We start from the raw sequence: 53,903 nt of genomic DNA, 5'->3' as shown, positions 1-53,903 counted from the left end.
GAAATGCCCCTCGGCCTGCAGGCCAAGCTGCTGCGCGTATTGCAGGAGCGCGAGGTGGAGCGGGTCGGTGCGCGCAAGCCGATCAACCTGGATATCCGCGTGCTTGCCACGACCAACCGCGATCTCGCGGCGGAAGTCGCGGCGGGGCGTTTCCGCGAGGACCTCTACTATCGCCTGTCGGTCTTCCCGCTGGCCTGGCGGCCGCTGCGCGAACGCCCTGCGGACATCCTGCCGCTGGCCGAGCGTCTGCTGCGCAAGCACAGCCGCAAGATGAACCTCGGCGCGGTGGCGCTCGGCCCCGAGGCCGCCCAGTGCCTGGTCCGGCATGCCTGGCCGGGCAACGTACGGGAACTCGACAACGCCATCCAGCGTGCGTTGATCCTGCAACAGGGCGGCCTGATCCAGCCCGCCGACCTGTGCCTCACCGCGCCGATCGGCATGCCGCTCGAGGCCCCGGTGCCCATGCCGGCAATGCCACCGGCCACCCCGCCGAGCGTCGAGATTCCGTCGCCGGCCGCAGGCCAGGACGCTAGCGGCGCGCTGGGCGACGACCTGCGCCGCCGCGAATTCCAGGTGATCATCGATACCCTGCGCACCGAGCGCGGCCGCCGCAAGGAGGCTGCCGAGCGCCTTGGCATCAGCCCACGGACCCTGCGCTACAAGCTCGCCCAGATGCGCGACGCGGGGATGGACGTGGAGGCCTATCTCTACGCCATCTGAGGGCTCGCCATGTTCCCCAGGCCCGCCTCGTGCGGGCCTTATGCGTCCGCCGCCGGTCGTCGCCCAGGGCTGTTCGAGCGTGCGCGCCTGCCGATAACCGGAGCAGGGACGGACCCTGCAGCGGTCGCGGGCATTGGCGGCGAACGCCGATGCCGGGCCTTGGGGTCGACTTGGCACCCTTGTTGCTAACTCCTCTGCAAAGTGCCGGGCGGCGTCAAAAAAGCCGCGGCTGTTGGAGGAAGAGTCATGAGTCAGGGTGTCGAGTTCAATCGTCTGATGCTGGAAATGCGTTCCATGCAAATGGAAGCCATGGCCAAGGCCAAACCGGTTCAGGCGCCGGCCGAAGTGGGGGCGCCGAGCTTTTCGGAAATGCTCTCCCAGGCCGTGGACAAGGTGAACGAGACCCAGCAGGCCTCCACCGCGATGGCCAACGCCTTCGAGGTCGGCCAGAGCGGCGTCGACCTGACCGACGTGATGATCGCCAGCCAGAAGGCCAGCGTGTCGTTCCAGGCCATGACCCAGGTGCGCAACAAACTGGTCCAGGCCTACCAAGACATCATGCAGATGCCGGTCTGAGCGGCGCGAGGATAACTAGTTCATGGCCGATGCACTGATCGACAGCCAGGTTCCCGCCAAGAGCGGCGGTGCCGGGATGCTGAAGAAATCCTTCCCGGGACTGTCGTTCCTCGACAACCTTTCCGAGATGACCATGCTGCGCCAGATCGGCCTGCTGGTCGGTCTCGCCGCCAGCGTGGCGATCGGCTTCGCCGTCGTGCTCTGGTCCCAGCAGCCGGACTACAAGCCGCTCTATGGCAGCCTCAACGGGGTCGACGCGAACCGTGTGGTGGAAGCGCTGACCGCGGCGGACATTCCCTACAAGGTCGAACCCAACTCCGGCGCGCTGCTGGTCAAGGCCGACGACCTCGGCCGGGCACGCATGAAGGTGGCCTCCGCCGGCGTGGCGCCGACCGACAACAACGTCGGTTTCGAGATCCTCGACAAGGAACAGGCGCTGGGCACCAGCCAGTTCATGGAAGCCACCAACTACCGCCGCGGCCTGGAAGGCGAGCTGGCGCGCACCGTGTCGAGCCTGAACAACGTCAAGGCCGCCCGCGTGCACCTGGCGATCCCGAAGAGTTCGGTGTTCGTCCGCGACGACCGCAAGCCCAGCGCCTCGGTGCTGGTCGAGTTGTATCCGGGTCGCAGCCTGGAGCCGAGCCAGGTGATGGCGATCGTCAACCTGGTCGCCACCAGTGTGCCGGAGCTGGACAAGTCGCAGGTCACCGTGGTCGACCAGAAGGGCAACCTGCTCTCCGACCAGCAGGAACTCTCCGAGCTGACCATGGCCGGCAAGCAGTTCGACTTCACCCGGCGCATGGAAGGCCTGCTCACCCAGCGCGTGCACAATATCCTGCAACCGGTGCTGGGCAACGGTCGCTACAAGGCCGAGGTGTCCGCCGACGTCGACTTCAGCGCGGTCGAGTCGACCTCGGAGATGTACAACCCGGACCAGCCGGCCCTGCGCAGCGAGCAACGCAACAACGAGGAACGGCAGAATTCGTCCGGCCCGCAGGGCGTGCCGGGGGCGCTGTCGAACCAGCCGCCGGGCCCGGCCAGCGCGCCGCAGCAGGCCACCGCCAGCGCGCCGGCCGACTACGTCGCGCCGGGCCAGCCGCTGAAGGACGCCAACGGCCAGACCATCATCGATCCGAAGACCGGCAAGCCGGAGCTGGCGCCGTACCCGACCGACAAGCGCGACCAGACCACCCGCAACTATGAACTGGACCGCTCGATCAGCTACACCAAGCAGCAGCAGGGGCGCTTGCGCCGACTGTCGGTGGCGGTGGTGCTGGACGACCAGATGAAGGTCGACGCGAAGACCGGCGAGGTCAGCCACCAGCCCTGGAGCGCCGACGAACTGGCGCGCTTCACCCGCCTGGTACAGGATTCGGTGGGCTACGACGCCAGCCGCGGCGACAGCGTCAGCGTGATCAACGCGCCGTTCGCCCCGGCCCAGGCCGAAGAGATCGACAGCATTCCGTTCTACTCGCAGCCGTGGTTCTGGGACATCGTCAAGCAGGTGCTCGGCGTGCTGTTCATCCTGGTCCTGGTGTTCGGCGTGCTGCGTCCGGTGCTGAGCAACATCACCGGCGGCGGCAAGGGCAAGTCGCTGGCCGGCGGCGGCGGTCGCGACGGCGACCTGGCGCTGGGCGAGAGTGGCCTGGAAGGCTCGCTGGCCGACGACCGGGTGAGCATCGGCGGGCCGTCGAGCATCCTCCTGCCGAGCCCCACGGAGGGGTATGATGCGCAATTGAACGCGATCAAGAACCTGGTCGCACAGGACCCGGGCCGCGTCGCCCAGGTCGTGAAAGAGTGGATCAACGCCGATGAGTAAGCGCCATGAGTGAGAATCGTCTCGCCGCCAAACTGACCAAGGTCGACAAGGCCGCCATCCTGCTCCTGTCGCTCGGCGAGACCGACGCGGCGCAGGTGCTGCGGCACATGGGGCCGAAAGAGGTGCAGCGGGTCGGCGTGGCCATGGCGTCGATGCGCAACGTGCACCGCGAACAGGTCGAGCAGGTGATGGGCGAGTTCGTCGAAGTGGTCGGCGACCAGACCAGCCTCGGCGTCGGTGCCGACGGCTACATCCGCAAGATGCTCACCCAGGCCCTCGGCGAGGACAAGGCCAACAACCTGATCGACCGCATCCTCCTCGGCGGCAGCACCAGCGGCCTGGACAGCCTGAAGTGGATGGAGCCGCGTGCCGTGGCCGACGTGATCCGTTACGAACACCCGCAGATCCAGGCCATCGTGGTCGCCTACCTCGATCCCGACCAGGCCGCCGAGGTGCTCAGCCATTTCGACCACAAGGTGCGCCTGGATATCGTCCTGCGCGTCTCCTCGCTGAACACCGTGCAGCCCTCGGCGCTGAAGGAACTCAACCTGATCCTGGAGAAGCAGTTCGCCGGCAATTCCAACGCCACCCGCACTACCATGGGCGGGGTCAAGCGCGCGGCGGACATCATGAACTACCTCGACAGCTCCATCGAAGGCCAACTGATGGATTCGATCCGCGAGGTCGACGAAGACCTGTCCGGACAGATCGAGGACCTGATGTTCGTCTTCGACAACCTCGCCGACGTCGACGACCGCGGCATCCAGGCGCTGCTCCGGGAAGTCTCCTCGGACGTACTGGTGCTGGCGCTCAAAGGCTCCGACGAGGCGATCCGCGAGAAGGTCTTCAAGAACATGTCCAAGCGTGCCGCCGAGCTGCTGCGCGACGACCTGGAGGCCAAGGGGCCGGTACGGGTCAGCGAAGTGGAAGGTGCGCAGAAGGAAATCCTCACCATTGCCCGGCGCATGGCCGAGTCCGGCGATATCGTGCTGGGCGGCAAGGGTGGCGAGGAGATGATCTGAGGTGGTCCCCCACGACAAGGACAAAGACAATCCCAGCGAACTGATCCGCGGCAAGGACGTGGCGGCCTTCGGCCTCTGGTCGTTGCCGAGCTTCGACGAGCCGCGCGACGAGCCGGCCGTTGCCGCGCCGCAGGTGCCCGCGGTCGCCGAACCCGCGCCGGCGCCGCCGGCGGTGGAAGAGGTCGAGCTGGAGACCGTCAAGCCGCCGACGCTGGAGGAAATCGAGGCGATCCGCCAGGACGCCTACAACGAAGGCTTCGCCACCGGCGAGCGCGACGGTTTCCACGCCGGCCAGTTGAAGGCGCGGCAGGAAGCCGAGGAGGCGCTGAAGGAGCGCCTGCAAAGTCTCGAGCGCCTGATGACGCAGCTCCTGGAACCCATCGCCGAGCAGGACGCCCTGATCGAGCAGGGCATGGTCAACCTGGTCAACCACGTTGCCCGCCAGGTGATCCAGCGCGAACTGCACATGGACTCCAGCCATGTCCGCCAGGTCCTGCGCGAGGCTCTGAAGCTGCTGCCGATGGGCGCGGCGAACATCCGTATCCATGTCAACCCGCAGGACTTCGAGCGGGTCAAGGCGCTGCGCGAGCGCCACGAAGAGAGCTGGCGGATTCTCGAGGACGATTCGTTGCTGCCCGGCGGCTGCCGCATCGAGACCGAGCACAGTCGCATCGACGCGACCATCGAGACGCGCCTGGCGCAGGCAGTGAAGCAACTGTTCGAGCAACAGCGCGAACAGGCGACCCATCCGCTGGCCAGCGACATCCGGATCGACCTCGACGCCCCCGGAGACGTCGATGCGCCTTGAGCGAACCAGTTTCGCCAGGCGCCTGGAGGGCTACACCGAGGCTGTCTCGCTGCCGGCGCAGCCGGTGGTCGAGGGCCGCCTGCTGCGCATGGTCGGCCTGACCCTCGAAGCCGAAGGCCTGCAGGCCGCGGTCGGCAGCCGCTGCAACGTGATCAACGAAAGCGGCTACCACCCGGTGCAGGTGGAGGCCGAAGTGATGGGCTTTTCCGGTAGCAAGGTGTACCTGATGCCGGTCGGCAGCCTCGCCGGCATCGCGCCTGGCGCGCGGGTCGTGCCGCTGCCGGACACCGGGCGCCTGCCGATGGGCATGTCGATGCTCGGCCGGGTGCTCGACGGCGCCGGCCGCGCCCTCGACGGCAAGGGCGGGATGCGCGCCGAAGACTGGGTGCCGATGGACGGCCCGACGATCAACCCGCTCAAGCGCCACCCGATCAGCGAACCTCTCGACGTCGGCATCCGCTCGATCAATGGCCTGCTCACGGTCGGCCGCGGCCAGCGCCTCGGCCTGTTCGCCGGTACCGGGGTGGGCAAGTCGGTGCTGCTGGGGATGATGACCCGTTTCACCAGGGCCGACATCATCGTCGTCGGTCTGATCGGCGAGCGGGGTCGCGAGGTGAAGGAGTTCATCGACGAGATCCTCGGCGAGGAAGGCCTCAAGCGCTCCGTGGTGGTCGCCTCGCCGGCCGACGACGCGCCGCTGATGCGCCTGCGCGCCGCGCAATACTGCACGCGGATCGCCGAGTACTTCCGCGACAAGGGCAAGAACGTATTGCTGCTGATGGACTCGCTGACCCGCTACGCCCAGGCCCAGCGCGAGATCGCCCTGGCCATCGGCGAGCCGCCGGCGACCAAAGGGTATCCGCCATCGGTGTTCGCCAAGCTGCCGAAGCTGGTGGAACGCGCCGGCAATGCCGAAGCCGGTGGCGGCTCAATCACCGCGTTCTACACCGTGCTCTCCGAGGGCGACGACCAGCAGGACCCGATCGCCGACGCCGCTCGCGGCGTGCTCGACGGGCACTTCGTATTGTCCCGGCGGCTGGCCGAGGAAGGCCACTATCCGGCCATCGATATCGAAGCTTCGATCAGCCGGGTGATGCCGCAGGTGGTCGAGGCCGAGCACCTGCGCGACGCCCAGCGCTTCAAGCAGCTCTGGTCGCGCTACCAGCAGAGTCGCGACCTGATCAGCGTCGGTGCCTACGTGGCCGGCGGCGATCCCGAGACCGACCTGGCCATCGCACGCTTCCCGGTCATGCGCCAGTTCCTGCGCCAGGGCCTCGACGAAAGCGAAAGCCTGGCGGAAAGCCGTGCGCGGCTGGCGAGCCTGCTCGCCGGCGGGCAGGCCTGAGGCGCCCTGAGGCATGGAGAAGCGCGCGGCGCGGCTGGCGCCGGTGGTGGACATGGCCAGCAAGGCCGAGCGGGATGCCGCGACCCAGCTGGGCAGGTGCCAGCAGCAATTGCTCGCGGCACAGCAGAAGCTGGCGGAGCTGGAACGCTACCGCAACGACTACCAGCAGCAATGGATCAGCCAGGGCCAGAAGGGCGTCAGCGGCCAGTGGCTGATGAACTACCAGCGCTTCCTCTCGCAACTGGAGACCGCCGTCGCCCAGCAGGCCAACAGCGTGACCTGGCACCGCGAGGCGGTGGACAAGGCGCGGCTCAACTGGCAGGAGAGATACGCCCGCCTGGAAGGGCTGCGCAAGCTGGTCGAGCGCTACCTGGAAGAGGCGCGCCAGGCCGAGGACAAGCGCGAGCAGAAACAGCTCGACGAACTCGCCCAGCGTACCCGCCGCCAGGACGACTGACGACTCAGAAGAACGGACGCGACGCCTTCAGCATGAACGTGGTGTCGCAGTAGCTGTTGTGTCCCGAGTAGGCGCTGCAATCGCTGCCGGTCAGGCTGGTGCCGCTGTAGGACAGGTTCAGGTCGATGCCCAGCCAGGGCCGCGAGAGGTTCACCGACCAGTCGTTGAAGACGCTCACGTAGCCCCCGCCGCTGAGGCTCGCCGGGTTGTCCAGGCGATGGTTGCCGTACTTCAGGGTGACGTCGAAACCGAACGGCGGGTTGACCCCGAGGTCGGCGAACAGGGTGGTGTCGTTGCGCCCCGGGTCGCTGCTCAGGGCCGCGCCGAGCCGGCTGCCGAAGATCGACAGGCCGCCGTAGAGTTCGGCTGCGTCGTTGGCCGGCTGCTCCGGGCGGCTGTAGCGGATCAGGCCCATTTCGTAGCCCAGGCGGTTGTTCAGCGGGCGCTTGAAGCCGGCGTAGGAGTCGATCTCGGTGGGCTTGCCGGGGTCGAGGTTGGAGGTCCAGTTGCCGATGTACCAGCCACTTTCGTGGCTTAGGTCGAGGCCGCCGTGGAAACTGCCGGAGCTGCCCGGGGTGACCAGGCCCTGGGCCATGCTGCGGGTCGGACTGGTGGCCAGCTTGAGTTCGAAATCGCCCAGGTCGCGGGCCATCACCTGGGCCAGGGCCGAGGAACTGGCGAGCAGGGCGCAGGTGAGCACGAGCAGGTGCTTGAGCATGGTTCTCCCCTGGTAATGCGGACAACGGCGCTGCGCCGGTCTTCCCGCACGACGCCAACGGCAAGGCCGCGGCATGGGGCCGGGCGAGGTCGGGCAGGTCGGAAGGGCAGGAAGAGCGGCGAGCTAGAGCGCCACGGACCATCTTAACCAAGGTTCGGGCGGCTGACCGACCGCTCGTCAGGGCCGGCCGATCAATTGTTACCGCAGGCTTTCCGCGAGGCTGGCCAGGCGAATCACTTCCACCCGGTTGCGACCGCTGCTCTTGGCCCGGTAGAGAGCCTGGTCGGCGGCGCTGTAGAGCTGCTCGTAGCTGGCCTGGCCGCCTCCGTCGAGGCTGGCCACGCCGAAGCTGGCGGTCAGGCAGAGCACGCCGTCCTGCGTCGCCAGCGGGGTACCTTCGAGGCGTTCGCGGAGTTTTTCCGCAAGGCTGCGAGCCTGCTGCTCGGCGGTGTCGGGCAGGAGCAGGAGGAATTCTTCCCCGCCCAGGCGCGCCACGCTGTCGCTGCTACGGGTATTGCCGCGCAGCAGGTTGGCGGCATGGCGGATGACCTCGTCGCCGAAGGGGTGCCCATAGCGGTCGTTGATGTACTTGAAGTGATCCAGGTCGACCATCAGCAGGCTCAGCGGCTGCGGTTGGCGAGCGATGCGTGCGAGTTCCATGAGCACCAGCTGGTCGAATTCGCGACGATTGAACAGGCCGGTCAGCGGGTCGTGACCGGCCAGGTACTCCAACTGGCGATTCTTCTCCTCCAGCTCCTGCCGCTGCAACTCCAGCTTGCGTTGCTGGCGCAGGTTGCGCACGTGCCCGTGCCAGAGGATCAGCGACAGCAGCAGGCCGAGGCCGAACGCGGTGAGGCCGTTGGCCTGGTTCGACAGGCGCAGTTGCGGGTCGGCCTGGGCGTAGCCCATCGCCAGTTGGAAGACCAGCATGGCCAGGCCGTAGAAAGGCACGGCGTAGGCCGGGCGGATCAGGATGAACATGGCGCAGGCGAAACAGGCCAGCAGCAGCGGCGTGATGTTGCTGGTGATGCGCTGGTCGATGCAGGCGATGGCGACGCCGAAGCCTATGATCCCTGCGCCGCCCAGCAGGATCAGCAGGCGCATGCGCCACAGCTTGGGTGGCTGGCGGCGCAGCCATAGCGCGAGCAGGCCGATGCCGCCGAAGAGCAGGGCCATGGCGCCATGGGCGTACATGATTTCCTGGCGCCAGAGCTGATGGCCGAGGTCCGGGCGGAAGTCCTTCAGGGAAAACACCAGGATGTGGATCAGGTTGAAGGGGACGGTCAGCAGCGCGAGGTGGGTCAGACGCGAGAGATTCTCCAGGGCGATGGGAAGGGCCAGGGACGAATTCACCTCGATGGCGTGCTGGATCGATTCGAGCGTCGTTCTGGCCACGTTCTGCGGGTCCGCGTGGGCGCTGTGCCATCACAGCATAGCAGCGTCGCGACGGCCGCCCTATCCGGCTTTCCGGGCCGGTCGTCCGGTTTGCACGGGCGTACCTGGCGCCGCTTTCATTCCGGCAGCCGCCTGGCCAGCAGCAGTGCGACCAGGCCCAGCAGGCTCCAGTACGCCGCCAGCGGCCAGGGACGGTCGAACGGTAGCAGGGTGGACGCGCCCAGTCCGAGGCCGATCAGCAGGTAGTAGGCGAGCCCGAACAGGGCTCCGGCGCGTCCCCGGCAATCGTCGTAGGCGTGCAGCGCCGGACCCAGCAGGTTGGGAATCGCCACGCCGAAGCCGATGAAGATCGGCAGGGCTGGCAGGGCCCAGTACAGGCCTTCGGCGTATCCGCCGGCGGCCAACAGCGTCTGCGCTGTCGCGCCGGCGGCCGCCAGCGCCAGGCCCAAGCGTACCCGGCGAGCGCTGTTCCAGGTGCGCGGCAGGCGTCGGTTGAGCAAGGCGCCGAGGCTCCCGGCAATGGCGATGGCCAGGCCGATCCAGCCGAAGCCCAGGCCGGGCAGGTCGCCGACCATGAACGGCCCGGCGGCGTAGAAGGAGAACACCAGCACATTGAGCACCGCCACCAGCAGTGCGCGCGTCTGTAGCGGGCGGTCGGCCAGGACCCGTCGGAAGATCGCCAGGGTCGCGGGCTCGGGCGTGCCCGCCAGCAGCGGACGGGTTTCCGGCCAGGCCGGGACGACCAGCGCCGCCAGCGAGGCGAGCAGCACCGCCAGGGTGGCGAACACCGCCGGATGCCCGCCGAGGTCGGCCAGCCACTGGCCGCCGAGGGGACCGACTGCCGGCGACCAGGCCAGCACCGCGCCGAGCGTGACGAAATAGCTCATCAACGCCGTGCCTTGCAGTACATCGCGCAGGCTGGCCTGCACCGTCACCGAGCAGGTCGCCAGGCCGAGGCCCTGGACCAGGCGACAGGCAAGCAGGTAGGAATAGTCGGTACTGGCCCAGGCACCGAAGGTCGCCAGGGCCGCCAGGCCGAGCCCGCCGAGCAGAGCCGGGCGTCGGCCGAGGCGGTCGGCCAGCCAGCCCCAGAGCCAGATGCCGGGGGCGAAACCGACGAAGAACAGCGCCATGGTCCACTGGCTGGTAGCGTCGTCCAGTCGCCAGTGGCTGGCCAGGGCCGGCAGCGCGGGGGAAAGGATGGTTTCGGCGACTTGCGGCAGGGCTAGCAGGGCGAGCACCAGCAGCAGGGGAGGGCGAGGACGGTCAGGCATGATGGCTCCGGAAAAAAGAGCCAAGCCTAGGTCGCCTGCGCCTGGCAGAATGCTGCGGTCAGGACGGAAAACATCGCGAAGAGGACAAGGTGCCGCGCTATCCCTACGAACGGGTCGAGGATCCCGATCTCGCCCGCTGCCCGGTGGTCGGCCTCGAGGTCGACAGCACCGGCCACCGCAGCGACTGGCATTGCCACCGGCGCGCGCAGTTGCTGTACATGGCGGCCGGTAGCGTCACGCTGTATTTCGCCGAGCGCATTTGCCAATTGACGCCGCTCCAGGCCGCCTGGCTGCCGGCCGGCGTGCCGCATCGCACGGTCCTTCACGGGCGCTTCGCCTACCGTAGCCTGTACTTCGAACCCTCGGCGTTCGCCGAGCTGCCGGACAGCGTCCAGGTCCTCGAGGTCGGGCCGCTACTGCGCGAACTGATCCTGCGCATGACCGGCTGGGCAGCCGACTTGCAATTGGAAGGGCGGCACCTGACGCTGTTGCGCGCACTGTTCGATGAACTGGCGACCGCCCCGGCACACGCCGCGAGCCTGCCGATGCCGCGCGATGCGCGGGCGCTGAAGGTGGCCGAGGCGCTGCTGGCGCAACCCGCGCTGGGCTGGAGCATCGAGGCATGGGGACGCGAGGTCGGCGCCAGCGGGCGGACCCTGGCGCGTCTGTTCACCGAGCAGACCGGCCTGGGTTTCTCTCGCTGGCGAACCCAGGCTCGCTTGTTCGAAGCGCGGAGACGCCTGGCCGAAGGCCGCTCGGTGACCGAGGTCGCCCACGCCCTGGGCTACGCCAGCGACAGTGCGTTCATCGCCATGTACCGGCGGGTCTGCGGGCAGTCGCCGGGGCGCGCCCTGCGTGGCCGCGAATGAGCGCTCAGAAGCGTTCGTGGAGGCCGAGGTAGCGCCATTCGCCGAGCGGTAGCCTGGCCAGCGACAGCGCGCCGATGCGCAGGCGGCGGATGCTCCGCACTTCCAGCCCCTCGCTTTCGCACATGAAGCGCAACTGGCCGGGCAGCACGTCTTTGAGGGCGAAGCGCAGGTGGCTTTCGTTCTGCCAGCTGACCTTGCACGGCGATAGCCTGCGATCCTGGTAGGCGAGGCCGTGGCGCAGGCGCTCGAGGCCGCCGGCGGCCAGGTCGCCGGCGACCTCGACCAGGTATTCCTGCTCCAGCCGTGCACCGTCGTCCACCAGCTTGCGCAGTACGCCGTGCTGCTGGCTGAACACCACCAGCCCGGAAGCCTCGCTGTCCAGCGCGAGGGTGGGACGCTGGCGGGCGAAGTGTTTCTTCAGCGCTCGCAAGGGACTGGGGTCATCGCTCCAGCGCCGCCCCGCGGCGAGCAGACCTTCGAAATCGTCGTGGCGCCAGCCGGCCGGCTTGTGCAACAGCAGGGTGGCCGGTTCGATCGTTTCCGCGCGGGCGCCCGGCAGCAGCTCCACGCGCTGGTCGAGCACCTTGAACTGTGGCTCCTCGATCACTTCGCCGTCGACGCTGACCCAGCCGCCCTCGATGTACAGCTCGGCTTCGCGGCGCGAGCAGGCGGTGAGTTCGGCGAGGCGTTTGGACAGGCGGATCGGGTCGGTCATGGCGAGGCTACTGGAATGAAAGACCGCCAGTTTACTCGTTGTGGCGATGGGCGCCGAGGAATGATTCGGCGCCCGCTCGGTCCCAACTTAAGGAACCGGAGAGGAGACCCTCATGCAGTCACGCCTGATCGATGGCCTGGAATGGGACCTGGACGAGGATGGCAGCGGCGGCCTGTGCAACGCCAATGGCGACAAGGTCCATCTGCGCCAGGGCGACATGGACGGCGCCTGCGGGCCCTACTGCCTGGTCATGGCGATGCTGGTCCGCGGTCAACTGCGCCGGCGCCAGGCCAAGGGCCTGGAGCGGGTCGACAGTCGCAGTCGCTACGGGCGCCTGATGAAGGCGCTGGACCAGCACGGCCCGCTGCTGCGCGTCGGCACCACCGGCGTCGACCTGCTGGAGCTGCTGGCCGAGATCAACGATACCGAGCATTTCGCCCTCAAGGGCGAGGGGCGCAGGTTGGTCCGGCACACCCGCGAATACCTGGAGGCCGGCTTTCCGGTAGTGCTCGGTTTCCACGGCCGCAAGGGCAGCGATATCCGCCACTGGGGCCTGGCCATCGGCATGAGCGAGCGTGCCTTCCTGCTCCTCGACCCGGCCCACGACCTGCCGCGCGGGCAGGCCTGGAACGCGGTGATCACCAGCGAGGCGCACGGTTCCCGGTTCGGCTATCGCTATATCAATGCCAAGGGCACCTGGGCGGTGACCCTCAAGGAAATGGTCGCCTTGCTTTGAGGGGCGGGTTTGTTACAGCCCGTGTGCGGACCGCCAGGCGCGGCGGATCTGCGACTAGAGTGGTGTTTTTGCTTGGGGAAGGAGAGAACGCATGCCGGGCCTGTCTTTGAATGCCATCCTGCTGAGCGCTGTCGCACTGCTCGCCCCGTCGGCCGAGGCGGTGGACGCCGGTCGCCACGACAGCGAGCTGGGCGCCGTCGAGGTCACCCCGGTGGTTGGCGGTCTGGCCTATCCCTGGGCCGTCGCCTTCCTGCCGGACAACCAGGGCATGTTGGTCACCGAGCGGCCCGGCAGCTTGCGTTTCGTCAGTCCCGAGGGCCAGTTGTCGGCGCCGCTGGAAGGCGTACCCAGGGTCTTCGCCAGCGGCCAGGGGGGCCTGCTCGACGTCGCCTTGTCGCCGGGGTTCGCCGAGGACCGGCTGGTCTACCTGACCTATGCCGAGGCCGGCGAGGACGGCCGCGCCGGAACGGCGGCGGGACGCGGCCGGTTATCGGCGGACAAGCGACGGCTGGAGGGTTTCCACGTGATCTTCCGGCAGTTGCCGAAGCTTTCCAGCGGCCATCACTTCGGCTCGCGCCTGGTCTTCGACGGCAAGGGCCACCTGTTCATCGCCCTCGGCGAGAACAACCAGCGCAGCACCTCGCAGGACCTGGACAAGTTGCAGGGCAAGATCGTCCGCCTGTATCCGGACGGCGGCGTTCCCAAGGACAATCCCTTCGTCGGCCGTACAGACGCGCGGCCGGAGCTCTGGAGCTATGGCCACCGCAACCAGCAGGGCGCCGCGTTGAATCCCTGGACCGGCCGGCTCTGGACCCACGAGCACGGCCCGCGCGGCGGCGACGAGATCAACATACCCCAGGCCGGCGGGAACTACGGCTGGCCGCTGGCGACCCATGGAATCAACTACACCCTGCTGCCGATCCCCGAAGCCAGGGGCAAGGCCGTCGACGGTACCGAGGCGCCGCACCATGTCTGGGAGAAGTCGCCGGCGATCAGCGGCATGGCGTTCTACGATGCGCAGCGCTTCCCGGCCTGGCAGCACAACCTGTTCATCGGCGCGCTGGCGACGCAGGAACTGATCCGCCTGCAACTGGATGGCGACCGGGTCGTCCACGAAGAGCGCCTGCTGGGCGATCTCGGGGTGCGCATCCGCGACGTGCGGCAGGGCCCGGACGGCTATCTCTACCTGCTCACCGACCAGAAGGACGGGCAATTGCTGCGCCTGGGGTTGGCGCGCTAGCCTTCAGCCTTGGTTGCGCTTGAGCTGGACGTAGAGCGCCTCGACCTTTTCCCGGGCCCAGGGCGTCTTGCGCAGGAAGGCGAGGCTGGACTTGATGCTCGGGTCGTTCCTGAAACAACGAATGTCGACCCGTTTGCCAAGCTCCGCCCAGCCGTGGTGGGCGACCAGTTCGGTGAGCAGTTTTTCCAGGGTGACGCCGTGCAGTGGATCGGGATGGCCAGGCATGAAGGGCTCGGGATTCAGGCAATGAAAAAGGGGATGGAGCGTGGCACATCTGCGTGCCGGCCTGCCATCCCCTTCGTAGTCCCCGGCGAGGGGCGGGCGATCAGCGCTTCTTGCTGATGGTGATCTGCCGCGACGGGCCGTAGACCTGGCCGCTGACGCCCTTGGCGATCTTCTGGATCTCGCCGCCGGCCTGGAGGAAGGCGGCGACCTGCGCTTCGATGGATTCGCGGGTTTCGACCGCGGGAGCCGGCTTGGCGGCTTTCGGCGCGACGGTTTTCTTCATGATGGCCATATCCGGGGACCTGTCTCTGCATTAAATATGGCCGTTCATTATAACCGAAGCGGCGTTTTATTTCATCTTGAATATTGTCGATCAGATTTCGGACGTAACCTGCTGTTTTCTATAAAGTCCGTTAGGCAATACCCGAGCGAGGCGCTGCGGCATTGGCGAGCCGGCGGCGAACTGCTCGAGGTCTCCGCGGCTGGATGTCCCGCCGACCCCGGGCGACGCAGGATACCGCCAGGTGGATAACTCCTTCGCGCATCCCGGCATGAATTCCAATGTTTGCACTAATTGAGCGAGAAAGTTCTCCGGGGCTCTAACTCGCCTATATCGAGAATAATGAAAAGTTCACGATTAGTTATCGGCTAAGTTGCCCGGATATATACGTCGATATCATCGCGCTGCCGGCCGGGGCATGCATCGCCTCGCTGCGTTCCCGGTGCTAACCTGCGGAACCCCAGCCGCCGAGCGAGCGCCGCATGCCAGCCATTCTCTCCTCCCGCCAACGTATCGCCCTGCGCCTGGCCTGGCGCTTCATGGCGCCTTACCGCTGGCGCATGCTCGGGGCCCTGGTGGCGTTGCTGTTCACCGCGGCGATCACCCTGTCCCTGGGCCAGGGCATCCGCCTGCTGGTGGACCAGGGGTTCCTCACCGCCTCGCCCGAATTGCTCAATCGCTACATCCTGCTGTTCTTCGTGCTGGTGCTCGGCCTGGCCGTGGGCACCTTCGTGCGCTTCTACCTGGTGTCCTGGATCGGCGAGCGCTTCGTCGCCGATATCCGCAAGCGCGTGTTCGACCACCTGATCGAGTTGCATCCCGGTTTCTACGAAACCAACCGTAGCTCCGAGATCCAGTCGCGCCTGACCGCCGACACTACGCTGCTGCAGACGGTGATCGGTTCCTCGCTGTCGATGGCCCTGCGCAATGCCCTGATGCTGGTCGGCGGGGTGCTGCTGATGTTCGTCACCAACGCCAAGCTGACCAGCATCGTGGTGCTGGCGTTGCCGCTGGTGATCGCCCCAATCCTGCTGTTCGGCCGCCGCGTGCGCAGCCTGTCGCGGGAAAGCCAGGACCGGGTGGCCGACGTCGGCAGCTACGTCGGCGAAACCCTCGGCCAGATCAAGACCGTGCAGGCCTACAACCACCAGGCGCAGGATCGCCAGCGCTTCGCCGGCACCGTCGAACGCGCCTTCGACACCGCGCGCAAGCGCATCGCCCAGCGCGCCTGGCTGATCACCGTGGTGATCGTGCTGGTGCTCGGCGCGGTCGGCATCATGCTCTGGGTCGGCGGCCGCGACGTGATCGCCGGCAGCATCTCGGCCGGCGAACTGGCCGCGTTCGTCTTCTACAGCCTGATCGTCGGCATGGCCTTCGGCACCCTCAGCGAGGTGATCGGCGAATTGCAGCGCGCTGCCGGCGCCGCAGAGCGCATCGCCGAGCTGCTCAGGGCGCGCAGCGAGATCCGCCCGCCAGCGCAACCACGCAAGCTGGCGGCGCGGGTGAGCGGGAGGATCGAATTGCAGGCGGTGCGCTTCGCCTATCCGACCCGTCCCGAACACTGGGCCATCGACGACATCAGCCTGGCCGTCGAACCGGGGGAAACCCTGGCCCTGGTCGGACCTTCCGGTGCCGGCAAGTCGACCCTGTTCGATCTGCTCCTGCGTTTCTTCGATCCGCAGCAGGGACGGCTGCTGCTGGACGGACAGCCGATCGTCGAACTGGACCCGGCCGACTTGCGCCGCAGCTTTGCCCTGGTGTCGCAGAACCCCGCGCTGTTCTTCGGCAGCGTCGAGGAAAACATCCGCTACGGCCGTCCGCATGCCAGCGCCGCCGAGGTCGAGGCCGCAGCGCGTGCCGCGCATGCCCACGAGTTCATCCTGGGTCTGCCGCAGGGCTACGCCACCCACCTGGGCGAGGGCGGCATCGGCCTGTCCGGCGGCCAGCGCCAGCGCCTGGCGATCGCCCGGGCGTTGCTGGTAGACGCGCCGGTGCTGCTGCTCGACGAGGCGACCAGCGCCCTGGATGCGGAAAGCGAGCACCTGATCCAGCAGGCCCTGCCAGGCCTGATGAGCGGACGTACCACCCTGGTGATCGCCCATCGCCTGGCCACGGTGCAGAGCGCCGACCGCATCGCGGTGATCGACCAGGGGCGGCTGGTGGCGATTGGTAGCCACGCCCGTCTGATCGCCGAGAACCCGCTCTATGCGCGCCTGGCGGAACTGCAGTTCGCCGTCGGCGGACGCTAGCTTCAGAGCGGCTTGTCGATACCCGCGTACTGCTTGTCCAGCTCGTCGATACGCTGCGCGTAGGCACGGGAGAGGCAGTCGGTGTCGCCACCGCAGCGCCGGCGCTCACGCAGCCAGTCCTGCTGCCGGTCCTGCATGGCGCCGCGGCCGCCCATGGCGAACAGGCCGCGGAGGAAGTGGTACTTGACGCTCATCTCGACGTCCTTGTCGTTCAGCGCCCGGTTCGCGCAGATGGCCTTTTCGTCCGCTCGCTCAGCCTTTTCGCAATCGAAGCTGGCCGCTTCGGCCAGGGGCGCCAGCAGGAGTCCGCCGAGGGCGAGGAATGCCAGGTGCTTCATGCCGTTCTCCGTTTCGCCTGGTTGCTTGCGAATCTTCGACGCCAGCGACGGCGCTGGGTTCAGCGGGGAGCGCGCGGCGGCCGGGCGGGCCGCTCCGGCGCGGTCAGTGCGAAAGGATCAGGGCCTTCTGCTCGGGGATGACGGTGCGCTCCCGAGGGGCGTCCGCGCGTTCCGCTTCCTCGGTTTCGGGGCGGTTGGCGAACAGGCTTTTCAGGGTGCTCAGCAGCGGCTGTTCCTTCGCCGCTTCGGCGACCTGGCTGCGGCTTTCCACGGGTTCCGGGTTGGCCGCCGTGACCACGTGGAAGTCGCTGATCTCGATGATCCCGCGGCCCTCGGCGAGCAAGTGGAAGGAGAAGGCCTTGCGCGCTTCCGGGTTGTCGAAGGTGAAGCTCATGTCCAGCGGCTTGCCTTTGAGCAGGCGCGGGATGTCCGGTACCGGTATGGGAACGTCGCGTTCGAACTCCTTGGTCTTCAGCGTCACCCGGGCGCCGTTGCGGTCCATCTGCAAGGCGCGGATCTTCAGGGTGACCGTGGTCCTGCTGTTCTTCGGCATCTCCAGGTATTGCGCGCCGATCAGGTTGTCGGTCCAGTCGTTGTGGGTTTCCGGCTTCAGGCGGATGCGTTCGTGGGTGGCGAACTGGAACTCCTGGCCCAACTGGCCGGCCTGTTGCACGGAGTGGTCGAGGACGGCGGCGCGCTGGCTGACCAGGCGTGCCTGGCGTCCGCTGAAGCGACCGAGGAACTCGGCTTCGTCGGCGATGAAGCCCTCGCTGCGGTAGCGCCGGCAGACCTGCTGGAAATCGCACTCGACGAAGGTGGCCTTGCCGTCGTGGTGGCGCAGCATGCCGTTGGTGTAGGACATCATTTCGCGACCGCTGGCGTAGTCGCGGAACAGCGAGCGCCCGGAAATCCCCGCCGGCACGCGGTAGCCGAAATAGTCGAGGACGGACGCGGCGAGGTCGACGTGGCCGTAGACGCCGCTCTTGATCGGCGGCAGCGCCGCCTGTTCCGGTGCCAGCACCAGGTTGAAGCCCCAGGCCGAGGCGAGGCGCACCTGGTCGACACCGTGGGATTCGTCGGAAGTGAGCACCACCAGGGTGTCGCGCAACACGCCCTGTTTCTCCAGGTCGGCGAGGAAGGCGCCGATCGCGTCGTCGAGATAGGCCACCGCGGCCTGCTTGGCGTTCGGGTAGCGGGCCAGGTAGTCGGCAGGCGCCGAGTAGGGCTGGTGGGTGCCGACGGTGAGCAGGGTCAGCATCCAGGGTTTCTTCTGCTGGCGCAGCTGCTTCACGTAGGTCGCGGCGCCCTCGAAGAAGGCCTTGTCGTCCATGCCCCAGGGAAATTCCAGGTAGGACGTGTTGCGGAACCAGTCGCGCCCGAGGGTCTTGTCGAAGCCCATCTGCGGCATGACCTTGTCCTTGGCCATGAAGCGCAGGCCGGCACCCTGCAGGAAGTGCGTGCTGAAACCGTGCTGGCGCAGCTGGGCGGGCAGGCACTCCCTGGCCCGGGCAGGGTTGTTCAGCAGCTCGACGCCCTTCGGCGTGCCCGAGTCGAGCTTGCTGTAGTCGCCGCAGAGCATGGCGTAGAGGCCGCGGATGGTCTGGTGGCTGTGCAGCACGTAGTCCGGGGTGGTCATCGCCCGTTCGGCCCAGCCACTCAGTCTGGGCATCGGCGCTTCGTGGTAGCTGCTGTTGATGGCGGCGCGGTTGGCGGCGATATACGCGCCGGGGATTCCCTCCATGGCCACGATCAGGACGTTGCGCGCGCGCCCTCCGCCGGCCAGCAACGGCGTTCCGGAAAGGTCGAGCTGGTTGAGCCCGGCGACGTCCGGCGGGGTGTCCGGACGGTCGTCGGCGAGCCAGTCTTCGACCGCCAGTTGGCCACTGCTGAGCGCGCTGGCCAGCAGCTTGTGCGGCAGGTTGTACTGCTGCCATTGGTCGGCGTCGCTCGGACGCAGGTATTGCAGGCCGACATGCGCCGCCAGGAACGCCGCCGGCAGCGCGTAGGCATAGCGCGGCAGGCGCGGACCGCGGCGACGCCAGAGCAGCACGCAAAGCAATGTCGCGCCACCGAGGCCGAGCGCCAGTGGCAGGTGGGCGAGGCCGCCGCCCTGGGTGGAGCTGCTGACGAACTGCGGATCCAGCAGGTACTTGAGGTCGGAAGGTTCCGGCATGCGCCCGACCGCGCCGACCAGTTCGGCATTGCCGATCAGGAACAGGCACCAGAGCAGCATGACCGGGAGCGCGAACCAAAGGGAGCGTCGATGCAGGAGCAGCACCAGCAGGCTGCCGAGGGCCAGGTCCGAGAGATAGCCGAACGGCGTCGACCAGCCGAGCCAGTAGCGGCCGGCGAGGGGAACGACCAGGAACAGCGCGGCCAGCGCCAGAAGCGAGCCGCAAGATGAGAGCCAACGGCTGAGTGGACGCACAGGAACTCCTGATGAGCGGCAGCGAGAATCCTTGATAAGGATGTTCCAAAAAAGTCTTTGGGATTCACGATTTTGAAACATCGTTGTGCTTACTGCCAGTAGACAGTCGGCATTTGGGAAATGTCCGCGTGGTTCAGGATGTTTCGGCGCGAACGGCCGGCAAGGCGATGAGCGGCGTCGGCGTACCGGCAAAAACTTCCGCCCGCCTGCGTGGCGCCCGGTAGAATGCCGCCCCTTCGACAGGGGGAGACAACATGGCGGTCATCGGGCGTTTCAATTCACTGCAGGTGGTCAAGCACACGGAGTTCGGGCTCTATCTCGACGGTACCCAGCACGGCGAGATCCTCCTGCCCAAGCGCTATGTGCCGAAGGACCAGCCCAGCGAAGTGGGCGACTGGCTCAACGTGTTCATCTACCTGGACAGCGACGACCGCCTGATCGCCACCACCCAGACGCCCAAGGTCCAGGTCGGCGGTTTCGCCAGCCTGAAGGTCGTGGAGATCAACCGGATCGGCCTGTTCCTCGACTGGGGCCTGCCCAAGGACCTGCTGCTGCCGCATTCGGAAGAAAAGCGTCCGTTGCAGGTCGGCGACTACTGCGTGGTCTACGTCTACCTGGACAAGCGCACCAACCGCATCACCGCCACCGCGCGCCTGGACCGGCAGTTGGACAACCTGCCGCCGCGCTACAGCGTCGGCCAGGCGGTCGACCTGCTGGTGGTGGAGCGTACCGAGATGGGCTTCAAGGCGATCATCGAGGGCAAGCACTGGGGCCTGATCCACAAGAACGAGGCGTTCAAGTACCTCCGCAGCGGCATGCGCGAACAGGGCTACATCAAGGAATTGCGCGCGGACGGCAAGATCGCCCTGAGCCTGCAGCCGGTCGGCGCCGAGGCCGCCGTCGAGCTGAGCCAGCAGATTCTCGCCCGGCTGCTGGAGGCCGGCGGCAGCCTGCCGCTCAGCGACAAGAGTTCGCCGGAAGATATCCACCGGCTCTTCGGGGTCAGCAAGGGGACCTTCAAGAAGGCCATCGGCGGTCTCTACAAGAAAGGCCTGATCCTGATCCACCCGGAACGCATCGAACTGCCGCGCTGAGGTTTCCGCTCAGGGCTGGAGGAACGGGGCGAAGTCCAGGCCAGCGCCGCCGGGGCGGACGTCGCGCAGGCGCTTGCCGGGGTCCGCGCTCAGCTCCAGGCTGAGGGTCGGCCGGCGGGCGTTCTTGTCGCGCAGTTCCAGGCTGTCCTGCTGCTGGCGAAGGAAACCGGTGGGCACCTTCAGGTGCTCCACTGCATCGCCGGCCGGGTTCGCCAGCAGCAGGTTGAGGAACTTGCCGGCCTTCAGTTGGCTGAGCGGAATATCGAACCACCAGACATTCTTGCTCTTGTTGAAGCGGGCGAGCAGGGTGTTGCCGGCATCCAGCACGGACATGCCCAAGGCCTGGTTGAGCTGTGCGATGGCTGCCGCTTTATCGAGTTTCATGGAGTTTCCTGACGGGCCGCGCCGGCCGGGATGGCGGGCGGGTAGCCGGATATTCTAGCAGCCGGAGGGACGGCGCAGGACCTGCGCGGTGCGCAGGCCCCGCCGCTCAGACCATCCGCCGGAACTGCCGCCAGCGTTGCTGCCAGCCCAGCAGCAGCGGAGAGACCGCGGGGCCGGTGCCGGCGTCCTGCAGGCGCGGGTGGTGGCTGACCACGTTGACCAGGATCGGCTCCTGGGCGTTCTTCACATCGACGAAGAACAGGTGCTGCCCCTGGTGCAGGCGTTCTTCGAAGGGGCGGAAGGCGCGGTTGGTGCGCTGCAGGCCGAAGAAGCTGCCTTCCCACAGGCAGAACGCGCAGAGCACGGCGCCGAGGAAGATCACCGGAATCCAGCCGGCGGCGGTTTCCGTCCAGCCGCTGGCATAGGCGAAGGCCACGGCGACGATGGCCAGGACGAGGCCGACCAGCAGGCCGACACGGCCGGAGCGGACCACATCCTTCTTCATGAACGGAGAGACTTCGTGCAGATGGCGCTGGCCGGTCTCCGCGTCCTTTTCGCTGAGGACGTGGATCTGCTCGGTGGCGATGCCGCTGGCTTCCAGTTCGGCTTCGAGCCGTTCCAGCTCGTCGAGGTTGTCGCTGATGTAGTAATGCCGGTTCATGGCATGCCTCCCATCGTCTGACGGCCTGTTCCTTGGGCGAACAGGCAAAGGTCGATACCCCCTGTCGGTGAATCCCGGAGCACCCGCAAACGGCAGGTCGGCCGGGATTGTCGGTTTCTTGCGCAGCATTCAGTCTAGCATCCGCGGCAGCGGCGGCCGGTACGCCGGTCTGCTGGCTTCTTCCTTCAACATAGGCCGGAAGCGGGGTGGCGGCGGGGCCGGGCGATGGACGGGCCAGGTACGGGTGGGCCGTACGCAGCCCGCGAGCGCAGGATTACTCGGCGGGAACGATGATGGCGACGCGGCGGTTCTCGCTGCGGCCGGCGCGGGTCTTGTTATCGGCCACCGGCTTGCTCATGCCCAGGCCGCGGACCTCGATGTTGGCCGCCGGCATGCCGGCTTCGCGGAACACCGCGGCCACCGATTCGGCGCGCCGTTCGGAGAGCTTCTGGTTGTAGCCTTCGTCGCCGTAGTTGTCGGTGTGGCCTTCCAGGCGGACCTTGTCGATGTCTACCGCGAGCAAGGCGTGGGCGATCTTCGTCAGGGTGTTGCGGCTGTCGGGATTGAGACGGTCGAGATTGTTGCCGAACAGCACCTTGCTCGACATGCCGAACTCCCAGCCTTCGTCGCGGAGTTCGAAGCCCTGCTCCTGGAGCACGGCGATCTGCTCGGCGCTCAGGCCGGTCTGCGGCGGCTTGGTCTGGCAACCGGCCAGGCCCAGCACAAGGCTGAACAGGGCGAGGGCGAGCAATCTACTTGGGTGGAGCCTCTGGGGTAGCACTGTCTATCTCCTTTTCTTCCTGAAGGATGCGGGGGTCGTTGAGTTCCGCCAGGCGCCGGCTGCCGCGGGCCTGGCGCTTGGCGATGTACATCGCCATGTCGGCGTCGTGGAGCAGCGCCGCCGGGGTATCCGCGTGCTCGGGATAGAGGGCGATGCCGATGGTCAGCGAGGTACTCACCGTGCTGCCGTCGCTGAGCCGGATCGGCGCCTGCATGCTGGCGATGATGTTGTCGGCGATGCGCAGGGCGTCGGCGCCGGACGCCAGCGGTGCGAGCAGCACGGCGAATTCGTCGCCACCCAGGCGCGCCACCAGGTCGCTTTCGCGCAACTGCCCACGGATGCGCATGGCGATGTTGACCAGCACGGTGTCGCCGGCGGCATGGCCGAGGCGGTCGTTGATCTCCTTGAAACGGTCGCTGTCGATGAACAGTACCGCCAATTGCTCGCGGTGCTCGCTGGCATCGCGCAGCGCCCGGCTCAGGCGGCCTTCGAAGAAGGCGCGGTTGGGCAGGCTGGTCAGGCTGTCGTGGTGGGCCTGGTGCGCCAGCGAGGCGTTCTCGTCCTGCAAGCGCGCCTGCCAGGATTCGAGTTCGTCAAGCAGGGCGTTGAAGTCCTCGCCCAGTTGGCTCAGCTCGGCGATGCCGGCTTCCGGTACGCGCTTCTCGAAATCCCGTTCGCGGCGCACGGTATGCGCGACCTTCGCCAGTTGGTCGAGCGGGCCGACGATACCGCGTACCAGCCGCCGTGACAGGTAGAAGGCGCCCAGGGCGGTAAGCAGCAGGCACAGGACCATGCCGGCGAAACCGGTGAGCAGGAAGCGCAGCAGGCTGCCGCCGGAGCCTTTCACCTCCACCGAACCGATCTTCTGGCCGTCGTGCAGGATCGGTTGTTCGGTCGGCGCGCTGAGCAGCCAGTGCGCCAGTTGCTGTTCCAGCAGGTGCAGCGGCCCGGTGCTTTCCCGATGCCAGCTGGCCAGGGGCTGCCCCTGGCGGTCGTAGACGATGGCGCTGGAGACCTCTTCGCTGGAGGCGATCAGCGCCAGGGATTCCTCGGCGGCCTGGGCATCGCCGAAGACCACCGCGGCTTCGACGGTATAGCTGATGGAACGGGCGATCAGTTGCTGGTTGGGGTCCGCGTAGGCGCGCAGGGTCAGCAGGCCGACCAGGGTCACTGCCAGCCCGGCGGTGAATACCGCGACCAGCGCCACGCCCAGGTGCGCGCGATAGAGCACCCGGCGCAGCGATGGATTGGAACCCGTATAGCGACGACGACGGTTCATCACGGAGTGGCCTGCCGCCTTGCCAGTTTCAATACGCTCGGGTGCACGCGTACGCCGCTGCGGGCGATGGAGTCGAGATTGGCCTCGAAGGTGATGCGCGGACCGCCGACGTTGAGGCAGAACATGCTGCCGACGCTGCATTCGGTGCCACGCTCGCTGATGGACAGGACCGGATGCCCGGCCAGGCTGCGGAACACCTGCTGGCGCTCGCGCTCGTCGACCACTCCGAGGTAGATCACGTTGCAGAGCGTGCCGAGGTCCGGGTTGTCCACCGCGCGGCGTTCCGCATGCACGCGCCTGCCATTGGCCTGCACCATGCCGCGGAGCAGGCCGTCGGCGTACTCGGTCGGGCCGACCACGCAGAGTTGCAGAACCGCCGGTTCCTTCGGCCAGCGCACGTAGCTGAATATGCCCAGCAGAACCTGGCTGACCGCGTTGCTGCGTTGCTCGACCGACGTCCGTGCGTCGTCCGCCCACAGGCCTCCGCCGCCCAGGCAGGAAACCGCCAGGACCAGGCAGGCCAGGGTGCGCCTGTAGAGGTCGAGGGGCTGCAAGGTGGGCAACGAAGGCAAAAAGGTTTCCTCCAGGAAAACGTAGCGGGGTGGTACGACTGGCCAGTGTAGTCGGTGTGCGGCGAATATTACCGGATGTGCCGGGAAAGAAAGCCGTTCGGTGTCAAACCAATGACGCAATTGCCGGAGATGGAAGCTCTTTGCGTCTTGTCCTGTCTGGTTTTCTGGCTGAGCATGTAGGACGTTACTGACCTTTATCAGGGGGCGGCATGATCCGGGAAATCCTCAAGATGGGTGACGAGCGCCTGTTGCGCATTGCGCAGCCGGTGCCGTCCGAACTGCTCGGCAGCGAGGAGCTGCAACGGCTGATCGACGACATGTTCGAAACCATGCATCACGTCGGCGGGGTAGGGCTGGCCGCGCCGCAGATCGGCGTCGACCTGCAACTGGTGATCTTCGGTTTCGAGCGCAGCGAGCGCTATCCGGACGCCCCGGCCGTGCCGCCGACCATCCTGCTGAACCCGCGGATCACCCCGCTGGACGACGAGATGGAAGAGGGCTGGGAGGGCTGCCTGTCGGTGCCGGGGTTGCGCGGCGCGGTATCGCGCCATCGGCGCATCCGCTACCAGGGCCTGGACCCGCAGGGACAGCCGATCGACCGCAGCGTCGAAGGGTTCCATGCGCGGGTGGTGCAGCACGAGTGCGACCACCTGATCGGCCGCCTGTATCCCTCGCGAATCACCGACTTCAGCAAGTTCGGCTTCATCGAGGTGCTGTTCCCCGACCTGGACCCCGCCGCGGACGATTGAGCGGTTGCGCCTGCGGCTCCGCTCCGGCCTGGCTCAGCTCCGCGATGGGGTGCCGAGCGGCGCCGCCGGAGCGTGTTTTTTCGCTCGTTTCGCCAGGCGTTTCTCCTGGGCGGTTTTCAGCGGTTTCCTACGAGTTTCCTTCTTCGCGTTCAGTCCCTTGCTCATGGCGTTCACCTCCCCACGCAGCACCTGCGTGGCGCGCCGGATGGCCGATGGCGTCCGCGACGCCGGACGGCGGCGGACGCTTCCAGCATAATGCGTGGCGCAGCGCCCGGCGCGGGCGGCGATCGACGGCGCTCAGCGCAACTGGCGTTGTGCGGTGATTTCCGGCAGGTCCTGGCGGCGCAGATAGACCAGTAGCGGCTCGCCGATGTTCAGTCGTTCGTTGATGTTCTGTTCCAGCAGGATCTGCAACTGCTCGCGGCCCAGGCGCATGACGTCGTCGCGTACCGAACTCCAGACGAACTCGCTGGTGGGCGTGATGCTGTCGTCGGCTACGTCCATGCCGAAGGAGTCTTCGCTGAAACGCACGATGTAGCGGCCGGTCTTGCGGTTGAAACCGACGAACCCCTTGAGGGCATCGGCGGCCTGGCAGATGTCGGTGGATGTGATGCTCATGCGGAACCTCCCTGAACGTTCCTGTTTCTATGGGCGCACGCATGATTGGCGGCGCCCCCGTTCTGCGGCGGGGGTCGCTGGTGCCGAGCGGGGTATTCTGCCAGTTGCCGCCGCCCGGGGAAGAGGGCGGATCGCGAACGGTAGTGGGACGGATTGTCGCGACCTTGGTTAAACCGCCGCCACGCGCTAGGCTCGGGGTTCGCAGCCGACCGAGTGGAGAACAGCGCCAGATGCCAGGGGCCGTGGATTTCAAGGAGCGGATATCCCGCCAGCGTCCGCATGACAGGGAAACCTACGGACATGCCGGGAATACCGATCTGCAAGACATCGTCTACCAGTTGGAAAGCGACCGCGGGCGCATCGTCAATTCCGCCGCCGTGCGGCGCCTGCAGCAGAAGACCCAGGTCTTCCCGCTGGAGCGCAACGCGGCGGTGCGCAGCCGCCTGACCCATTCCCTGGAAGTGCAGCAGACCGGGCGTTTCATCGTCCGCACGCTGTTCCGCCAACTGGGCCCGCGTGCCGCGGAGGTCGGCCTGGACGGGCTGGAAGGCGCGCTGGAAAGCCTGGTGGAAATGGCCTGCCTGATGCACGACGTCGGCAATCCGCCGTTCGGTCATTTCGGCGAGTACGCCATCAACGATTGGTTCGAACGCAATCTCGACGCCCTGTTCGAGCGCCGCGTACCGCCGGGCCAGGGCGACGGCCTGTTGCAGCAGCGCATGCTCACCGACCTCAAGCATTTCGAAGGCAACGCCCAGGCCATCCGCCTGGTGGTGAAGCTGCTGCGCCTGAACCTCACCTACACGCAGACCGCCGGCCTGCTCAAGTACGTGCGTCCGGCCTACGAGCCGAAGCCGGACAAGGCAGCGGCGAACCACTACCTGAACAAGAAGCCGGGCTTCTATCTTTCCGAGGAAGCCTTCGTCGACGAACTGCGCCAAGTCCTCGGCATGCGCCCGGGCACTCGCCACCCTGTGGCCTACATCATGGAAGCGGCCGACGATATCTCCTATTGCCTGGCCGATATCGAAGACTCGGTGGAAAAAGGCATCCTCGACATCCGTCAATTGGCGGATCTGCTGGTGAAGAAGTTTGCCGTCCACCATTCGCCGGACGCACCGATTCCCGGCGACGCGGACAACATGAGCTTCCAGCGGATGGTCGACTACTCGCTGGAAAAGGCCGAGCGGGAGCCGATCAACAAGGTCAGCGAATTCTTCATCCGCCTGCGGGTGAAAATGATCCACCCGCTGGTCCAGCACGCCGCCCAGCAGTTCATCGACAACCTCGAAGCGGTTCATGCCGGCACCCTCGGCCGCGCGCTGATGGAGGACGGCAGCCTGCCGCACGCCATCGTCCAGACGTTCAAGGACGTGGCCATGGAATGGGTGTTCTGCCATCCGGAGGTGGAAACCCTGGAATTGCAGGGCTACCGCATCATCCAGGGCCTGCTGGATTTCTACGCGCCGCTGCTGCGCCTGCCGGCCGAGGAGTTCCAGGCCCTCGCCGAAGGTCGCCAGGCCGCCGCGCCGCATCCGCAACTGCTGGTTCGGCGCCTGCCGAGCCAGCAGATCAAGGCTTACCTGGAGGCCATGAAAGGTGTGGCGGAGGACCCGTTGCAGCGGCAGTGGGAGTTCTACCACCGCTGCCGCATGCTCCAGGATTTCGTCAGCGGCATGACCGACCAGCATGCCCAGGACGAATACCGCGCGTTGTCCGCGCTGTAAGCGGAGGAGCGAGATGCGCGCTGTCGTCGAACTGCTCGCCGGCGCCCGCCGCCTGGTGATCTTCACGGGCGCCGGGGTGTCGGCGGAAAGCGGGATTCCCACCTTCCGCGATGCCCTTGGCGGTCTCTGGGCGCGCTACGATCCGGCGGCCCTGGCCACGCCCGCGGCCTTCGCCGACGATCCCGCGCTGGTCTGGGGCTGGTACGAGTGGCGCCGCCTGAAGGTGCTGGGTGTCCAGCCGAATCCCGCGCACCGGGCGATTGCCGCATTGAGCGGACGAATCGCCGACACCCGGCTGGTCACCCAGAACGTCGACGATCTGCATGAACGCGCCGGCAGCCGCGACGTCCTTCACCTGCATGGCAGCCTGCACGCGCCGCGTTGCGCAACCTGCGCGGCAGCCTACCGGGACGCCTTGCCCGATTCGGTCGAGCCGGAAGAGGGACGACGGATCGAGCCGCCGCGTTGTCCGGCCTGCGGCGGACAGGTCCGGCCGGGCGTGGTCTGGTTCGGCGAGGCGCTGCCCGAGGCGGCGCTGCGCGAGGCTTTCGCCGCGGCCTGCGAGTGCGACCTGTTGCTCAGCGTCGGCACTTCCGGCGTGGTGCAGCCGGCGGCGCGGATACCCGGACTGGCGCTGGAGCACGGTGCCAGCGTCGTGCATGTGAACCCGCAACCGGTGCGCACCCGCCATCCGCGCGAACACTGTCTCGTCGGTCCGGCCGGCGAGGTGCTGCCCGAACTGTTGCGCCGGGCGTTTCCCGGCTGAGGCGGCTCAGCCCTGGGACGAGCCGAAGAGGATCACCGCGGAACCGATCAGGATCAGCAGCCAGTAGAGCGCGCCGAGCACGATGAACAGCAGGTTGTAGCCCGAATAGCCGGCGTTGCCCGTGCCCTGCGGGTCGCCGCTGGCGAGGTTGGCCTGGCGCTGGATGTTGCGCATCGGGATAAGCGGCGTGAGCAGCAGCAGGAGCGAGGGCAGCGAGTAGGGCTCCAGCGCGGGGACCACGTCGGTGAGGTGGCTGATCAGGTTCGCCGCGACCGTCAGCAGCACCGCCCAGGTCGCATCCTTGCTCGGGCTCCATAGTGCCTGGCGCTCTTCCGGCAGGGCCTGGTGGATCCGCCGGGCGAGGGCGTGGAAAAAGAAGATGCCGAAGATCGCCCGCCATACCGGGCTGATCCGCCGCTCCATCTGCGGTTGCTGGGCCTTCCAGTGCTTGTACATCCAGTACACGCCGTAGAGCCCCAGGGTGACGAGGAAGAGCACGCTCATCTTGCCCAGCGAGGTGACGAAGAAATGCGCCCGCTTCGCGCCGCGGGTTTCCACCAGGGGCGCTTCCGGGGTCTTGTAGACGTTTTCCATAACTGATCCGGCAGTCCTTGAGAAAAACCGCCATTTTGCCTTCCGCCGCTCCGTCAGGCCAGCGGCCAGGGGCGTTGCCGCCCCGGCCGTCCGATCAGGCGTTGCGGCTGGGCGGCGCCATGAACTCGGGACCGACCGGATCCTGGATGGTCTCGGCGAGGATCCGCTCGATGCGGGCCATGGCCTCGTCGTCCAGGCGCCAGCCGAAGGCGTCGGCGATGCCGTTCAACTGCTCCGGCTTGCGCGCCCCCCACAGCGCCACCGTAGGGCCGCGATCGAGAATCCAGCGGATGGCCAGGGCCAGCACCGACTTGCCATAGCGCTCGCGAGCCAGTTCCTCCAGTTGCGCGACCGCTGCCAGGTACTGGGCGAAGCGGGGCTGCTGGAACTTCGGGTCGGACTTGCGCAGGTCGTCACCATCGAAGCGGGTCTCGGCGTTCATCCGTCCGGAAAGCAGGCCGCGGCACAGCGCTCCGTAGGCCAGCACGACGATGCCGTTACGCTCGGCGTAGGGCAACACGTCGGCGTCGATGGCGCGCTCGAACAGGTTGTAGGGCGGCTGCACGCTGGCCAGCGGAGCGAACTGGCGGAACCCGTCCATCTGTTCCGGCGAATAGTTGCTCACGCCGATGGCGAGGATCTTGCCGTCGCGGCGCAGGCGCTCCAGTTCGCCGGCGGTCTCCTCGTGCGCCACCAGCGGGTCCGGCCAGTGGATCTGGTACAGGTCGATGCGATCGGTCTTCAGCCGCCGCAGCGAGTCCTCGACCTCCCGGCGGATGCGTGCGGCGGAGGCGTTGCGGTGGATGCCCGCGTCGCTCCACTCCAGCGCCGCCTTGGTGGCGATCACCGCCTTGTCGCGCAGGCCCTGCAAGGCCTTGCCGACGACCTCTTCGGAATGGCCGAAGCCATAGACCGGCGCGGTGTCGATCAGGTTGATCCCGGATTCCACCGCACGCCGGATGGTTTCCACCGACGTCGCGTCGTCAGCGCCGCCCCACATCCAGCCGCCGATGGCCCAGGTGCCGAGGCCGATGCGCGAGACCGGCGTGTCGATACCCTCGATGCGAATGCTTTCAACGCTCATGGAAATACTCCTGCAGATCGGGAAAACGCTTGCCGGCAATGCGCTCGGCGGCACGGAGCGATTACTCTAGATCACCCGAGATTGAATGTGGCTCAATGCTGCATTGACCTCCGAGAACTGCCAGGAGCCCTGGAATGCCGGCTTTCACCCGTTCCGAACTCGCCGACCTGAACGTCTTCATGACCATCGTCCGGCGCCGCAGCTTCCGTCACTCGGCCCAGGAACTGGGTGTCAGTACCTCGGCGCTGAGCCACAGCATGCGCAACCTCGAGGCGCGGCTCGGGGTGAAGCTGCTCAACCGTACCAGCCGTTCGGTGGTGCCGACCGATGCCGGCAGCGCGCTGGCGGCCAAGCTGGAGGATGGTTTCCAGGTGATCGGCGAGGCGCTCGGCGAGCTCGATGCCTATCGCACCTCGCCGGTGGGCCGGCTGCGCCTGAACGTGCCGCGCGATGCCTCGCGGCTGCTGCTGGGGCCGGTCCTCAGGCGCTTCACCGAGGCGTATCCGGACCTGCAACTGGAACTTTCGGTGGAGGACCGCATGGTCGACATCGTCGCCGACGGCTACGACGCCGGCATCCGTTACGGCGGCACGGTGCCCCAGGACATGGTCGCGGTGCCATTGACCGGGGAGCTGCGCTGGGTGGTGGCCGCGTCGCCCGATTACCTGGCGCGCCACGGCGTGCCCCAGCGGCCGGACGACCTGTTGCGGCACGCCTGCATCCGCATGCGCCTGGGCGACAACTCGTTCTACAAATGGGAACTGGGCGACGGCGAGCGGATGGTCGAGGTCGACGTGCCCGGCCCCTTCAGCGTCAACGAAAGCAATACGGCGGTTGCCGCGGCCCTGGACGGTGTCGGCCTGGCCTACTGCCTGGAGGTGGGAATCGCCGAGGAGCTGCGTAGCGGCCGGCTGCAACTGGTATTGCCGGACTGGACCTCGATGGGCGCGCCGTTCTGCCTCTACTATCCGAGCCGACGCCAGCCGCAACCCGGCTTGCGCCAACTGATGGAAATGATCCGCGGCGACTGGCTGGGACGTGCCTGAATCGACCTCCCGCCACACCTTGCAAGGAGCCCCCATGCTTACCGGTCTCAATCACCTGACCCTGGCGGTCGCCGACCTGCCGGCCAGCATCGCCTTCTACCGCGATCTTCTCGGCTTTCGCCTGGAAGCGCGCTGGGACCAGGGCGCCTATCTCGAACTGGGTTCGCTGTGGCTGTGCCTGTCCCGGGAGCCGCAGTACGGCGGGCCGGCCGCGGACTACACGCACTACGCCTTCGGCATCGCCGCCGCGGACTTCGCCCGCTTCGCCGCGCAGCTGCGCGCGCATGGCGTGCGCGAATGGAAGCAGAACCGCAGCGAGGGCGATTCGTTCTACTTCCTCGACCCGGACGGCCATCGCCTGGAGGCCCACGTCGGCGACCTGCGCAGCCGGCTCGCGGCGTGCCGGCAAGCGCCCTATGCGGGAATGCGTTTCGCCGACTAGGCCTTGGCCTTGCCGGAAGCTACGGACGCCACGGCCGGACCGGCGAGGCGCTTCAGCAGGCGCGGGCGGTTGCGCTCCAGTGCGCCGCCGCGCCCCCGCAGGCCGTCCCACAGGCCCCAGCCCAGGCAGCGCAGCTTGAGCAGCTTGTCGCGTTCGAGCAGGAGCACCGCGAGGCCCTGGGTCAGGGTCGGCAGGTTCGCCAGCAGGGCCAGCGGCGAGGACCGGGCGTAGCGGCGCAGGACCAGCAGGCCGTTGCGCGCCAGGTAGTAGCGGCGCAGCGGGGCGTGGTTCATCGCGCTGAGGCTGAGACCGCCGAGGCGGCGGGTCTTGCGCGTGCCGATGCGGTGCTCGAGGACCAGCCGCGGGTCGACGTACAGGGGCACGTCCAGCGCCTGGGCGCGCAGGCTGTACTCGGTGTCCACGTGGTCGATGAACAGTTCCTCGTCGAAGTGGCCGAGGCGCTGGTAGGCCTCGCGGGTCAGCAGGCAGCCGGAGGAGATCAGGAACGAGGTGCGCTGTGGGGTCGTCAGGCCGTCCAGAGACAATTGCCTGAGCGTCAGTCCGTCGAGATGGATGGCCGGCAGGAAGCGCCGGTCACCCCGGTCGAAGATCCGTGGGCCGAGCAGGCAGGCCTGACCGTTGCGCGCCTGCAGGTTGCGCCACTGGGCGGCGAGGAAGGCGCCGCCGGGACGGGAGTCCTGATCGAGCAGCAGCACACCCTGCACGCCACGCCGAAACAGCGCGTCTAGCCCCTGGTTGAAGGCGCCGGCGATGCCCTGCCGGTTGCCGTGGTGCAGCACAGCGATGCCTTGCCCGCGCAGCCGGGCATTGCGCTGCGGATCGCTGTGCGGTGAGTTGTCGACGGCGAGGAAGCGCAGTTGCGGAAACGCCGCCGCCAGTTCGCCAAGGTGTTCCAGGTCGTCGTCGCCAGGATTGAACAGTACCACCAGCACGCCCATGTCTATCCGGTCCATGATCGTTCTTCTCCCGTAGGTCGAAGTTGCCAGGCCAGGACCAGCCCGGCCAGGACGAGAAGGGCGCCGGCGAGGAATGGCGCGCCGGCCAGGGGCACTGGCGCGAGCGGACCGCTGCCCCAGTGGAACAGGCCGCTCATCAGTGGCGGACCGATGATCGCGGCGAGGCTCATCAGGCTGCTCAGCACGCCCTGCAACTCGCCCTGGCGGTCGACCGGCACGCGGGCCGAGAGCAGCCCCTGCATGGCCGGGGTGGCGAGGCTGCCGAGCGCGAAGGGCAGCAGCGCGCAGACCAGCCAGAACGACGAGTCGACCAGGGCGAACAGCAGCAGGCCGCAGCCTTGCAGGGCGAGGCCCAGGCGCAGCAGGCGAGCGTCGTCCAGGCGCCGCTTGCAGAGGTTCACGCCGAGGGTCTGGGCGAGCACCGCGAGCACGCCGTAGAGGGCCAGCGAGTAGCCGATCCAGGCGCTGCTCCAGTGAAACTTCTCGATCACGAAGAACGGCCAGACCACCATCACCGCCTGCAAGCCGAGGAATACCAGGGCAAGCACCGCCAGCAGGCGTCCGACCCCCGGTTGCCGAGCCAGGCCGCTGATCGAGCGCAAGGCGTTCATCCGCCTCGGATCCAGGCGGCGGCGTTGCGCGGGGGGCAGGGTTTCCTCGAGGAACAGGCCGGCGAGCAGGGCGTTGAGCAGGCACAGGCCGGCGGCCAACAACAGCGGCAGCGTCGTGCCGTGCACCGCCAGCAGCCCACCGAGGGCGGGGCCGAGGATCATGCCCAGGGCGAGGCCGGCGTACAGCCAGCCGAAGTGCCGGGTGCGCTGCCCGTGCGTGCCGAGGTCCGCCGCGCAGGCCATCGCGGTGGCCACGCTGGCGCCGGTGAGCCCGGCCAGCGCGCGACCGAGGAACAGCATCCAGAGGCTGTCGGCCAGCGCCAGCAGCAGATAGCTGAGGGCGAAGCCGAGCATCGCCAGGACCAGGACGGGGCGGCGTCCGAAGCGGTCGCTGAGGCTGCCGAGGACCGGCGAAAAGAACAATTGCAGCAACGCGAAGGTCATCACCAGGGCGGCGCCCCAGGTGGCCGCGTCGCGGACCGCCAGCGGCGCCACGCTGCCGATCAGCGTCGGCAGCAGGGGCACGATCAGGCCGACGCCAGCGGCATCCAGCAGGCAGGTAAGGAACAGCAGAGGCAGGACGCGTTTCGCGCCGGGACCGTGTTCCCGCGTGGCGGAGGGGCAGAGGCTGGTCGTGGACACGCCAGGATCCTCCCGGCGAACACAGGAAATCCCGATCCTGGGACGCCAGCGAGGGCAAGGGAAACTACCGGAATTCACAGGTTCGACGAACGGTCGCGGCAACGCCGGCGGGCGGCGTGATGTCATAATGATGCGACCCGTGCGCCAGTCGGGTATCCTTGCCGGCCTCTCAACGTTGTTTCCTAACGATATTTTCCTCCTGTCGCGAGCAAAGGGATTTCAATGACGCCCAGAAAAGGAAAGCTACCTGCCGTGCTCGCCTGCATGGCATCGCTGGCGGGCTGCAACATCAACCCGGCGAACCAGGGCTCGGTCTCGTCCTGGTTCTCCATGCGCGCCGGCGATCCGCCCAGCTTCGTCACCGGCGTGGTCGGCTTCGAGAACACCGGCAGCAACGACCCGTCCACCCGCCTGACCCTGCGTTTCCGCGATCCCGCCTCCAAGACCCATGCGGCCCACGTCACCACCTCGTCGTACTCCGAGCTGTTCAGCCTCGCACTGACGCCGCGCTACTACGAGCTTTACGAGTTCGAGGTGAGGTACCTGTCCTATACCGTCACCCGCGAGACCGGTGCGTACGAGGAGCGCTGCGAGGCCAACGGCGAGGCGCTGGAGAAGACGGTCCAGAAAAGGAAGCGCAGCGTCACCCACACGGCGGTGAACGTGGAGTCCAACTGTCGTTCTACGCCGCTGACCAAGACCGACTACTACTACGAGACCTATACCTCCAAGCCGTTCTCCGCGCCGTTCCGTGCCGAGAGCTTCGCCACCAACTACATCGGCGACTTCCGCGTGCAGTGCAGCTACAAGGAGAAGAAGGGCAAGACCCTCGTCGATAGCTGCCGTCTCAACTACGGCGCCGTCAGCCGCGATCGGGTGGACGCCTGGGTGGCGCAGATGAACGAGGCAGACAAGGACAAGCGCGAGCCGCTGCCGCCGGTACGCCAGCAGGCGGTCGACACGAAGAAGGCCGGCAAGCTCATCCATTCGGTATTTCGCTGAGGCGCTCGCTCAAAGAGCGCCGGCGATCGCGCGCCAGGTGTCGGCGTATCGCCATCGCAGCCAGGCGATCAGGCAGCGCTCGTGCCAGCGTCGCAGGGCGCTGCTCCTTTGCCGCGCCAGGCGTCGCTCGATGGCCTCTTCCAGCCAGGCCTCGTCGAAGGCGGTCCATACCGCCGGAGCGGGGCTGAGCAGGTTGCCGTGGCAGACCGGCGCCACCTCCTCGAAGAACAACCGTTCCAGCAACGCCGGGTCGACGCCCTTTATCCGCCGGGCGATATCCTCGGGCTCCAGGAGAGTGTCGACGAAGGCGTCGGATAGCGCGTGGCGCAGTCGTCGGCGTTGGCTCGGGTCAAGGGCCATGGCAGGTATGGGTCCGCAGGCTGGTGCGCAGGCAGCATAACCCGCCACGGCCAGCGCGGAGAGGCGTCAGGCTCGACGGGGACGCCAGGAGCGACGACGGAGGGGCGGGCGCTGGCGGCCGAACCAGCGCCAGCGGTTGCGCCGTAGCGCCTCGTGGCACTCGTCGCGCAGCCAGGCTGGCAGCAGGCGCAGCCAGCGCAGGTGACGCCAGGGGCCCGGCAACAGGCGCAGCACCTCGAGCAGGGCATCGTTGTCGTCGCAGGCATAGGCGCCGTCGACGAACAGCCAGGTGTCGAAATGATCGGGTGCCAGCCCGAACCAATCGAGAATCGCCAGGCCTTCGGCGGACTGCGCGGCAAGCAGCCTCAGCCGGTGGTCGGCGCGGCGTGCCAGGAAACCGCTCCAGAGCGTGCAGAAGCGGCAGTGCTGGTCGTACAACACGACCTTGTCGCCGGGCTGGAGGTACGGCGGCAGTGACATGAGGGGCCCCCTTGGGTTCGGCTTTGTGCGCAAGCCCGGAACCGTAACGGCGGGAAGGGAGGACGACTAGTCGGTGTGCTGTCAGAGTTTTCTTTCTGTGCGGTCATCGATTCGTCTTTCGCCGGACGGCGCCGGGCAACGCGCCATTCCTCTTCCTGAAGGACGATGCTGCGCCTGCCCGGTTTAAGTTCGATGACGCCGGGACGAGCGGGAGATGTCCCCGTCCGTGGAGCACGGACGGGGCGCCGCGGGGAATCAGCGGGCGAACGCTTCGAGAAGGGTCTTGGCGGCCAGCTTGCCAAGGTTGTTGGAGGCCAGCGGGCTGTCGCCGGTGAGCAGCTTGCGGTCGCGGTGGACCTGGCCGGTGATGCCCTTGTTGAGGATCTTCACCCCGAGCTTCTGCAGGTTCTCGCCCACCAGCCAGGGCAGCGGGCCCGGCATGTAGCCGATCTCCAGGTTGGCTCCGGTGTCCAGGGCGTCGGGGAACACGCAGATCTCGTAGCCCTTGAACGGGTAGTCCTCCGGCTTCTCCTCGACCGCCGGTGCCAGCAGGCAGGCCGGACCGTGGCAAAGGGTAATGATGTAGCGGTCCTTGGCGAGGAAGGCATTGAGCAGCCGTTTCACCTCCCGGCTGTGCGGAATGCCCGCCAGCACGCCGTGGCCGCCGGGAACGAACACCGCGGCGTACGGCGAGTCGTCGGCGACGGCCTGCTCCAGGAGGTCGGCGAGCTTCTGCGGCGCTTTCAGCTTGGGCAGGTACTTCGCGTAGATGCTCTTCACCGCCTCGTCCTCGCCGGGCATCGCCCACATCTCCAGCTTCACCGGGTTGCCGGAGAGCGTGGCGACATCGAACTCGAAGCCGGCCTTGTCCAGGTGGTACATCGGCAGGAGCATTTCCACCGGGTGGTTGCCGGTGGAGAACATGCTGCCGTTCTGCATCAGGATGTAGCGTTCGTCGGTACCGATCATCAGCACCTTCTTGCCGCCCTTGTACGGGGTCGGGTAGTCGGCGCCGTCGAAGTCGGTCTTCGCCGAGGTGTACTGGCTCAGGGAATAGGGCGAGGGAAAGAACGCGTTGTGCTCGGCGTGGTCGGGCGTCGGGGTTCTGCTGGTATCGCGCTCGTTGCTCATGGCTCGTTCCTTTCTGCGTGATGGAGGTCGCACCAAGACCATAGGCGGGGTCGCCGGCCGGCGAAATAGGGGAAATCCCCTAACCCACGATCGGTCGCCTGAGGGTTTTCCCCTATGGGCTTTTGCCGGCAAGCCGGGGATCATGCGGGAAAAGCCAGGAACGCCCGCGCCATGACCGACTACGCCAGCCTTCTCTTCGACAGCGTCGCCCGGCTGCGCAAGGCCGCTACCACCGAGGCGGTCTGCCGCGAGATGGTGGAGTTCGCCGCACGCCTGGGCTTCGACCGGGTGATCGTCTGCAGCCTGTTCCCCCGCCCCGGCGAGGACGAACTGATCGACGAGCTGTTCTTCGTCCATGGCGACTGGGCCGAGGGGCGCAGCGCCCAGGAGCGCGACGCCTATCTTCTGCACTGTCCGGTCACCCGGCACATCCTCGAACTGGACGAGCCGTTCTTCTGGTCGAAGAGCCCCTCGGAGGATCCCGCGCGCATGACCTACCGCATCGTCCGTGGGGTCCGCGACCTCGGCCAGGTCAATGGCATGCAGGTGCCGGTGTTCGGCCGCAACGGCCTGGAGGGCGCGGTGTCTTTTGCCGGCGAGCGGCTGGACCTGGATGCCGGTTGCAAGCTCGCCGCCCAGGCCTTCTGCCCGATCCTGTTCTTCGCCCTGAAGCGCCTGCGCGGTCCCGTGCCGGCGGGCGATGCGCAAGCGCTCAGCGAGCGCGAGCGGGAAGTCCTGCAATGGATCGCCCTGGGCAAGCAGCAAGCGGAGGTGGCGGCGATCCTGATGATTTCCGAGCGCACCGTGGAGAATCACCTGCGTGCCGCCCGCCGCCGTCTCGGCGCGGCGTCCACCGCCCAGGCGGTGGCGCGGGCGCTGCGCCTGGGCGATATCGAGGTCTGAGCGGCCTCAGGGAGCGGACGTGAGGACGATCTTGCCGATGTGCTGGCCGGAGTCCATCAGTTCGTGGGCCTGGCGCGCCTGTTCCAGAGGGAAGGTGCGGAACACTTGCGGCCGGACAGTGCCGGCGCGCACGTGCGGCCAGACCTGGCGCTCCAGTTCGGCGATGATCGCGCCTTTCTCGTCGTGGCTTCGCGAGCGCAGGGTCGAGCCAAGATGGACCAGGCGCTTGCTCAGCATCGGGAACAGGTCGACTTCGGCGGCCTTGCCCTTGATCACGCCGATCTGCACGATCCGTCCGTTCATCGCCGCCGCCTGATAGTTCCGCGTCACATAGTCGCCGGCAACGATATCGACGATCACATCGACCCCGCGACCTTCGGTGCCGCGCAGCACTTCCTCGACGAAGTCCTGCTCGGTGTAGCCGATCGCCACGTCGGCGCCGAGGCGCAGGCTGGCCTCGCGCTGGGCCTCGCTGGAGATCGTGGTGAAGATCTTCGCCGCGCCGAAGGCCTTGCCCAGCATGGTCGCGGCGGTGCCGATGCCGGAGGCGCCACCGTGGACCAGCAGCGTCTCGCCGGCCTTGAAGCCACCGCGCTGGAACAGGTTGACCCAGACGGTCATGAAGGTTTCCGGCAGCGCCGCCGCTTCCTCCATGCCCAGGCCGTCGGGCAGGTGCAGGGTGGTGCGCTCGTCGGCCACCGCGAACTGCGCGTAGCCGCCGCCGGGAATCAACGCCATCACCGCCTCGCCGACGGCGAAGCGGCTGACCTCGCTGCCGACCGCCCGCACCGTGCCGGCGATCTCCAGGCCGGGAATGTCCGAGGCGCCGGGCGGCGGGTCGTACACGCCCTTGCGCTGAAGCACGTCGGGACCGTTGACGCCGGCGGCGCGGACTTCGACCAGGACCTCGCGCGGGCCGGGCGTCGGCAGCGGCCGGCTGGTCGCCACCAGTACCTCGGGGCCGCCGGGCCGGGCGATCTCGATGGCGGTCATTCGTTCGGGAAATCGGTTCGTGCTGCTCATCGCATGCTCCTGGGAAAATGGTTCGGACCTGATTCGCATGGTAATCAGCGCGGATGCCGTGGTCGCGCAGCGCTTTTTCATTAGACTGATGCGAAAATGCATCAGGAAAACCGCCATGAATTGGGACGACACCCGCGTCTTCCTCGCGCTCTGCCGCGAGCACACCCTGCGCGGCGCCGCCCGCGCGCTTCACGTCGACCAGGCCACGGTGGGCCGGCGGCTGGCGTCGCTGGAGGCGGCGCTGGGCTCGACCCTGTTCCTGCGCACCTCGTCCGGCTACCTGCTGACCCCGGCCGGCGAGGCGGCCTTCGAACTGGCCGAGAAGATGGAACGCTCGGCCCTGGAGTTGCTGCGGCGGACCCGCGGGATGGACCACCGACTGTCCGGCGAGGTGCGGTTGTCCACCACCGACTCCCTGGCCGTCGACTTCGTGCTACCCGCCCTGGCCCGCCTGCACCTTGAACACCCGGATATCCGCGTGCTGCTCGACAGCGCTTCGGCCGTGGTCGACCTGCCCAAGCGCGAGACCGACATCGCGATTCGCACCCTGCGGCCGGAAAATCCCGATTTGATCCTGAGAAAACTCGCCAGTTGGCCCATGGGCCTGTTCGCTTCCGCGGACTACCTGCGGCGCAACGGCGTACCGGTGCCCGGCGAGCGTTTCCGCGGCCACGACCTGGTGATGTACGAACCCTATTGGCACAGCCAGCGCGAACTGACCCTGGGCGGCGAGCCGATCCGCGACGGCCGGGTGGTCATCGCGGTGAATTCCAACATGATGGTGCGCCAGGCCCTGGCGCGTGGCCTGGGGCTCTGCGAGCTGCCGCTGTACATGGGCGAGCGCGACGGACTGGTGCGGGTCTGGCCGCAGCGCGAGCGACGCCGGCCATACGAGGTGTGGATGGTTACCCACAAGGACCTGCGCCACACCGCGCGGGTCCGCGCGGTGATCGAGCGGTTGGTGGAGGCGTTCGCCGAAGCGCCGGCCTGAGCCTGCAACGCCGGCGCCGGGTTCCGGTCGAATGCGGCGGCGCGCCGCGGAATCGCGCATCATAGGCGCCATCAGATCGAGGAGATTTCCATGGCAATCCCAAGCATCCCGCGTTTGGCCGTACTGACGCTCGGACTGGCGCTCGCAGCGGCCGCCAGTGCCGCCGACGAGGCGCAACTGGTCGAGGCGATCAACGCCTACCGTGGCCAGGTGCAGTCCTGCGGCGGGCAGGCCAGCGGCGAACTGCCGCCGCTGGCCGCCGACCCGCGCCTGGCCTTGCCGGTGAATGCCACTGGCGACCTGCAGCAGGCGATGGCGCAGGCTGCCTACCCGATGGTCAACGTGCAGTCGATCAGCCTTTCCGGGCCGCGCGATGCCGGCGCGGCGATGAAGGCGCTGCAGGAAAGCTTCTGCCGCGTGGTGCTCGACCCGCAATTCGTCGACGTCGGCGTCAGCCGCCAGGACCGCGACTGGCGCATCGTCCTCGCCCGGCCATTGCTGCGCGGCGGCATGGGCGATTGGCAGGCGGAAGGGCAGAAGCTCCTGGAACGGATCAACGCCGCCCGCGGGCAAGCCCGCCAGTGCGGTGGCAAGCCCTACGCAGCGGCCCAGCCGCTGGCCTGGAACGCCACCCTTGGCGGCGCCGCCGAAGCGCATTCGCGGGCGATGGCCAACGGCAACTTCTTCGACCACCTCGACCGCGACGGCCGCACCCCCGGCGACCGCGCCGAGCTGGCCGGCTACAGCGACGGGCTGATCGGCGAAAACATCGCCGCCGGCCAGGACGGGGTGGACAAGGTGGTCGACGGCTGGCTGGCCAGCCCGGGTCACTGCGCCAACCTGATGAACCCCGGCTACCGCGAGCTGGGCGCTGCCTACGCCACCGATCCGAAGAGTGACGCGGGAATCTACTGGACGGCCATGTTCGGTTCGCCCTGAAGTCCTCCGCGCCCGGAGCTGACGACGGGCTGGGCGCCTTCCGCAAACGAAAAACCCGGCGCCATGGCGCCGGGTTCCCTTTCAGCCTGTCCCGCCCTCAATGCGGCGCATTGAGAGTCAGGCGCATGTGCCGGTTGACGTCCTTGTACAGCAGGTAGCGGAAGCGCCCCGGGCCGCCCGAATAGCAGGCCTGCGGGCAGAAGGCGCGCAGCCACATGAAGTCGCCGGCCTCCACCTCGACCCAGTCCTGGTTCAGGCGGTACACCGCCTTGCCTTCCAGCACGTACAGGCCGTGCTCCATCACGTGGGTCTCGGCGAAGGGGATCACGCCGCCCGGCTCGAAGTTGACGATGTTGACGTGCATGTCGTGGCGCATGTCGCTCATGTCGACGAAGCGGGTGGTGCTCCAGCGGCCTTCGGTGTCCGGCATCACCAGCGGCTGGATGTCCTGCTCGTTGGTGACGAAGGCTTCCGGCAGCGGTACGCCGTCGACCTTCTGGTAGTGCTTGCGGATCCAGTGGAAGCGGGTGTGCTGGCCGGTGGTATTGCGCACCTTGTAGTCGGCGCCCGGCGGAATGAAGGCGTAGCCGCCCGGCTGCATGGCGTGGACCTGGCCCTGCAGGGTCAGGCTCAGCTCGCCTTCGACGACGAACAGCACGGCCTCGGCGTTGGGATCCTGCTCCGGTTTGTCGCTGCCACCGTTGGGCGCCAGTTCGACGATGTACTGCGAGAAGGTCTCGGCGAAGCCGGACAGCGGGCGGGCGATCACCCACATGCGCATGTTGTCCCAGAACGGCAGGTGGCTGGTGACGATATCGCGCATCACCCCCTTGGGAATCACGGCATAGGCTTCGGTGAACATCGCCCGGTCGGTGAGCAGCTCGGTCTGTGCCGGGTGCCCGCCGTGCGGCGCGTAGTAGCTGGACTTGGACATGGAGCGTTTCCTCGTTGTTGTCTTGCTGCCGGCTCACGCGCCGCCGGAGCGAAACGGGCGGGCGCGAGCCGTTGCTGACGGCAACGATATCCAGCGCCTGGCGCATGCACAAATTAAATGTTGGAATCCAGTATATTCATTTCTCGAATGCGGGCCGGCTCCGGGTATCTTCCGCCAGCACCCGCGACAGCACGCGCGCCAGCGCCTTCACCATCGGATCCGCCGCCGGCCGGTGCAGCAGCGCCACTTCGAACACGTCCACCGCCGGCAGCCCGGCGTTCTTCGGCAGCACCGCATGGCCTGCGCTCACCGCGCGCAGCGGCAGCAGGCCGATGCCCATGCCGTCGGCGATGGCCGATTGCAGGCCGCTGAGGCTGGAACTGGTGAAGCTGATGTGCCAGCGCCGGCCGACCGCTTCCAGGGCGGCGATCATCTCGTCGCGGTAGACCCCGCGCGGCGGGAAGGTGACGATGGGCAGCGGGTCGAGGTCGATGCAGGGGTTCCTGGCGCTGTCCACCCAGCATGTCTTTTCCGGCCAGCAGGCCAGTGCCTCGCGGCTGGCGCGGCGCTGCTTGAGCAGCACCAGGTCCAGTTCGCCGCGGTCGTAGCTGGCGCTGAGGTCGCGGCTCATGCCGCTGGTGACTTCCAGCTTGACCTGTGGATAACGCCGGTTGAAGGCCGCCAGTCGCTCGGTGGTGCGGCCGGCGGCGAAGTCGTCCGGCACGCCGATGCGCACCGTCAGCGCCACCGTGGCGCCGGACAGCGCCTCGGCCAGTTCGTCGTTCAGCGCCAGCAGGCGACGGGCGTAGCCGAGCAGCGTATCGCCGGCGTCGGTCGGCAACACGTCGCGGTTGCCGCGCTCCAGCAGGCGGTGTCCGGCCATTTCCTCCAGGCGGCGAACCTTCTGGCTGACGGTCGACTGGGTCGAGTGCAGGCGCGCGGCGGCAGTGGTGAAGCTGCCGCAGTCGGCCACCGTGACGATGGCGCGGAGCAGGTCGAGGTCGAACAGGCGGCTATTCGATTTTTCACTGTCGCTCATGGTCGTATCGCATTTTCGAATGTCGTCGCCGCTTTTAGCAGGCCGTGCCGTCAGCGGCAACCGCTCAGCGTCGACGCAGCGTGCCCAGCGGTCGACCAATGCGCTGGAAGCGGCGGGAAACCCGCCAGGCGGTCATGCATGCGCCAGGAACAGGACTGCGGAGCGCTACTCGGGCACCTCGACGTTGACCTGTAGCGCGTCGTGGCGCCAGTACTCCAGGTCGCAGTCGATCAGGCGGCCCGCCTGGTCGCGGTTGACCCGCACGATCTGTAGCGCCGGGCTGCCCACCGAGACCCGCAGCGGCCCGGCGGCCTCCGCCGGGAGGATGGTCGGGACCATCTCGAAGCGCACCCGGCCGTAGCGGATGCCGTAGTGGTTGGCGTAGAGATCGGTCAGCGAGCGAGTCAGGTCGAAGCGCTCGATGCCGGGAAAGTAGGCGGGATTCAGGTAGTGCTCGACGTACAGCACCAGCCGCCCGTCGACCCGCCGCGCCCGGCGGATCTGGAACACCCGCGACAGCGCCGGCAGCTCCAGGCGCTGGCAGATGTCGACGCTGGCCGGGATCATCGCCGCGCCGAGCACCTCGGTCTCCGGCACCCGGCCCTGGTCGGCGACCATCGCGTGGAAGTGGCTGCGCACCAGCGGGTTGTACAGCAGCCGCTGCGGCGAGACGAACCAGCCGCGGCGTTCCTCGCGGTAGATCAGGCCCTGGTCCTCCAACTGGCCGAGCGCCTCGCGCAGGGTGATGCGGGTGGTCGAGAACAGCTCGCTCAACTGCCGTTCGCTGGGCAGCTTGCTGCCGCGCGCGAGCAGGCCGCGCTCGATCTGCTCGCGCAGGGACTGGTAGATCACCGTCAGGGGTCGGGACGGCTCGTCGCGCATATCGACGCTTCTCCGCTGGGGCTCCGGGGGGCTACAGGGTAATGCTTCCGGGCCGCCGGCGGTATAGCGCGGCGCGCCTTCTCAGCGCCATTCCAGCACCGGCCAGCCGGCCTCGCGGGCGTGCCCGAGCAGCGCCGGGTCGGGGTTCACCGTGTGCGGCCGGTCGACCCGCGAGAGCAGCGGCAGGTCGTTGCGCGAGTCGGAATAGAAGGTCGCGCCGGCCAGCGTCTCGCCCTCCTGGGCCAGCCAGGCGTCGAGGCGACGGACCTTGCCCTCGCGGTAGGTGAGGGTGCCGCGGGTGCGCCCGGTGTAGAGGCCGTCGCGCTCCTCGATATCGATCGCCAGCACCTCGTCCACCCCCAGCTGGCGGCCGATGGCGCTGACCAGGAAGTGCGCCGAGGCGGAGATGATCAGCAGGCGGTCGCCGGCCTGGCGGTGGCGTTCCAGGCAGCCCAGGGCGTCGGCGTGGATGCGCGGCGCAACGATCCGCGCGACGAAATCCTCGACGGCGCCGGCGATCTCCGCCGGGGTGCGGCCGGCGATGGGCGCCAGGCTGAAGTCCATGTAGTCCTCCATGGCCAGCCGGCCCTCGGCATAGAGTTCCATGAGGCGGCGTTCCTGGTGCAGGAAGGCGGTCTTCTCGACCCAGCCCAGTTCGGTCATGTAGCGCCCCCAGAGGGTCGCGCAGTCGCCGTCGATCAGGGTGTCGTCGAGGTCGAAGAGGGCAAGTGGCATAGGCGGTTCCTTGTTCGCTAGGGATTGGCCCGGCGCGCCTGGCGCCGGGCGGTGGTTCGGAGAGGTTTCAACGCGGCTTGCCGGCCGCCAGCAGCGGCCCGCCGGCATGCGCCTTCGGTTCGACGCGGCGCGCGCCCGGCCGGCTGTTCCAGAACGGCACCAGCAGCAGGCTGGCGAGCAGCGCGGTGGCGGTGAACACGAAGAACACCGTGAGGGTGTCGAAGTAGCCCGGCAGCAGGCCGCCGAGGATCGCCCCGACCGAGCCGCAGCCGTTGACGAAGCCGGTGGCGGTGCCGGCCGCCTCGCTGGTGCCGAAGTCGATGGCGGCGGCGCCGCTGATCATCGAGTCCGGCCCGTAGAGGGTGACGCCCATCATGAACAGCAGGCCGACCACCAGGTACAGGCTGCCGCTCTGCATCGCCGGGACGAACAGCGCCAGGCTCAGGGTCAGCGCCGCCAGGCTGAGCACGCAGGCCGGCATGCGGCGGGCGCCGAACAGCTTGTCCGAGGCCAGGCCGATGAGGATCGGCCCGGCCAGCCCGGCGACCTCGAAGGCCGAAGGCACGATGGCCGAGGCGACCTTGCCGATCTCCGGCATGCGTTCGTAGATGATCACCGGGCCCCAGAGCAGGATCGCGTAGCGCGCCGGCTTGAGCAGGAAGTAGGCGATGCCGAGGACCAGCACGTGGGGATTCCTGAGCGCCTTCAGCAGGGCGCCGGAATGGCTCGGCCGGGGCGCGTTGGCGGGGGGCGCGGCCTCGGCCTCCACGGGCGGCAGGCCGACGTCCTGCGGACGGTTGCGCTGGAGGAAGAAGAACAGCACGGCCACCGCCAGCACCACTCCCGCCGAGGACAGGAAGGCCATGCGCCAGTCATGCGTCAACCGGTAGGCGCACCAGCCGGCGAACGGCGTCGCCACCAGCCCGCCGAAGGCGTAGCAGGTACTCCACAGGCCGAGCACTCGGCCTCGCTCGTAGGTGGCGAAGAAGGCGCCGATGTTCTTGCACAGCCCCGACCAGCCGGTGGACTGCGCCAGGCCCTGGACCACCATGCAGGCGGCGAAGATCGGCAGGGTGGCGAAGGTACCCATCGCCAGCGCCGCCAGCGCCGAGGTGAGCAAACCGCCGAGCACCACCACGCGGGTGCCGAAGCGGTCGGCGAACACCCCCCACATGAACTGGCCCACGGCGTAGGCGGCCAGGTAGAGGGCATCGAGATCGGCCATGGCGCTCTTGTCGAGTTCGAAGGAAGGGTCTTCGGCGATGCCGAGCTTGGCCACCGAGAAGGCCTTGCGGGTGAAGTAGAAGGCGGCGTAGGCCAGCCAGGTGATGACGAAGATCTGGATGCGCCAGCGCTGGAGCGATTGCCAGCCACGGTGCAGGGTACCGTTGTGGTTGTTCATGTGGGTCCCTATGGGTCTAGACAGTGCGGGGAGGTTGTTCTTGTTGTGCTGCTGCAAAGCTGTCCGGATGCATGGTCTAGGCCAGATGCCTTTTCCATGGCTTTTTTCGTGCGCAAGGTTGGCTGTCGACGCGCTCCTGCTCGGTCCTGCCGAGGCTGAGATGGATTGTGAAGGTGTGGCGGCGGTGCGTGGCGCCGATCCGGTCAGGCTGGGCCGGCTGGCGAAGGTCAATCTAGCACCGGGTATTTTTATGGTCTAGACCAAAAATAGAGCGAAACCATTCGATTTTTTCGAGGGATTGCCCGGTATTGGTGCGTTTTCTTGTCCTGATTGCACCTTTGGGCGGGACTTTTCCGCGTATTTTCAAGAAATTGGAATAGACCAGATTTTCGATGATGTGCCAGCGCCTCTGGCGCGTCGTGCGCCGCCGCTGGATGGCCGTGTGTCGCGGCGCTCGGCTAGACTGCGGGACCTCGCGCCGGATCGGACCGCCATGCTGAGAAACGTCACCGACCTAGACCTGCGTCTGTTGCGCATCTTCGCCTGCGTGGTGAAGTGCGGCGGTTTCACCGCGGCCCAGGCCGAGCTGAACATGAGCCAGTCGAACATCAGCATGCACATCGCCAGCCTGGAGAAGCGCCTCGGCTACCGGCTCTGCGAGCGCGGCAAGGGCGGCTTCCGACTGACCGCCAAGGGCCGCCGGGTGCTGGAGGCTTCGCGAACGATGTTCGACGCCATCGGCCTGTTTCGCGACCAGGCGCAGGCGTTGTCCGGACGTTTGGTCGGGGAACTGTACCTGGGCCTGGCGGACAATCTCGCGACCTTGCCCCAGGCCCGTTTCGGCGATGCGCTGGCGCGCTTCCAGCGGCGCGACCAGGATGTCCAACTGAACCTTTTCGTCAATTCGCCCACCGAGCTGGAACTGGCGGTGATCGAAGGCGAGCTGGACCTGGCGATTTCCTATTTCAGCCGTTCGCGGCCGAGCCTCGAATACCGCCCGCTGTATCGCGAAGAGATCGGCGTGTTCTGTGGCGATCACCATCCGCTGTTCGCCGAGGCGCAGCCGACCCTGGAGCGGATCGCCGCCTGTGACTGGGTGATGCACGGCTTCCTGCCGGAAAACCTGGTCCTGCCGCTACGCCCGTCGCGCAGCCGCGCCACCGCCTACCACATGGAAGCGGTCGCCCATGCCGTGCTGGCCGGCACCCACCTGGGCTACCTGCCGACCCATTACGCCGAAGCCTGGATCGAGCGCGGGCGGATGCGCGCGCTGTTGCCGGAGCGGCTGAGCTATCCGGTGGAGCACAGCATGATCGTCTATGCCGGGCGCCCCCTCAGCGAAGCCGCCCGCGCCTTCATCGACGACCTGCTGCAGGTCCACGGCCTGACGTCCTGAGCACTCAGGCGAGAGTCCCGGCCACCGCCTGGCGGTAGATGCGCGCATAATCCCGGGCATCGAGCGGCAGGGCGTTGGTCGCCGAGGAGGACAGGTCGGCCAGCGCCTGCTCGCCCACCCATTGCGCGTCCTCGCCGTCCAGGCCGAGGGCGGCGAGGTTCGCCGGGATGCCGATGCGCGCGCGCAGTTCGAGGATCCACGCCAGCAGGCCGTCGAAGCTCGCTTCGTCGAGTTCCAGGTAGCGCGCCAGGCGCGCGGCGTCGGCTTCTATCGCCGGGCGGTTGGCCAGCAGAACGTAGGGCAGCAGCACGGCGTTCAGCAGGCCGTGGTGCAGGTGATGGCGAGCGCCCAGCGGGTGGGCCAGGGCGTGGACCCCGCCAAGCCCCTTCTGGAATGCCACCGCGGCGCTGGCCGAGGCTACCAGCATGCCTTCCCGGGCGGCGAGGTCGTTGCCGTCGCGCACGGCGTTTTCCAGGTGCTGCCTGACCAGGCGCACGCCTTCCAGGGCGATGCCCGCCGACATCGGATGGTAGAGCGGCGAGAACAGCGCCTCCAGGTGATGGGTGAGGGCGTCCATGCCGGTGGCGGCGCTCAGCGCCGGCGGCAACCCGCGGGTCAGGCGCGGGTCGAGGAATACGCAGGCGGCCAGCAGCTCGCGATGGCCGACGACCCGCTTGATGCCCAGTTGCGTGTCGGTCAGCACCGCCTCGCGTCCCAGTTCCGAGCCGGTGCCGGCGGTCGTGGGCAGCGCCAGCAGCGGCGGCAGGCCGAGCAGCGGGTAGTCGGCGAGGGTCGGATAGCTGCGCAGCGTCTGTGTCCATTCGAAGCGTTCGAGGCCGTGCGGATCGCGGCTGAGCAGGGCGATACCCTTGGTCGCGTCGAGGGCGCTGCCGCCGCCGAGGGCGATCAGCGCGTCATGCCCGCCAGCCTCGAAGCGCCTGGCGCCGCCCTGGACTTCAGCGAGGCTGGGGTTGCTCGACAGTTCGTGGAACAGGTCATGGTCGATGCCGGCGCGTTCCAGGCACTCGCGCACCAGGCGCAGGGGCTCCAGGGCGAGCATGCCGGGATCGGTGACCAGCAGGGGCCGGCGTGCGCCCGCCAGCGCGCAACGCCTCGGCAGTTGTTCCAGGGCGCCGACGCCGCAGAGGATATCGGTGGGGTAGTTCCAGTAATGCAGGTCGCTCATGGCGATGCTCCGTGAAAGCAGGATGAGCCGGGCCCCGCCGGGCGCGAAGCCAGCGTGCGGGAACAACCGGAGGAGGCGCCGGAACGGCCGGCGCGTGCGGGTCAGTCCGCCGGCGGAGCGGCGAAGCTGAGGCTGGTGGCGATGCGCCGATGCGGCTTGGCGATGACCATGTAGAGCAGGCCGAACGCGGCCAGCGCGGAGAACACCACGACCACCGCCCAGACCTGGAACCAGGGCGCGTCGGGCGGGGCGAGGCTGGCCCGCGGCCAGGCGACGTTGAGCGCCTCGAACGACAGCCAGGCGACTGCCAGGACGTTCACCGCCAGCCCCGCGCGTCCCAGGCGCAAGGCGCCCTTGTCCGGGTCCCAGCGGCCGACGAGGCGGGCCCAGAGGGCGCAGGCGGCGACGATCAGAAAGACCACGAAGAAACCGCCGCTGCCGAACGCGATCAGCGTGCCGACCGCCGTGGCGTTCAGCCCCAGGGCCAGGCCTAGGCTGGCCAGCAGCGTGCTGCAGACCATCGCCGCCATCGGCACCTTGCGCCGGTCGACCCGGCGCAGCAGGGCGGAGCCGGGCAGGATGGCGTCGCGCGCCATGCCGAAGATCGCCCGGCCGATGTAGGTCTGCACCGACACCACGCAGGCGACGAAGGCGATCAGCACCACTGCGACGAAGGGCCGCTCGGCCCAGGCGCCGAAGGCGTCCACCACCGCCGGGGTGACCGGGTCGACCACCTGGCCGCTGACCACCGCGCCGATGTCCTGGTAGGACAGGGTCACGGCGAAGGCGGTGAGCATCACGGTGAGTCCCACCACCAGCATCGAGCGCAGGATCGCCCGGGGAGTGGAGACGCGGGCATCGGTGGTTTCCTCGGAAATCTGCGAGCAGGCGTCGAAGCCGAGGAAGGCCCAGCCGCCCACCGCCAGCGCGGTCAGCACGCCGTCCAGGTAGGCGCCGTCCGCACCGCCTGTGCCGCCCGGGCCGCTGAACAGCAGATCGAGCGGATGGTTGCGGAAGAACAGCAGCAACAGCACGCCGATACCGATGGAGGCGATGGCCTCGGCGACGATCCCGGCATTGACGAAGTACTTCAACGGGTTGATCCCCAGCAGGTTCACCGCCAGTCCCAGCGCCAGCAGCAGCGCGCCGCAGAGCACCTGGCCGTTGGCCGACGGCGGCGCGCCGGTCGCCAGCAGGCCGAGCCAGAAGCCACCGAGGTAGGCCACGGTAGTCAGCGAGGCCAGCGCCGAAGCCAGGTAGAGGAAGCCGGTGAACCAGGCCAGGCGGTCGCCCACCAGGCGCCGCACCCACTGGTAGCAGCCGCCGGCCAGCGGAAACTGCGAGGACAGCTCGGCGTAGACCAGCGCCACGCCGAACTGCAGCAGCAGGCACAGCGGCACCACCCAGACCCAGGAGGGGCCCATGCTCATGGCGCCGAGGGACATCACCGAGTAGATGCCCACCACCGGCGAGATGGTGGCGAAGCCGACGGAAAAGGACGACCACAGGCTCAGCCCGCGCTCCAGTTCCTGGCGATAGCCGTGGGCCGCCAGCAGGCGTTCGTCGCGGGAGGTATCGCGGAGATCAGTCATGGCGGTCTCCGGGCGAGCGCTGCGGGGAAGGGGAAAGGCGGATGCCACCGGTGCGATGGGTGAGCATGGAGAGTCCTCGTCGGCTATTGGAATTGTTATGGCCGCTTCCGGGACGAGCGAAAGCGTGGCAGACGCAGGTTAGGCGGATTATCTATCAGGATGAATTCATATTCGATTGGGCTGGCATCAGGAAAACCTGATGTATGGCCAGGCCCCGAGAAGGCCGGCTCCTGCGAAGGGAGCCGGCCGGTCGCGGCAGCTACTTCAGGTCCTCGCGCGACGGTTTGCCGGGCTGGCTGGCGTAGTCCGGCAGGGCGCTGATCGCCTGTTCCTGGTCGGGGATGCTGGACGGGTCGAGGTCGCCGCCGACGTTGCGCGGGTCGGTGGGGATCGCCGAGGGAATCACCACGGTGCGCTCGGCCAGCGGCCAGCCGAGGATGGTCTCCAGGCGCCCGCCTTCCTCCTCGGGGCCGGTGATGGCGTCCAGGCGCAGCGGCAGCGGATGGCCGATCAGCCGTTCGACCTCGCCCGCCGCCTCCGGCGCGGCCAGGGTCAGGCCGGTGCGGTAGAAGCCCGGCAGACTCGAGCGCGGCACATAGACCCGCAGCAGGGCACCGTTGCGGATCCGGCCGCGCGCGTCGGGTTCCTGGTCCTGGGCGTAGCCGTAGGCCAGCGCCGGATCGCCGGCGATATAGAAACCGCGCCAGATCGCGTCGAGGTCCTGGCTGCGCGCGCGCACCCCGCCGAAGACGATGCTTTGCGCCGCCTCGAGGAAGGTGCCGTGGTAGCCGACGAACACATAGCCGCGCTCCTCCAGTTGGCGGTGCGCCTGGAGCAGCCGCTCCACCGTCCAGTTCTGCGTGCCGCGGGTGCTGAAGCTGACGTCGCCACCGTCGCCGAGGAACTCCGCGCCAGTGGGATAGTTGCGCTCCAGCAGGGCGTCGCCGCTGTCCGCCGGGCCCGCGCATTCACCGGCGGCGACCGGGCAGGTCAGGCTCACCACGTCGGCGCTGGCCGCGCCGGCCTCGTCGTTGCCGGTGCCCTGCCGGACGAAGCGCTCGCTCTCGGCGGCGGCCAGGGTCAGGGCCAGACGGGCCTGCTCCGGCTGCTCGCGGATCGCTTCGCCCAGGTCGCCGCCGCTGCCGGGGCTGGCCAGGGCGTTGCGGATCACCTGGTCGACCTGGTTCCACGACAGCCGCGCCGCCAGGTAGAGGGCGACCAGCCGCTGCACCGGATAGCCGCACTGCTCCAGTTGTTCCCAGCCGCGCGGCTGGCGATGACGGGTGAAAGTCTCCAGCGGCAGGTGGCAAGCCTGGTGCGCGGTCAGCGCGGCCAGGCTGCCGCCCTCGGGGAAATGCAGGCGATGACTGATGACCGTGGGCTTGATGTCCAGGTCATGCTTCGCCGGGTTGCCGGCGAGCACCCGGTAGATCTTGCCTTCCCAGGTATCGTCGAGGCTGCAGCGCTGCTGGGCGAGGTAGTTGTAGACCCCGTCCAGCGGGTCGAGCAGGCACAACACCTTGCCGCTGGCCCATTCGCTCCAGCGCTTTTCCCGGCGCGGCTGGGCCTGGGCCATGACCACGCTGACCCCGGCATGGCTGATGGCGAGCGTCGGCTGCATCTCGTTGCTCTCGTGCGCCCTGACGAAGAAGGTGGCATCGCGTGCCAGCTTCGCCAGCAACTCGTCGCCCATCTCGATGGTGTAGATCGGCGACATGTGGCTGAGCTGGTTGCCGGCGTTCAGTTCGTGGATGAACACCTTGATGTTCGAAGGCTTCTCGTGGCCGATCGGCACCAGCCAGTTCAGCGACCAACTGCCGCGCGCCTGGCGCGTGTAGCTGTAGCGCACCGGCTTGTTCGGCTCGACGCCGCCTTCGAGGCGGATGGTCAGGCCGTCGCTGGTGATGCTGAGGGCGTTGTCGATGGCCAGCTTGAGCGCGTCGTTGCCGCCCTCCAGGACCATGGAGTAGTGCAGCACGCCCTGGCCGTTGGTGTCGGCGATGGCCGGGTCGACGCTCATGCGGCTGGAACGCACGCCGTCCTTGAGGTCGAGCACGCAGGCCTTGGCGCATTCGTTCCAGAGGTCGAAGGCTTCCTCGGCGGCGGACGCGAACGAGCCGCCGGCGAGCAGGCCGAGGCTGGCGACCAGGGGGATCCAATGGGGTATCAGGTGCATCGCGATGGCTCCTGTGATGGGTGAAGGATGAGGCTGATCGAGCGGTTGGTTTTTCTTGTCGGGCGAGCCGACGGAGAGCGGCGGGGCGTCTAGGGTGCGGGATGCGGGGAGGCTGGCGGGGAGCGGAAGAGGGCTTTTATGGGATTTATGAACTGGATTGCAGAGTGGAAGAAATATCCATGGGCGAGGGGATGGACAACCGTTCCTGGGCTTTGGATGAGAGTAATTGGTCGAGGCACTGGGCGAGTGACGAGCCCCCTCGGGATCGATCAAGGGGAGCTTGGTCGGGTTGGGATTGCAGCGGTTCCGACTATGCCTGTGCCAGCATCGCCGCGAAGCGTGCGGCGGGCCATTGCTTGCGGTCGGAGACCTGGCCATCGCCGAGTTCCATCAGGCGCAACTCGCCACTGGTCGACTCGACCACGTCGACGGAAAAGAACGGGCAATCGATACGTTGTGCCACCTGTTCCACTAGCGGCGGGACGGCATCGAGACGCCCGTGAGCGCGGCCGTGAAGAACGAAGTAGCGTTCCTCGGTTTCCGCCCGCAGCGCCTCGAACTCCCGAAGGCATACACCGCCTTCGATGGTGCCTCGATAACGCTCGATCGAATCGAGGACTTCCCGCACTTCCGCAGCATTGGTGGCCTTCGAGCCGCGCTGGGTGGTCAGGGATTTCACATGGTCCTTGACGAACCAGGCGCGCCACGGGCTTTGCGCCAGCACTGCCTCGAAGTCGGCGTTCCTGGACAGGAACAGGGTCGCCGGCGTGAGGTCCTCACAGAGCGGATACCACTCCGGCAAGTAATGGCAGTGCCGATATTGCTGTGGACTGGTCAGGGGCCGTCCGCCAGCGACGAGGATCGCGCCGTGCAGGCGAGCGTAGTTTTCCGGTGTGAGCATCCAGCCGCGATACAGCACCTGGGGGGTTGCCGGAAACTCCGGGCGGGCGCGGAAGCGTCCACTTTCCAGTTCCTCGTCGCAGAACAGCGAACAGGCCAAGCCTGCCGAACGGGCCGCGTCATATTCCTCGGCGAAGAGTTCATCGACCGCGTTGCTGCGGTCGGGGGCGGAGGGGTAAAGCAGGTGCATCGCGAACCTCGCTGGGTCGGTGGATGGTCATTCGGCGACGGCGCAACCAAGACGTACCACGAGCGTGCTGTCGGCCGCCAGTTGCGCATCCGCTGCCAGCGTTAGGGTACGGGCGCCTTCGTAGCGACCGTCGAGCAGACCTTCCTGAAGGACCTGTGCCTTCGCATTGGCATGCATGGCCAGCAGCCGATATCGCACCAGCGCTGAGGTACAGCCGCATTCGCCGGTGGAGCGCCGGGCCTCAAGGGTGAGTGGCAGGTGCAACTGGCCCTCCGCCGTGTGCGGTGCACCGAGCCGGGCGGCGAGGCAGGCGGAGAGGGCATTGTCGAGCGTCGCCGCGTCGGCGAATGGGGCGGCCAGGCAGAGGCTGCCGAGGAGCAGAGCTTTGGCGTCCATGTCGGGGTTCCGCTGGGGATGGAAAGGGCATCATGGCTGAGGTGGGTGGATATGTGGGGTTTTCTTGCACTACACCCTGATGTCTCTCTAGATCCTGCGCTCAAAGCCTTGCGGGCCTTTCGCGGGATCAGGCAGTCACCCAGGCTGGGATGCAGCCTTGATCTCATGAGCGTTGCGCAACTGCTCGGTCAGGCTTTATTTGCTGTCCGTGGGCGCAAGCGGGCTGGTAGTCAGAAAGCAGAGAGAGACGTTCAATGTAGTTTCGTAATACGGTATTGATCGGTCTTCTTTTGAGGGAGAAGGGGCTGTGCCGCAGTGATCGAGGCCGCAGGGCTACTTCTGTGAGTGGTTCGCCGAGACGAACAAAAAAGTATGTATTTTATCACTAACCGGCCTGCCCATAGGGCAGGCCGGTTAGTGAATAGTTTTACTGCCAGTTGGCAGCTATGATGACCTCTAGCTGTTGGCGTTGTTCTACCGTCATTTCTGATTCTCCTCCGGCGGGTACGCCAAACGACGACATGGCATTTACCAAGTTTTGTACTTGGCTTTCCAGTAAGGTTTTTCCATCGGCTGCGGTAAATTGGCTGATCTGATAGTTCTTGCCTGAATACCAATTGCTGATGCTGACCTTGTCGGATGCGCCAATCAAGTTGATTTCGAGATTATTTCCGTTCTTGCTGAACCAAAGTTTGTCTGCGGTTATGTTGTCCGTGAATTCCAGACGGTCCAACGCATTCGACTCGGTGTGGTAATTGTTAATGGTGTCTTGTCCCCAGCCATTACCTAGCTGATAGATGTCGTTGCCTGCGTCTCCTGCCAGATAGTCATTGCCTGACCCGCCAATCAAAGTATCTTCGCCGGCTCCGCCATATAACGTATCGTTACCATTATTTCCTTCGATTCGGTCATCACCATCCTCTCCATATAGGTAGTCACTGTCTGCTCCCCCTATGAGAGTGTCGTTGCCCGCACCGCCGTAGAGCGTGTCGTTGCCCTCATCAC

At 67.4% G+C, this 53,903-nt stretch carries 56 protein-coding genes (1 of these 56 running past the window's edge); 22 read left to right on the top strand and 34 right to left on the bottom strand.

Annotated features, from left to right (window positions below; genetic code table 11):
* The 7 genes from fleR to fliJ form a co-directional block, all read left to right on the top strand.
* Positions 1-720, top strand: the 3' portion of a protein-coding gene (fleR, locus tag HMPREF2914_RS04160) for a sigma-54-dependent response regulator transcription factor FleR (protein WP_003086452.1). It extends 696 nt beyond the left edge of the window; only the last 720 of its 1,416 coding nucleotides appear in the window; its start codon lies off the left edge, out of view; its stop codon occupies positions 718-720.
* 246 nt (positions 721-966) lie between these two features.
* A complete protein-coding gene (gene fliE / locus HMPREF2914_RS04155; protein WP_003086454.1) occupies positions 967-1,296 on the top strand; it encodes a flagellar hook-basal body complex protein FliE in 330 nt (109 codons plus the stop codon).
* Positions 1,297-1,318: 22 nt separating this feature from the next.
* The gene (gene fliF, locus HMPREF2914_RS04150; protein ID WP_003109118.1) at positions 1,319-3,115 is read left to right on the top strand and encodes a flagellar basal-body MS-ring/collar protein FliF; all 1,797 of its coding nucleotides are present in this window, start codon (positions 1,319-1,321) and stop codon (positions 3,113-3,115) included.
* A gap of 5 nt (positions 3,116-3,120) precedes the next feature.
* Entirely contained in the window at positions 3,121-4,137 is a 1,017-nt protein-coding gene (gene fliG, locus HMPREF2914_RS04145) for a flagellar motor switch protein FliG (protein WP_003082212.1), read from the top strand.
* 1 nt (position 4,138) lies between these two features.
* Complete coding sequence (gene fliH, locus HMPREF2914_RS04140) at positions 4,139-4,945, top strand: flagellar assembly protein FliH (protein WP_003082217.1); 807 nt, start codon at positions 4,139-4,141, stop codon at positions 4,943-4,945.
* Positions 4,935-6,290 (top strand): flagellar protein export ATPase FliI, encoded by a 1,356-nt coding sequence (gene fliI, locus HMPREF2914_RS04135; protein ID WP_003086458.1) that lies wholly within the window; start codon positions 4,935-4,937, stop codon positions 6,288-6,290. The genes fliH and fliI overlap by 11 nt, the downstream gene beginning before the upstream one ends.
* 13 nt (positions 6,291-6,303) lie before the next feature.
* Entirely contained in the window at positions 6,304-6,747 is a 444-nt protein-coding gene (fliJ, locus tag HMPREF2914_RS04130; RefSeq protein ID WP_003082220.1) for a flagellar export protein FliJ, read from the top strand.
* 4 nt (positions 6,748-6,751) lie between these two features.
* Here fliJ and HMPREF2914_RS04125 read toward each other — a convergent pair whose 3' ends face one another.
* The 3 genes from HMPREF2914_RS04125 to HMPREF2914_RS04115 form a co-directional block, all read right to left on the bottom strand.
* Positions 6,752-7,465 (bottom strand): TorF family putative porin, encoded by a 714-nt coding sequence (locus HMPREF2914_RS04125; RefSeq protein ID WP_003086461.1) that lies wholly within the window; start codon positions 7,463-7,465, stop codon positions 6,752-6,754.
* A gap of 198 nt (positions 7,466-7,663) precedes the next feature.
* Positions 7,664-8,860: a diguanylate cyclase RoeA gene (gene roeA, locus HMPREF2914_RS04120; protein WP_003086463.1), complete on the bottom strand. Its 1,197-nt coding sequence runs from the start codon at positions 8,858-8,860 to the stop codon at positions 7,664-7,666.
* 116 nt (positions 8,861-8,976) lie between these two features.
* Positions 8,977-10,134, bottom strand: coding sequence for a multidrug effflux MFS transporter (locus HMPREF2914_RS04115; protein WP_023092124.1), 1,158 nt, complete (start codon positions 10,132-10,134; stop codon positions 8,977-8,979).
* A gap of 89 nt (positions 10,135-10,223) precedes the next feature.
* Between HMPREF2914_RS04115 and HMPREF2914_RS04110 the strand changes: the two genes are divergently transcribed.
* The gene (locus HMPREF2914_RS04110) at positions 10,224-11,003 is read left to right on the top strand and encodes an AraC family transcriptional regulator (protein WP_023092123.1); all 780 of its coding nucleotides are present in this window, start codon (positions 10,224-10,226) and stop codon (positions 11,001-11,003) included.
* Positions 11,004-11,007: 4 nt separating this feature from the next.
* Here the strand turns inward: HMPREF2914_RS04110 and HMPREF2914_RS04105 are convergent, their stop codons facing one another.
* Positions 11,008-11,718 (bottom strand): rRNA pseudouridine synthase, encoded by a 711-nt coding sequence (locus HMPREF2914_RS04105; RefSeq protein WP_023092122.1) that lies wholly within the window; start codon positions 11,716-11,718, stop codon positions 11,008-11,010.
* A 112-nt stretch (positions 11,719-11,830) separates the two neighbouring features.
* Here HMPREF2914_RS04105 and hcuA point away from each other — a divergent pair, with 112 nt between their 5' ends.
* Together hcuA and hcuB are read left to right on the top strand one after the other, a co-directional pair.
* Positions 11,831-12,454 carry a hydrophobic compound transporter HcuA gene (gene hcuA / locus HMPREF2914_RS04100; RefSeq protein ID WP_003086467.1) on the top strand — a complete coding sequence of 208 codons (624 nt, stop codon included), beginning with the start codon at positions 11,831-11,833 and terminating at the stop codon, positions 12,452-12,454.
* Between the two features lie 91 nt (positions 12,455-12,545).
* The gene (gene hcuB, locus HMPREF2914_RS04095) at positions 12,546-13,694 is read left to right on the top strand and encodes a hydrophobic compound transporter HcuB (protein WP_023092121.1); all 1,149 of its coding nucleotides are present in this window, start codon (positions 12,546-12,548) and stop codon (positions 13,692-13,694) included.
* Between the two features lie 3 nt (positions 13,695-13,697).
* Here hcuB and HMPREF2914_RS04090 read toward each other — a convergent pair whose 3' ends face one another.
* Both HMPREF2914_RS04090 and HMPREF2914_RS04085 read right to left on the bottom strand, forming a co-directional pair.
* Positions 13,698-13,919, bottom strand: a complete 222-nt coding sequence (locus HMPREF2914_RS04090) for a VF530 family protein (protein WP_003082243.1) — start codon at positions 13,917-13,919, stop codon at positions 13,698-13,700.
* A gap of 100 nt (positions 13,920-14,019) precedes the next feature.
* The gene (locus HMPREF2914_RS04085; protein WP_003109112.1) at positions 14,020-14,211 is read right to left on the bottom strand and encodes a hypothetical protein; all 192 of its coding nucleotides are present in this window, start codon (positions 14,209-14,211) and stop codon (positions 14,020-14,022) included.
* A gap of 470 nt (positions 14,212-14,681) precedes the next feature.
* On the opposite strand from HMPREF2914_RS04085, the gene hcuC reads away from it, so the two are divergent.
* Positions 14,682-16,448, top strand: a complete 1,767-nt coding sequence (hcuC, locus tag HMPREF2914_RS04080) for a hydrophobic compound transporter HcuC (protein WP_003086478.1) — start codon at positions 14,682-14,684, stop codon at positions 16,446-16,448.
* A 2-nt stretch (positions 16,449-16,450) separates the two neighbouring features.
* On the opposite strand, the gene HMPREF2914_RS04075 is transcribed toward hcuC, so the two are convergent.
* Together HMPREF2914_RS04075 and HMPREF2914_RS04070 are read right to left on the bottom strand one after the other, a co-directional pair.
* Positions 16,451-16,786 (bottom strand): lysozyme inhibitor LprI family protein, encoded by a 336-nt coding sequence (locus HMPREF2914_RS04075; protein ID WP_003086480.1) that lies wholly within the window; start codon positions 16,784-16,786, stop codon positions 16,451-16,453.
* Between the two features lie 103 nt (positions 16,787-16,889).
* Positions 16,890-19,214, bottom strand: a complete 2,325-nt coding sequence (locus tag HMPREF2914_RS04070) for an LTA synthase family protein (protein WP_023092120.1) — start codon at positions 19,212-19,214, stop codon at positions 16,890-16,892.
* Positions 19,215-19,468: 254 nt separating this feature from the next.
* Between HMPREF2914_RS04070 and HMPREF2914_RS04065 the strand changes: the two genes are divergently transcribed.
* Positions 19,469-20,308 carry a CvfB family protein gene (locus HMPREF2914_RS04065; protein WP_023092119.1) on the top strand — a complete coding sequence of 280 codons (840 nt, stop codon included), beginning with the start codon at positions 19,469-19,471 and terminating at the stop codon, positions 20,306-20,308.
* A 9-nt stretch (positions 20,309-20,317) separates the two neighbouring features.
* Here the strand turns inward: HMPREF2914_RS04065 and HMPREF2914_RS04060 are convergent, their stop codons facing one another.
* The 5 genes from HMPREF2914_RS04060 to yfiR form a co-directional block, all read right to left on the bottom strand.
* Entirely contained in the window at positions 20,318-20,692 is a 375-nt protein-coding gene (locus tag HMPREF2914_RS04060) for a hypothetical protein (RefSeq protein WP_003082252.1), read from the bottom strand.
* A 106-nt stretch (positions 20,693-20,798) separates the two neighbouring features.
* Positions 20,799-21,353, bottom strand: a complete 555-nt coding sequence (locus HMPREF2914_RS04055; protein WP_003109108.1) for a magnesium transporter — start codon at positions 21,351-21,353, stop codon at positions 20,799-20,801.
* A gap of 274 nt (positions 21,354-21,627) precedes the next feature.
* Positions 21,628-22,134, bottom strand: coding sequence for a small colony variant regulatory network protein YfiB (locus tag HMPREF2914_RS04050; protein ID WP_003133895.1), 507 nt, complete (start codon positions 22,132-22,134; stop codon positions 21,628-21,630).
* The gene (gene tpbB / locus HMPREF2914_RS04045; RefSeq protein WP_003116327.1) at positions 22,106-23,413 is read right to left on the bottom strand and encodes a small colony variant regulatory network diguanylate cyclase TpbB; all 1,308 of its coding nucleotides are present in this window, start codon (positions 23,411-23,413) and stop codon (positions 22,106-22,108) included. Before tpbB ends, HMPREF2914_RS04050 begins: the two co-directional genes overlap by 29 nt.
* Positions 23,413-23,985, bottom strand: a complete 573-nt coding sequence (yfiR, locus tag HMPREF2914_RS04040) for a small colony variant regulatory diguanylate cyclase inhibitor YfiR (RefSeq protein ID WP_003082257.1) — start codon at positions 23,983-23,985, stop codon at positions 23,413-23,415. Before yfiR ends, tpbB begins: the two co-directional genes overlap by 1 nt.
* A 209-nt stretch (positions 23,986-24,194) precedes the next feature.
* Here yfiR and def point away from each other — a divergent pair, with 209 nt between their 5' ends.
* Positions 24,195-24,734 (top strand): peptide deformylase, encoded by a 540-nt coding sequence (def, locus tag HMPREF2914_RS04035; protein ID WP_023092118.1) that lies wholly within the window; start codon positions 24,195-24,197, stop codon positions 24,732-24,734.
* A gap of 33 nt (positions 24,735-24,767) precedes the next feature.
* On the opposite strand, the gene HMPREF2914_RS32895 is transcribed toward def, so the two are convergent.
* Together HMPREF2914_RS32895 and HMPREF2914_RS04030 are read right to left on the bottom strand one after the other, a co-directional pair.
* The gene (locus HMPREF2914_RS32895; RefSeq protein WP_003086493.1) at positions 24,768-24,899 is read right to left on the bottom strand and encodes a hypothetical protein; all 132 of its coding nucleotides are present in this window, start codon (positions 24,897-24,899) and stop codon (positions 24,768-24,770) included.
* A 132-nt stretch (positions 24,900-25,031) separates the two neighbouring features.
* Positions 25,032-25,352, bottom strand: coding sequence for a DUF2025 family protein (locus HMPREF2914_RS04030; RefSeq protein ID WP_003082265.1), 321 nt, complete (start codon positions 25,350-25,352; stop codon positions 25,032-25,034).
* A 230-nt stretch (positions 25,353-25,582) separates the two neighbouring features.
* Between HMPREF2914_RS04030 and dgt the strand changes: the two genes are divergently transcribed.
* Both dgt and HMPREF2914_RS04020 read left to right on the top strand, forming a co-directional pair.
* Entirely contained in the window at positions 25,583-27,079 is a 1,497-nt protein-coding gene (gene dgt, locus HMPREF2914_RS04025; protein WP_003109104.1) for a dGTPase, read from the top strand.
* Between the two features lie 13 nt (positions 27,080-27,092).
* Positions 27,093-27,845, top strand: coding sequence for an SIR2 family NAD-dependent protein deacylase (locus tag HMPREF2914_RS04020; protein ID WP_003086499.1), 753 nt, complete (start codon positions 27,093-27,095; stop codon positions 27,843-27,845).
* A 6-nt stretch (positions 27,846-27,851) separates the two neighbouring features.
* Here the strand turns inward: HMPREF2914_RS04020 and HMPREF2914_RS04015 are convergent, their stop codons facing one another.
* On the bottom strand, positions 27,852-28,439 hold the full coding sequence (locus HMPREF2914_RS04015) for a DUF4234 domain-containing protein (RefSeq protein WP_003082271.1): 588 nt from the start codon (positions 28,437-28,439) through the stop codon (positions 27,852-27,854).
* 94 nt (positions 28,440-28,533) lie between these two features.
* On the bottom strand, positions 28,534-29,523 hold the full coding sequence (locus tag HMPREF2914_RS04010) for an aldo/keto reductase (protein ID WP_003082273.1): 990 nt from the start codon (positions 29,521-29,523) through the stop codon (positions 28,534-28,536).
* 134 nt (positions 29,524-29,657) lie between these two features.
* Between HMPREF2914_RS04010 and HMPREF2914_RS04005 the strand changes: the two genes are divergently transcribed.
* Both HMPREF2914_RS04005 and HMPREF2914_RS04000 read left to right on the top strand, forming a co-directional pair.
* Positions 29,658-30,569: a LysR family transcriptional regulator gene (locus HMPREF2914_RS04005; protein ID WP_003086503.1), complete on the top strand. Its 912-nt coding sequence runs from the start codon at positions 29,658-29,660 to the stop codon at positions 30,567-30,569.
* 34 nt (positions 30,570-30,603) lie between these two features.
* Entirely contained in the window at positions 30,604-31,011 is a 408-nt protein-coding gene (locus HMPREF2914_RS04000; RefSeq protein WP_003082280.1) for a FosA family fosfomycin resistance glutathione transferase, read from the top strand.
* Here HMPREF2914_RS04000 and HMPREF2914_RS03995 read toward each other — a convergent pair.
* Both HMPREF2914_RS03995 and HMPREF2914_RS03990 read right to left on the bottom strand, forming a co-directional pair.
* Positions 31,008-31,985, bottom strand: coding sequence for a rhamnosyltransferase (locus tag HMPREF2914_RS03995; protein WP_003082283.1), 978 nt, complete (start codon positions 31,983-31,985; stop codon positions 31,008-31,010). The two genes, HMPREF2914_RS04000 and HMPREF2914_RS03995, sit on opposite strands and share 4 nt — an antisense overlap.
* On the bottom strand, positions 31,973-33,241 hold the full coding sequence (locus HMPREF2914_RS03990) for a TCR/Tet family MFS transporter (protein ID WP_023092117.1): 1,269 nt from the start codon (positions 33,239-33,241) through the stop codon (positions 31,973-31,975). Before HMPREF2914_RS03990 ends, HMPREF2914_RS03995 begins: the two co-directional genes overlap by 13 nt.
* A gap of 264 nt (positions 33,242-33,505) precedes the next feature.
* On the opposite strand from HMPREF2914_RS03990, the gene HMPREF2914_RS03985 reads away from it, so the two are divergent.
* A complete protein-coding gene (locus HMPREF2914_RS03985; protein ID WP_049320941.1) occupies positions 33,506-34,243 on the top strand; it encodes a hypothetical protein in 738 nt (245 codons plus the stop codon).
* 9 nt (positions 34,244-34,252) lie between these two features.
* Here the strand turns inward: HMPREF2914_RS03985 and HMPREF2914_RS03980 are convergent, their stop codons facing one another.
* From HMPREF2914_RS03980 to hchA, 3 genes are all read right to left on the bottom strand, one after another.
* Entirely contained in the window at positions 34,253-34,603 is a 351-nt protein-coding gene (locus HMPREF2914_RS03980) for a DUF7079 family protein (protein WP_023092116.1), read from the bottom strand.
* 66 nt (positions 34,604-34,669) lie between these two features.
* Entirely contained in the window at positions 34,670-35,083 is a 414-nt protein-coding gene (locus HMPREF2914_RS03975; RefSeq protein ID WP_022580183.1) for a thiol-disulfide oxidoreductase DCC family protein, read from the bottom strand.
* Between the two features lie 255 nt (positions 35,084-35,338).
* Positions 35,339-36,214, bottom strand: coding sequence for a glyoxalase III HchA (gene hchA, locus HMPREF2914_RS03970; protein WP_003086519.1), 876 nt, complete (start codon positions 36,212-36,214; stop codon positions 35,339-35,341).
* Between the two features lie 171 nt (positions 36,215-36,385).
* Between hchA and HMPREF2914_RS03965 the strand changes: the two genes are divergently transcribed.
* Positions 36,386-37,117 carry a PA1136 family autoinducer-binding transcriptional regulator gene (locus HMPREF2914_RS03965; protein WP_023980774.1) on the top strand — a complete coding sequence of 244 codons (732 nt, stop codon included), beginning with the start codon at positions 36,386-36,388 and terminating at the stop codon, positions 37,115-37,117.
* Between the two features lie 6 nt (positions 37,118-37,123).
* Here HMPREF2914_RS03965 and HMPREF2914_RS03960 read toward each other — a convergent pair whose 3' ends face one another.
* Positions 37,124-38,110 carry an NAD(P)H-quinone oxidoreductase gene (locus HMPREF2914_RS03960; protein ID WP_023980775.1) on the bottom strand — a complete coding sequence of 329 codons (987 nt, stop codon included), beginning with the start codon at positions 38,108-38,110 and terminating at the stop codon, positions 37,124-37,126.
* A gap of 145 nt (positions 38,111-38,255) precedes the next feature.
* Between HMPREF2914_RS03960 and HMPREF2914_RS03955 the strand changes: the two genes are divergently transcribed.
* Positions 38,256-39,131 (top strand): LysR family transcriptional regulator, encoded by an 876-nt coding sequence (locus HMPREF2914_RS03955; protein WP_003082301.1) that lies wholly within the window; start codon positions 38,256-38,258, stop codon positions 39,129-39,131.
* Positions 39,132-39,221: 90 nt separating this feature from the next.
* The gene (locus HMPREF2914_RS03950; protein WP_023092113.1) at positions 39,222-40,070 is read left to right on the top strand and encodes a CAP domain-containing protein; all 849 of its coding nucleotides are present in this window, start codon (positions 39,222-39,224) and stop codon (positions 40,068-40,070) included.
* Positions 40,071-40,167: 97 nt separating this feature from the next.
* Here the strand turns inward: HMPREF2914_RS03950 and HMPREF2914_RS03945 are convergent, their stop codons facing one another.
* The 5 genes from HMPREF2914_RS03945 to HMPREF2914_RS03925 form a co-directional block, all read right to left on the bottom strand.
* Positions 40,168-41,004, bottom strand: a complete 837-nt coding sequence (locus HMPREF2914_RS03945) for a bifunctional allantoicase/(S)-ureidoglycine aminohydrolase (RefSeq protein ID WP_003086528.1) — start codon at positions 41,002-41,004, stop codon at positions 40,168-40,170.
* A 136-nt stretch (positions 41,005-41,140) separates the two neighbouring features.
* Complete coding sequence (locus HMPREF2914_RS03940) at positions 41,141-42,043, bottom strand: LysR family transcriptional regulator (protein ID WP_003109090.1); 903 nt, start codon at positions 42,041-42,043, stop codon at positions 41,141-41,143.
* Positions 42,044-42,208: 165 nt separating this feature from the next.
* The gene (locus tag HMPREF2914_RS03935) at positions 42,209-42,925 is read right to left on the bottom strand and encodes a UTRA domain-containing protein (RefSeq protein WP_003086532.1); all 717 of its coding nucleotides are present in this window, start codon (positions 42,923-42,925) and stop codon (positions 42,209-42,211) included.
* An 81-nt stretch (positions 42,926-43,006) separates the two neighbouring features.
* Complete coding sequence (locus tag HMPREF2914_RS03930) at positions 43,007-43,660, bottom strand: HAD family hydrolase (protein ID WP_023092112.1); 654 nt, start codon at positions 43,658-43,660, stop codon at positions 43,007-43,009.
* 67 nt (positions 43,661-43,727) lie between these two features.
* Positions 43,728-45,062, bottom strand: coding sequence for an MFS transporter (locus HMPREF2914_RS03925; RefSeq protein ID WP_003140556.1), 1,335 nt, complete (start codon positions 45,060-45,062; stop codon positions 43,728-43,730).
* Positions 45,063-45,555: 493 nt separating this feature from the next.
* On the opposite strand from HMPREF2914_RS03925, the gene HMPREF2914_RS03920 reads away from it, so the two are divergent.
* A complete protein-coding gene (locus HMPREF2914_RS03920) occupies positions 45,556-46,458 on the top strand; it encodes a LysR family transcriptional regulator (protein WP_003109086.1) in 903 nt (300 codons plus the stop codon).
* Positions 46,459-46,462: 4 nt separating this feature from the next.
* Here HMPREF2914_RS03920 and HMPREF2914_RS03915 read toward each other — a convergent pair whose 3' ends face one another.
* From HMPREF2914_RS03915 to HMPREF2914_RS33065, 6 genes are all read right to left on the bottom strand, one after another.
* The gene (locus HMPREF2914_RS03915; RefSeq protein ID WP_021264449.1) at positions 46,463-47,644 is read right to left on the bottom strand and encodes an iron-containing alcohol dehydrogenase; all 1,182 of its coding nucleotides are present in this window, start codon (positions 47,642-47,644) and stop codon (positions 46,463-46,465) included.
* A gap of 101 nt (positions 47,645-47,745) precedes the next feature.
* Entirely contained in the window at positions 47,746-49,236 is a 1,491-nt protein-coding gene (locus tag HMPREF2914_RS03910) for an APC family permease (protein ID WP_003109081.1), read from the bottom strand.
* Positions 49,237-49,495: 259 nt separating this feature from the next.
* On the bottom strand, positions 49,496-51,412 hold the full coding sequence (toxA, locus tag HMPREF2914_RS03905; RefSeq protein ID WP_023092111.1) for an exotoxin A: 1,917 nt from the start codon (positions 51,410-51,412) through the stop codon (positions 49,496-49,498).
* A gap of 310 nt (positions 51,413-51,722) precedes the next feature.
* Positions 51,723-52,502 (bottom strand): ATP-grasp domain-containing protein, encoded by a 780-nt coding sequence (locus tag HMPREF2914_RS03900; RefSeq protein ID WP_023092110.1) that lies wholly within the window; start codon positions 52,500-52,502, stop codon positions 51,723-51,725.
* Between the two features lie 27 nt (positions 52,503-52,529).
* On the bottom strand, positions 52,530-52,898 hold the full coding sequence (locus HMPREF2914_RS03895) for a DUF2195 family protein (protein ID WP_003082340.1): 369 nt from the start codon (positions 52,896-52,898) through the stop codon (positions 52,530-52,532).
* 427 nt (positions 52,899-53,325) lie between these two features.
* Positions 53,326-53,903 (bottom strand): calcium-binding protein (locus HMPREF2914_RS33065; RefSeq protein ID WP_218189152.1); only part of this gene is annotated, 578 nt, incomplete at its 5' end.

The sequence above is a fragment of the Pseudomonas sp. HMSC067G02 genome, assembly GCF_001813485.1.
Lineage (GTDB): Bacteria > Pseudomonadota > Gammaproteobacteria > Pseudomonadales > Pseudomonadaceae > Pseudomonas > Pseudomonas aeruginosa.
Note: the sequence above shows the minus strand (reverse complement) of the source record. Positions and strands in the feature narration are given on the sequence as shown.

What these genes read in the sequence shown, in the direction of transcription:
- fliE (WP_003086454.1), top strand. Translation starts at nt 967, where the DNA reads ATGAGTCAGGGTGTCGAGTTCAATCGTCTGATGCTGGAAATGCGTTCC.
- fliF (WP_003109118.1), top strand. Translation starts at nt 1,319, where the DNA reads ATGGCCGATGCACTGATCGACAGCCAGGTTCCCGCCAAGAGCGGCGGT.
- fliG (WP_003082212.1), top strand. Translation starts at nt 3,121, where the DNA reads ATGAGTGAGAATCGTCTCGCCGCCAAACTGACCAAGGTCGACAAGGCC.
- fliI (WP_003086458.1), top strand. Translation starts at nt 4,935, where the DNA reads ATGCGCCTTGAGCGAACCAGTTTCGCCAGGCGCCTGGAGGGCTACACC.
- fliJ (WP_003082220.1), top strand. Translation starts at nt 6,304, where the DNA reads ATGGAGAAGCGCGCGGCGCGGCTGGCGCCGGTGGTGGACATGGCCAGC.
- HMPREF2914_RS04125 (WP_003086461.1), bottom strand. Translation starts at nt 7,465, where the DNA reads ATGCTCAAGCACCTGCTCGTGCTCACCTGCGCCCTGCTCGCCAGTTCC.
- HMPREF2914_RS04115 (WP_023092124.1), bottom strand. Translation starts at nt 10,134, where the DNA reads ATGCCTGACCGTCCTCGCCCTCCCCTGCTGCTGGTGCTCGCCCTGCTA.
- HMPREF2914_RS04105 (WP_023092122.1), bottom strand. Translation starts at nt 11,718, where the DNA reads ATGACCGACCCGATCCGCCTGTCCAAACGCCTCGCCGAACTCACCGCC.
- hcuA (WP_003086467.1), top strand. Translation starts at nt 11,831, where the DNA reads ATGCAGTCACGCCTGATCGATGGCCTGGAATGGGACCTGGACGAGGAT.
- hcuB (WP_023092121.1), top strand. Translation starts at nt 12,546, where the DNA reads ATGCCGGGCCTGTCTTTGAATGCCATCCTGCTGAGCGCTGTCGCACTG.
- HMPREF2914_RS04090 (WP_003082243.1), bottom strand. Translation starts at nt 13,919, where the DNA reads ATGCCTGGCCATCCCGATCCACTGCACGGCGTCACCCTGGAAAAACTG.
- HMPREF2914_RS04085 (WP_003109112.1), bottom strand. Translation starts at nt 14,211, where the DNA reads ATGGCCATCATGAAGAAAACCGTCGCGCCGAAAGCCGCCAAGCCGGCT.
- hcuC (WP_003086478.1), top strand. Translation starts at nt 14,682, where the DNA reads ATGCCAGCCATTCTCTCCTCCCGCCAACGTATCGCCCTGCGCCTGGCC.
- HMPREF2914_RS04075 (WP_003086480.1), bottom strand. Translation starts at nt 16,786, where the DNA reads ATGAAGCACCTGGCATTCCTCGCCCTCGGCGGACTCCTGCTGGCGCCC.
- HMPREF2914_RS04065 (WP_023092119.1), top strand. Translation starts at nt 19,469, where the DNA reads ATGGCGGTCATCGGGCGTTTCAATTCACTGCAGGTGGTCAAGCACACG.
- HMPREF2914_RS04060 (WP_003082252.1), bottom strand. Translation starts at nt 20,692, where the DNA reads ATGAAACTCGATAAAGCGGCAGCCATCGCACAGCTCAACCAGGCCTTG.
- HMPREF2914_RS04055 (WP_003109108.1), bottom strand. Translation starts at nt 21,353, where the DNA reads ATGAACCGGCATTACTACATCAGCGACAACCTCGACGAGCTGGAACGG.
- tpbB (WP_003116327.1), bottom strand. Translation starts at nt 23,413, where the DNA reads ATGAACCGTCGTCGTCGCTATACGGGTTCCAATCCATCGCTGCGCCGG.
- def (WP_023092118.1), top strand. Translation starts at nt 24,195, where the DNA reads ATGATCCGGGAAATCCTCAAGATGGGTGACGAGCGCCTGTTGCGCATT.
- HMPREF2914_RS32895 (WP_003086493.1), bottom strand. Translation starts at nt 24,899, where the DNA reads ATGAGCAAGGGACTGAACGCGAAGAAGGAAACTCGTAGGAAACCGCTG.
- HMPREF2914_RS04030 (WP_003082265.1), bottom strand. Translation starts at nt 25,352, where the DNA reads ATGAGCATCACATCCACCGACATCTGCCAGGCCGCCGATGCCCTCAAG.
- dgt (WP_003109104.1), top strand. Translation starts at nt 25,583, where the DNA reads ATGCCAGGGGCCGTGGATTTCAAGGAGCGGATATCCCGCCAGCGTCCG.
- HMPREF2914_RS04020 (WP_003086499.1), top strand. Translation starts at nt 27,093, where the DNA reads ATGCGCGCTGTCGTCGAACTGCTCGCCGGCGCCCGCCGCCTGGTGATC.
- HMPREF2914_RS04015 (WP_003082271.1), bottom strand. Translation starts at nt 28,439, where the DNA reads ATGGAAAACGTCTACAAGACCCCGGAAGCGCCCCTGGTGGAAACCCGC.
- HMPREF2914_RS04010 (WP_003082273.1), bottom strand. Translation starts at nt 29,523, where the DNA reads ATGAGCGTTGAAAGCATTCGCATCGAGGGTATCGACACGCCGGTCTCG.
- HMPREF2914_RS04005 (WP_003086503.1), top strand. Translation starts at nt 29,658, where the DNA reads ATGCCGGCTTTCACCCGTTCCGAACTCGCCGACCTGAACGTCTTCATG.
- HMPREF2914_RS04000 (WP_003082280.1), top strand. Translation starts at nt 30,604, where the DNA reads ATGCTTACCGGTCTCAATCACCTGACCCTGGCGGTCGCCGACCTGCCG.
- HMPREF2914_RS03995 (WP_003082283.1), bottom strand. Translation starts at nt 31,985, where the DNA reads ATGGACCGGATAGACATGGGCGTGCTGGTGGTACTGTTCAATCCTGGC.
- HMPREF2914_RS03985 (WP_049320941.1), top strand. Translation starts at nt 33,506, where the DNA reads ATGGCATCGCTGGCGGGCTGCAACATCAACCCGGCGAACCAGGGCTCG.
- HMPREF2914_RS03980 (WP_023092116.1), bottom strand. Translation starts at nt 34,603, where the DNA reads ATGGCCCTTGACCCGAGCCAACGCCGACGACTGCGCCACGCGCTATCC.
- HMPREF2914_RS03975 (WP_022580183.1), bottom strand. Translation starts at nt 35,083, where the DNA reads ATGTCACTGCCGCCGTACCTCCAGCCCGGCGACAAGGTCGTGTTGTAC.
- hchA (WP_003086519.1), bottom strand. Translation starts at nt 36,214, where the DNA reads ATGAGCAACGAGCGCGATACCAGCAGAACCCCGACGCCCGACCACGCC.
- HMPREF2914_RS03965 (WP_023980774.1), top strand. Translation starts at nt 36,386, where the DNA reads ATGACCGACTACGCCAGCCTTCTCTTCGACAGCGTCGCCCGGCTGCGC.
- HMPREF2914_RS03960 (WP_023980775.1), bottom strand. Translation starts at nt 38,110, where the DNA reads ATGACCGCCATCGAGATCGCCCGGCCCGGCGGCCCCGAGGTACTGGTG.
- HMPREF2914_RS03955 (WP_003082301.1), top strand. Translation starts at nt 38,256, where the DNA reads ATGAATTGGGACGACACCCGCGTCTTCCTCGCGCTCTGCCGCGAGCAC.
- HMPREF2914_RS03950 (WP_023092113.1), top strand. Translation starts at nt 39,222, where the DNA reads ATGGCAATCCCAAGCATCCCGCGTTTGGCCGTACTGACGCTCGGACTG.
- HMPREF2914_RS03945 (WP_003086528.1), bottom strand. Translation starts at nt 41,004, where the DNA reads ATGTCCAAGTCCAGCTACTACGCGCCGCACGGCGGGCACCCGGCACAG.
- HMPREF2914_RS03940 (WP_003109090.1), bottom strand. Translation starts at nt 42,043, where the DNA reads ATGAGCGACAGTGAAAAATCGAATAGCCGCCTGTTCGACCTCGACCTG.
- HMPREF2914_RS03935 (WP_003086532.1), bottom strand. Translation starts at nt 42,925, where the DNA reads ATGCGCGACGAGCCGTCCCGACCCCTGACGGTGATCTACCAGTCCCTG.
- HMPREF2914_RS03930 (WP_023092112.1), bottom strand. Translation starts at nt 43,660, where the DNA reads ATGCCACTTGCCCTCTTCGACCTCGACGACACCCTGATCGACGGCGAC.
- HMPREF2914_RS03925 (WP_003140556.1), bottom strand. Translation starts at nt 45,062, where the DNA reads ATGAACAACCACAACGGTACCCTGCACCGTGGCTGGCAATCGCTCCAG.
- HMPREF2914_RS03920 (WP_003109086.1), top strand. Translation starts at nt 45,556, where the DNA reads ATGCTGAGAAACGTCACCGACCTAGACCTGCGTCTGTTGCGCATCTTC.
- HMPREF2914_RS03915 (WP_021264449.1), bottom strand. Translation starts at nt 47,644, where the DNA reads ATGAGCGACCTGCATTACTGGAACTACCCCACCGATATCCTCTGCGGC.
- HMPREF2914_RS03910 (WP_003109081.1), bottom strand. Translation starts at nt 49,236, where the DNA reads ATGACTGATCTCCGCGATACCTCCCGCGACGAACGCCTGCTGGCGGCC.
- toxA (WP_023092111.1), bottom strand. Translation starts at nt 51,412, where the DNA reads ATGCACCTGATACCCCATTGGATCCCCCTGGTCGCCAGCCTCGGCCTG.
- HMPREF2914_RS03900 (WP_023092110.1), bottom strand. Translation starts at nt 52,502, where the DNA reads ATGCACCTGCTTTACCCCTCCGCCCCCGACCGCAGCAACGCGGTCGAT.
- HMPREF2914_RS03895 (WP_003082340.1), bottom strand. Translation starts at nt 52,898, where the DNA reads ATGGACGCCAAAGCTCTGCTCCTCGGCAGCCTCTGCCTGGCCGCCCCA.